This is a genomic window from Pseudomonas helleri, from assembly GCF_009600315.1.
In the GTDB taxonomy this organism is placed as follows: Bacteria; Pseudomonadota; Gammaproteobacteria; order Pseudomonadales; family Pseudomonadaceae; genus Aquipseudomonas; species Aquipseudomonas helleri_A.
Genome location: NZ_WIWC01000032.1, coordinates 1 through 55,807 on the forward strand (window position 1 = coordinate 1; position 55,807 = coordinate 55,807).

At 57.3% G+C, this 55,807-nt stretch carries 44 protein-coding genes and 1 pseudogene; 35 read left to right on the forward strand and 10 right to left on the reverse strand.

Features of this window, described 5'->3' with window-relative positions; translation table 11 throughout:
* Positions 1-270: 270 nt before the first annotated feature.
* The 6 genes from recC to GHN86_RS17055 all read left to right on the forward strand — a co-directional run bounded on the left by recC (position 271) and on the right by GHN86_RS17055 (position 12,015).
* On the forward strand, positions 271-3,720 hold the full coding sequence (gene recC, locus GHN86_RS17030; RefSeq protein ID WP_153386985.1) for an exodeoxyribonuclease V subunit gamma: 3,450 nt from the start codon (positions 271-273) through the stop codon (positions 3,718-3,720).
* Entirely contained in the window at positions 3,720-7,409 is a 3,690-nt protein-coding gene (recB, locus tag GHN86_RS17035; RefSeq protein ID WP_153380134.1) for an exodeoxyribonuclease V subunit beta, read from the forward strand. Before recC ends, recB begins: the two co-directional genes overlap by 1 nt.
* Positions 7,406-9,487 (forward strand): exodeoxyribonuclease V subunit alpha, encoded by a 2,082-nt coding sequence (gene recD, locus GHN86_RS17040; RefSeq protein ID WP_153380136.1) that lies wholly within the window; start codon positions 7,406-7,408, stop codon positions 9,485-9,487. Before recB ends, recD begins: the two co-directional genes overlap by 4 nt.
* Positions 9,488-9,663: 176 nt before the next feature.
* Positions 9,664-10,239, forward strand: coding sequence for a YfiR family protein (locus tag GHN86_RS17045; protein ID WP_153380138.1), 576 nt, complete (start codon positions 9,664-9,666; stop codon positions 10,237-10,239).
* The gene (locus tag GHN86_RS17050) at positions 10,236-11,519 is read left to right on the forward strand and encodes a diguanylate cyclase domain-containing protein (RefSeq protein WP_153380140.1); all 1,284 of its coding nucleotides are present in this window, start codon (positions 10,236-10,238) and stop codon (positions 11,517-11,519) included. The genes GHN86_RS17045 and GHN86_RS17050 overlap by 4 nt, the downstream gene beginning before the upstream one ends.
* Entirely contained in the window at positions 11,512-12,015 is a 504-nt protein-coding gene (locus GHN86_RS17055; protein ID WP_153380142.1) for an OmpA family protein, read from the forward strand. Before GHN86_RS17050 ends, GHN86_RS17055 begins: the two co-directional genes overlap by 8 nt.
* Positions 12,016-12,071: 56 nt before the next feature.
* Here the strand turns inward: GHN86_RS17055 and GHN86_RS17060 are convergent, their stop codons facing one another.
* The 4 genes from GHN86_RS17060 to GHN86_RS17075 all read right to left on the reverse strand — a co-directional run bounded on the left by GHN86_RS17060 (position 12,072) and on the right by GHN86_RS17075 (position 15,131).
* Positions 12,072-12,491 (reverse strand): hypothetical protein, encoded by a 420-nt coding sequence (locus tag GHN86_RS17060; RefSeq protein ID WP_153380144.1) that lies wholly within the window; start codon positions 12,489-12,491, stop codon positions 12,072-12,074.
* Between the two features lie 42 nt (positions 12,492-12,533).
* Entirely contained in the window at positions 12,534-12,965 is a 432-nt protein-coding gene (locus GHN86_RS17065) for a hypothetical protein (protein ID WP_323369416.1), read from the reverse strand.
* On the reverse strand, positions 12,946-14,076 hold the full coding sequence (locus GHN86_RS17070) for a polymorphic toxin type 44 domain-containing protein (RefSeq protein WP_153380146.1): 1,131 nt from the start codon (positions 14,074-14,076) through the stop codon (positions 12,946-12,948). Before GHN86_RS17070 ends, GHN86_RS17065 begins: the two co-directional genes overlap by 20 nt.
* A gap of 95 nt (positions 14,077-14,171) precedes the next feature.
* On the reverse strand, positions 14,172-15,131 hold the full coding sequence (locus GHN86_RS17075) for a LysR family transcriptional regulator (protein ID WP_153380148.1): 960 nt from the start codon (positions 15,129-15,131) through the stop codon (positions 14,172-14,174).
* 114 nt (positions 15,132-15,245) lie between these two features.
* Here GHN86_RS17075 and GHN86_RS17080 point away from each other — a divergent pair, with 114 nt between their 5' ends.
* Both GHN86_RS17080 and mmsB read left to right on the forward strand, forming a co-directional pair.
* Entirely contained in the window at positions 15,246-16,760 is a 1,515-nt protein-coding gene (locus tag GHN86_RS17080; protein ID WP_153380150.1) for a CoA-acylating methylmalonate-semialdehyde dehydrogenase, read from the forward strand.
* Between the two features lie 10 nt (positions 16,761-16,770).
* Entirely contained in the window at positions 16,771-17,658 is an 888-nt protein-coding gene (mmsB, locus tag GHN86_RS17085; RefSeq protein ID WP_153380152.1) for a 3-hydroxyisobutyrate dehydrogenase, read from the forward strand.
* A gap of 167 nt (positions 17,659-17,825) precedes the next feature.
* Here mmsB and GHN86_RS17090 read toward each other — a convergent pair whose 3' ends face one another.
* Positions 17,826-19,226, reverse strand: coding sequence for an amino acid permease (locus GHN86_RS17090; RefSeq protein WP_153380154.1), 1,401 nt, complete (start codon positions 19,224-19,226; stop codon positions 17,826-17,828).
* Between the two features lie 390 nt (positions 19,227-19,616).
* Here GHN86_RS17090 and GHN86_RS17095 point away from each other — a divergent pair, with 390 nt between their 5' ends.
* From GHN86_RS17095 to GHN86_RS17130, 8 genes are all read left to right on the forward strand, one after another.
* Positions 19,617-20,207 (forward strand): NAD(P)H-dependent oxidoreductase, encoded by a 591-nt coding sequence (locus GHN86_RS17095; protein ID WP_153380156.1) that lies wholly within the window; start codon positions 19,617-19,619, stop codon positions 20,205-20,207.
* A 67-nt stretch (positions 20,208-20,274) separates the two neighbouring features.
* The gene (locus GHN86_RS17100) at positions 20,275-21,186 is read left to right on the forward strand and encodes a LysR family transcriptional regulator (protein WP_323369417.1); all 912 of its coding nucleotides are present in this window, start codon (positions 20,275-20,277) and stop codon (positions 21,184-21,186) included.
* Between the two features lie 338 nt (positions 21,187-21,524).
* Positions 21,525-21,788: a DUF3077 domain-containing protein gene (locus GHN86_RS17105; RefSeq protein WP_153380158.1), complete on the forward strand. Its 264-nt coding sequence runs from the start codon at positions 21,525-21,527 to the stop codon at positions 21,786-21,788.
* Positions 21,789-21,889: 101 nt separating this feature from the next.
* Positions 21,890-23,557, forward strand: coding sequence for a gamma-glutamyltransferase (gene ggt / locus GHN86_RS17110; protein ID WP_153380160.1), 1,668 nt, complete (start codon positions 21,890-21,892; stop codon positions 23,555-23,557).
* A gap of 233 nt (positions 23,558-23,790) precedes the next feature.
* Entirely contained in the window at positions 23,791-25,236 is a 1,446-nt protein-coding gene (locus GHN86_RS17115) for a SulP family inorganic anion transporter (protein ID WP_153380162.1), read from the forward strand.
* A gap of 173 nt (positions 25,237-25,409) precedes the next feature.
* Positions 25,410-26,759 (forward strand): gluconate:H+ symporter, encoded by a 1,350-nt coding sequence (locus tag GHN86_RS17120; protein WP_153380164.1) that lies wholly within the window; start codon positions 25,410-25,412, stop codon positions 26,757-26,759.
* The gene (locus GHN86_RS17125) at positions 26,760-27,620 is read left to right on the forward strand and encodes a MurR/RpiR family transcriptional regulator (RefSeq protein WP_153380166.1); all 861 of its coding nucleotides are present in this window, start codon (positions 26,760-26,762) and stop codon (positions 27,618-27,620) included.
* A 1-nt stretch (position 27,621) separates the two neighbouring features.
* Complete coding sequence (locus GHN86_RS17130; protein WP_153380168.1) at positions 27,622-29,052, forward strand: N-acyl-D-amino-acid deacylase family protein; 1,431 nt, start codon at positions 27,622-27,624, stop codon at positions 29,050-29,052.
* Positions 29,053-29,180: 128 nt separating this feature from the next.
* Here the strand turns inward: GHN86_RS17130 and GHN86_RS24090 are convergent, their stop codons facing one another.
* Both GHN86_RS24090 and GHN86_RS24095 read right to left on the reverse strand, forming a co-directional pair.
* On the reverse strand, positions 29,181-30,044 hold the full coding sequence (locus tag GHN86_RS24090) for a methyl-accepting chemotaxis protein (RefSeq protein ID WP_405591520.1): 864 nt from the start codon (positions 30,042-30,044) through the stop codon (positions 29,181-29,183).
* Positions 30,045-30,083: 39 nt separating this feature from the next.
* A pseudogene (locus tag GHN86_RS24095) lies at positions 30,084-31,103 on the reverse strand (methyl-accepting chemotaxis protein); the annotation flags it as partial.
* A 306-nt stretch (positions 31,104-31,409) separates the two neighbouring features.
* On the opposite strand from GHN86_RS24095, the gene GHN86_RS17140 reads away from it, so the two are divergent.
* On the forward strand, positions 31,410-32,132 hold the full coding sequence (locus GHN86_RS17140) for a histidine phosphatase family protein (RefSeq protein ID WP_323369418.1): 723 nt from the start codon (positions 31,410-31,412) through the stop codon (positions 32,130-32,132).
* On the opposite strand, the gene GHN86_RS17145 is transcribed toward GHN86_RS17140, so the two are convergent.
* On the reverse strand, positions 32,129-32,635 hold the full coding sequence (locus GHN86_RS17145; RefSeq protein ID WP_153380172.1) for a hypothetical protein: 507 nt from the start codon (positions 32,633-32,635) through the stop codon (positions 32,129-32,131). The genes GHN86_RS17140 and GHN86_RS17145 overlap by 4 nt on opposite strands.
* Before the next feature lie 78 nt (positions 32,636-32,713).
* Positions 32,714-34,180 carry an ArnT family glycosyltransferase gene (locus GHN86_RS17150; protein ID WP_153386987.1) on the reverse strand — a complete coding sequence of 489 codons (1,467 nt, stop codon included), beginning with the start codon at positions 34,178-34,180 and terminating at the stop codon, positions 32,714-32,716.
* 231 nt (positions 34,181-34,411) lie between these two features.
* Between GHN86_RS17150 and GHN86_RS23730 the strand changes: the two genes are divergently transcribed.
* From GHN86_RS23730 to GHN86_RS17170, 4 genes are all read left to right on the forward strand, one after another.
* Entirely contained in the window at positions 34,412-35,770 is a 1,359-nt protein-coding gene (locus tag GHN86_RS23730) for a DUF2515 family protein (protein ID WP_228389626.1), read from the forward strand.
* A complete protein-coding gene (locus GHN86_RS17160) occupies positions 35,767-36,402 on the forward strand; it encodes a hypothetical protein (RefSeq protein ID WP_153380176.1) in 636 nt (211 codons plus the stop codon). Before GHN86_RS23730 ends, GHN86_RS17160 begins: the two co-directional genes overlap by 4 nt.
* 133 nt (positions 36,403-36,535) lie before the next feature.
* Complete coding sequence (locus GHN86_RS17165; protein WP_153380178.1) at positions 36,536-37,039, forward strand: Hcp family type VI secretion system effector; 504 nt, start codon at positions 36,536-36,538, stop codon at positions 37,037-37,039.
* A complete protein-coding gene (locus tag GHN86_RS17170; RefSeq protein WP_153380180.1) occupies positions 37,039-37,518 on the forward strand; it encodes a hypothetical protein in 480 nt (159 codons plus the stop codon). Before GHN86_RS17165 ends, GHN86_RS17170 begins: the two co-directional genes overlap by 1 nt.
* Positions 37,519-37,561: 43 nt before the next feature.
* Here GHN86_RS17170 and GHN86_RS17175 read toward each other — a convergent pair whose 3' ends face one another.
* The gene (locus GHN86_RS17175; protein ID WP_153380182.1) at positions 37,562-38,857 is read right to left on the reverse strand and encodes a carbohydrate porin; all 1,296 of its coding nucleotides are present in this window, start codon (positions 38,855-38,857) and stop codon (positions 37,562-37,564) included.
* A 199-nt stretch (positions 38,858-39,056) separates the two neighbouring features.
* Between GHN86_RS17175 and GHN86_RS17180 the strand changes: the two genes are divergently transcribed.
* From GHN86_RS17180 to GHN86_RS17245, 14 genes are all read left to right on the forward strand, one after another.
* Positions 39,057-40,070: an ATP-grasp domain-containing protein gene (locus tag GHN86_RS17180; RefSeq protein WP_153380184.1), complete on the forward strand. Its 1,014-nt coding sequence runs from the start codon at positions 39,057-39,059 to the stop codon at positions 40,068-40,070.
* A gap of 40 nt (positions 40,071-40,110) precedes the next feature.
* Entirely contained in the window at positions 40,111-41,253 is a 1,143-nt protein-coding gene (locus GHN86_RS17185; RefSeq protein ID WP_153380186.1) for a trypsin-like peptidase domain-containing protein, read from the forward strand.
* 77 nt (positions 41,254-41,330) lie between these two features.
* The gene (locus tag GHN86_RS17190) at positions 41,331-42,467 is read left to right on the forward strand and encodes a phosphoribosyltransferase domain-containing protein (protein ID WP_153380188.1); all 1,137 of its coding nucleotides are present in this window, start codon (positions 41,331-41,333) and stop codon (positions 42,465-42,467) included.
* Positions 42,457-43,215 carry a trehalose phosphatase gene (locus tag GHN86_RS17195; RefSeq protein WP_153380189.1) on the forward strand — a complete coding sequence of 253 codons (759 nt, stop codon included), beginning with the start codon at positions 42,457-42,459 and terminating at the stop codon, positions 43,213-43,215. The genes GHN86_RS17190 and GHN86_RS17195 overlap by 11 nt, the downstream gene beginning before the upstream one ends.
* Entirely contained in the window at positions 43,208-44,302 is a 1,095-nt protein-coding gene (locus GHN86_RS17200) for a cysteine protease StiP family protein (RefSeq protein WP_153386989.1), read from the forward strand. Before GHN86_RS17195 ends, GHN86_RS17200 begins: the two co-directional genes overlap by 8 nt.
* Positions 44,302-45,258 (forward strand): HpcH/HpaI aldolase/citrate lyase family protein, encoded by a 957-nt coding sequence (locus GHN86_RS17205; RefSeq protein WP_153386991.1) that lies wholly within the window; start codon positions 44,302-44,304, stop codon positions 45,256-45,258. The genes GHN86_RS17200 and GHN86_RS17205 overlap by 1 nt, the downstream gene beginning before the upstream one ends.
* Positions 45,255-45,929, forward strand: a complete 675-nt coding sequence (locus GHN86_RS17210) for an HAD family hydrolase (protein WP_323369419.1) — start codon at positions 45,255-45,257, stop codon at positions 45,927-45,929. Before GHN86_RS17205 ends, GHN86_RS17210 begins: the two co-directional genes overlap by 4 nt.
* A 74-nt stretch (positions 45,930-46,003) precedes the next feature.
* Positions 46,004-46,594 (forward strand): TerD family protein, encoded by a 591-nt coding sequence (locus GHN86_RS17215; RefSeq protein ID WP_153386993.1) that lies wholly within the window; start codon positions 46,004-46,006, stop codon positions 46,592-46,594.
* On the forward strand, positions 46,591-47,799 hold the full coding sequence (locus GHN86_RS17220) for a TerD family protein (RefSeq protein WP_153380197.1): 1,209 nt from the start codon (positions 46,591-46,593) through the stop codon (positions 47,797-47,799). Before GHN86_RS17215 ends, GHN86_RS17220 begins: the two co-directional genes overlap by 4 nt.
* A 66-nt stretch (positions 47,800-47,865) precedes the next feature.
* The gene (locus GHN86_RS17225; RefSeq protein ID WP_153380199.1) at positions 47,866-48,315 is read left to right on the forward strand and encodes a tellurite resistance TerB family protein; all 450 of its coding nucleotides are present in this window, start codon (positions 47,866-47,868) and stop codon (positions 48,313-48,315) included.
* A 7-nt stretch (positions 48,316-48,322) separates the two neighbouring features.
* Positions 48,323-49,363, forward strand: a complete 1,041-nt coding sequence (locus GHN86_RS17230) for a TerC/Alx family metal homeostasis membrane protein (RefSeq protein ID WP_153386995.1) — start codon at positions 48,323-48,325, stop codon at positions 49,361-49,363.
* A 33-nt stretch (positions 49,364-49,396) separates the two neighbouring features.
* Positions 49,397-49,972: a TerD family protein gene (locus tag GHN86_RS17235; protein WP_153380203.1), complete on the forward strand. Its 576-nt coding sequence runs from the start codon at positions 49,397-49,399 to the stop codon at positions 49,970-49,972.
* A gap of 39 nt (positions 49,973-50,011) precedes the next feature.
* Positions 50,012-50,590 carry a TerD family protein gene (locus tag GHN86_RS17240; protein WP_153380205.1) on the forward strand — a complete coding sequence of 193 codons (579 nt, stop codon included), beginning with the start codon at positions 50,012-50,014 and terminating at the stop codon, positions 50,588-50,590.
* Between the two features lie 198 nt (positions 50,591-50,788).
* A complete protein-coding gene (locus tag GHN86_RS17245) occupies positions 50,789-55,504 on the forward strand; it encodes an AAA domain-containing protein (RefSeq protein ID WP_153380207.1) in 4,716 nt (1,571 codons plus the stop codon).
* Positions 55,505-55,807 lie beyond the last annotated feature (303 nt).

A 55,807-nucleotide genomic window follows, 5' to 3' on the forward strand; every position in this document is an offset into this window, starting at 1 on the left:
TCGCCGATGGTAGTGTGGGGTTTCCCCATGTGAGAGTAGGTCATCGTCAAGATTAAATTCCAAACCCCCTGTCTGCTCACGCAGACAGGGGGTTTGTTTTTGTGGGCAAAAAAACCGCAGCGAGCCACAAGCCTCAAACGACAGGTTTGAATACTCTCGGTATGCCCCAAGCTGTTCGCTTGCAGCTGTTCGCTTGCAGCTTGCAGCAACTGCCCCCCGTGCAATGTTAAGGTTCGTCTTTGGATATTGCCTTCCCCTAAGGATGCCTTCATGCCGGTCGCTACTTCTCTGAATCCAGGTTTTATGGTCGTTCACGGTAATCGCCTTGATGAACTGCGAGGCTTGGTCGTGAGCTGGATGCGGCGCTATCCCTTGGCGCCTTTGGAGAACGAAATTGCACTGGTACAGAGCAATGGCATCGCTCAATGGCTGAAGCTAGCTCTGGCCGAAGATGCTCAGGATGACGACTTGGGTGGCTGCGGGATTGCTGCCGCTGTTGATGTGCAACTGCCCGGCAGTTTCATGTGGCAGCTCTATCGAATCGTATTAGGCACAGAGCAAATCCCCGCCAAATCCTTGCTGGATAAAGCCCCGCTAACGTGGCGTTTGATGCGTTTGTTGCCTGCTCTTATTGATCAGCCGCACTTCGAACCCTTGCAGCGGTTTCTGACCCACGACACTGATCTGCGCAAACGCTATCAATTGTCAGAGCGCCTCGCCGACCTCTTCGACCAATACCAGGTTTATCGCGCCGATTGGCTTGAAGACTGGGCGGCAGGCCGTCACCAGCTACGCAATGCACGAGGCGAAACCCCAGTCTTAAGTTCTGCCAATTGCTGGCAAGCTGAACTGTGGCGTGAGCTTCTGCTCGATGTAGGTGAAGAAGGCATGTCGCAGAGTCGTGCCGGCGTGCATCAGCGCTTTATGGACAGGATCAATACCCTCGAGCAAGCTCCGCCCGGCTTGCCGGCCCGAGTCATCGTCTTTGGCATTTCTTCGTTGCCTGCCCAGGCACTCGAAGCGTTGGCAGGGCTGGCCCGCTTCAGTCAGGTACTGCTGTGTGTTCACAACCCTTGCCGTCATCATTGGTCTGACATCGTGGCGGACAAAGATCTGCTGCGTCATCAGTACAAACGCCAAGCCCGCAAAGCTGGAATGCCTACCGCGCTGGATATCGACATCCTGCATCAACATGCTCACCCCTTACTGGCTGCGTGGGGCAAGCAGGGGCGTGACTACATTAACTTGTTGGACAGTTATGACGATCCGAACAGCTATCGAGCCGCCTTTCGCGATGGACGGATTGACCTGTTCAGCGAAGTAGAGCCCCTCAACGTATTGAATCAATTACAAGACGATATTCTTGAGCTGCGTCCTCTCAATGAAACACGTGAGCTATGGCCTGCTGTTGATTTAGACACCGATCGTTCAATCCGTTTTCATATTGCCCATAGCGCGCAACGTGAGGTCGAGATCCTTCACGACCAATTACTGGCCCGTTTCAGCGAAGATCCTGGCTTACAGCCACGGGATGTGATCGTAATGGTGCCGGACGTCGACAGTTACGCACCCCATATTCGGGCAGTATTTGGCCAGATCGAACGCGACGATCGCCGTTTCATTCCCTACACCCTGGCAGACCAAGGCCAGCGGGGCCGTGATCCACTGCTGATCGCCATCGAGCACTTGCTTAAATTGCCTGACAGCCGCTTCCCGGTTAGCGAGATTCTCGATCTTCTGGACGTTCCCTCGTTACGAGCGCGCTTTAACGTCCAAGAGCGCGACCTTCCAACCTTGCATCGCTGGATCGAAGGTGCAGGGATTCGCTGGGGATTGAATGCGCAACAGCGCGCCGGCCTCGGCTTACCGGCACAACTGGAGCAGAACAGTTGGCGATTCGGTTTGCGCCGCATGCTGCTGGGCTATGCCGTGGGCAGTGGCGAAGCCTGTGATGGCATTGAGCCTTACGATGAAATTGGTGGCCTGGATGCTGTATTGATTGGCCCGCTTGTGGCACTGCTCGATGCGCTGGAAATTGCCCATCAGGAACTCTCGCAACCAGCCTTGCCACAGCAATGGGGCGAACGCCTGCAAGCGCTGGTCCAACTCTTCTTCCTGGCGGAAACCGAGCACGACGACTATCTGCTGGCTCAGCTGGAAGAGCTGCGGGAAAACTGGCTTGAAACCTGTGAGCTGGTTGGCCTGCAAGATGAGTTACCGCTCACCGTCGTACGTGAGGCTTGGTTGGCTGGCCTCGACCAAGGCAAGTTGTCCCAACGATTCCTGGCCGGTGCGGTCAACTTCTGCACCCTGATGCCGATGCGCGCCATCCCGTTCAAACTGGTGTGCTTGCTGGGGATGAATGACGGCGACTATCCGCGTGCACAGCCGCCGCTGGATTTCGACTTGATGGGCAGCGACTATCGCCCCGGCGATCGTTCGCGCCGTGAAGATGACCGTTATTTGTTGCTTGAAGCGCTGCTTTCAGCCCGTGATCAGCTGTACATCAGTTGGGTAGGGCGCAGTATCCGCGACAATAGCGAGCGTCCCGCCTGCGTTCTGATCGGACAACTGCGTGATCATATCGCCAGTGGCTGGAAGCAGCAGGACGGCAGTGATCTGCTTGAGGCCATGACTCAAGAGCATCCGTTGCAACCGTTCAGCACCCGCTACTTTCATGAAGGCAATCCCAACCTCTTCAGCTACGCCCGTGAGTGGCAGCAATTGCACGAGTTTCAAGACGCGCCGGTTCAGCCCGGGTCACTCATCGCACACGAACAAGAAGAACCCTTGAACCTGACTCAGTTGCAGGATTTCTTGCGCAACCCGGTGCGCCACTTCTTCAGTCAGCGTTTGAAAGTGTTCTTTGAAGCCGCAGAAGCGCCTCTTGCAGATGAAGAGCCTTTCGTCCTCGATGCGTTACAGCGTTACACCTTGAGCGACAGCTTGCTCGACGCCGCCTTGGCCCAGCCCGATCAACTGGAGCAAGCCTTGCATAACCGCGCCCTGCGGCTGCAAGGCAGCGGCCTGTTACCGATGGCCGGGTTTGGCGAGTGCTTGCAGCAAGAGTTGATAGAACCTTTGCCCGACGTATTGCAGCGCTATCAACAGTTGCTGACGCTTTGGCCTACGCCACTGAACAGCGCCTTGCCTGTCAGCCTCGAAGAACATGGGCTGAGACTGGAAGGGTGGCTGGGTAATCTGCATCAGCGAAGTGATAACGGCCTCCTCTCCATTACCACTATCCCTAACAGCATTGGCGCGATTAAAACCCGTAAATGGCACCGATTGACCCGGCCGTGGGTGAACCATCTGGTTGCCTGCGCCAGTGGCTTGCCCATGTCCACCGCGTTGGTCGCCAGCGATGACACCTTGTTGCTTGAGCCTATGGCGCCTCACCACGCCCGTGACATTCTCGGCAATCTGTTGCTGGCCTGGAAGGCCGGGATGAGTCGCCCGCTGCCGGTTGCGGTGAAAACAGCCTTCGCCTGGCTGGCCCACAGCGATCCGGCCAAAGCTGAAGCCGCGGCACAGAAAGCGTACGAAGGTGATGGTCAGACCAGTAATGGCGAACGCCGCGAAAGTGCTGCGCTCGCCCGTCAGTTCCCGGACTACGCGGCGCTGATTGCCGCCAATGAATTTGAAGACTGGTGCGACGCCCTATATCGCCCCTTGTTTGACGCCCCTTGGCGTTCACTGAACAGCGAGGTGGCCCGCTAATGAGTGCGCAAACAGAACCCCTGGCGCTAGCCTTTCCCTTGCACGGCAGCCAACTGATCGAAGCCAGCGCCGGCACCGGCAAGACCTTCACCATCTCGGCGCTCTATCTGCGTTTGATACTGGGACACGGATCGCAGGACGCCGGGTTTGGCCGCGAATTGTTACCGCCACAAATTCTCGTGGTGACCTTCACCGATGCCGCCACCAAAGAATTGCGCGACCGTATCCGCACCCGTCTTGCCGAAGCAGCACGGTTTTTCCGAGACGAGATCCAGGCGCCAGACGCTTTGGTTGCGCAACTGCGAGATCAGTTTTCGTCCGAACAATGGCCAGGATGCGCAGGTCGGCTCGACATTGCCGCGCAATGGATGGATGAAGCCGCTGTTTCGACTATCCACAGTTGGTGTCAGCGGATGTTGCGTGAGCATGCGTTCGACAGCGGTAGCCTGTTCACTCAAACGTTGGAAACCGACCACAGCGACTTGCTGGGCGAAGTGGTGCGTGATTACTGGCGCCTGTTTTGCTATCCCATGCACGGTGACGCGCTGAACTGGGTGCGTGCGCATTTGAGTGGCCCCGACGCCTTATTGCCGCGTATACGCGCGCTGTTTGGTAGTTCGCGGACGGGGGTAGATCCCGAACAAAGCCCCGCGCAGATTATCGATGCCAGCCTGCAAGAGCGCCGTCAGGTACTCACCCAGCTTAAAACCCCGTGGCTGCAATGGGCGCAGGACCTGCGCGATATTTGCCTGCAAGGCGTAGCCAGTAAAAGTGTCGACGGGCGCAAGATGCAAGCGCGTTACTTTGAACCCTGGTTTGACAAGCTCAGCACGTGGGCTGCGGACGACACGCTGGAACAACTGGACCTGAGCACTGGATTCACTCGTCTGACACCTGATGGCATGGCCGAAGCCTGGAAAGGGCAGCCGCCGCAGCATCCGGGTCTGGACGCCATGCCCGGCCTGAAAGCCGCTTTGGACGCCTTGCCCAGCCCGGATGCTGCTGTGCTGGAACATGCCGCGCGCTGGGTGAGCACGCGTTTTGAGGCAGAAAAGCGCCGCCGTGCCGAAATGGGCTTTGACGACATGCTGCTCAGACTGGATGCCGCCTTGCAGGCGGATGGCGGCGAGCGTCTGGCGACCTTGATTCGCGAGCAGTTCCCGGTGGCCTTGATTGATGAATTCCAGGACACCGATCCGGTGCAGTACCGCATTTTCGAAACCATTTACCGTATCGAGGACAACAGCCCTGAGACGGGTTTGTTTCTGATCGGCGATCCGAAGCAGGCCATCTATGCCTTCCGCGGTGCCGACATTTACACCTACCTGCGCGCCCGTCACGCCACTCAAGACCGGCTGCATACACTGGACACCAACTTCCGCTCCAGCCACGCAATGGTGGATGCGGTAAACCACGTGTTTGCGCGGGCTGAACAGCGCGACACGGGACGCGGCGCGTTTTTATTCCGCGACGGTGCTGAAAACCCTGTGCCTTTTGTCTCGGTTAAATCCCAGGGCCGAAAAGAAGTCCTGCAACTGGATGGGCAGCCGGTGACCGCCATGAACCTTTGGCAATTGCCCTCGGAACAGCCCGTTTCCGGCGCGGTGTATCGCCAGCAATTGGCGGCCGTGTGTGCCACTCAGATTGTCGAGTTGCTCAATGGCGGCCAGCAAGGTCGATGTGGGTTTGTCCAGGAAGGGCATTCGCTGCGCGGTGTATTGCCGGCTGATATCGCGATTCTGGTACGTGACGGTAAAGAAGCGCAGGCTGTGCGGCGTGAATTGTCGACCCGTGGCGTGCGCAGTGTTTACCTGTCAGATAAGGATTCAGTCTACGCCGCGCAGGAAGCACAGGATGTGCTGGCATGGCTTAAAGCCTGTGCCGAACCGGATGTCGAACGCCCACTGCGCGCCGCACTGGCCTGTATCACGTTGGACCTGCCATTAATCGAGCTTGAGCGTCTGAATCAGGATGAACTGGCGTGGGAACGCCGGGTAATGCAGTTTCGCGGTTACCGCGAAATCTGGCGTAAACAAGGCGTGTTGGCCATGTTGCGACGCCTGCTGCATGACTTTGAATTGCCTCGCACATTGATTGCCCGAGTGGACGGTGAGCGTGTGTTAACCAACGTGTTGCACCTGTCCGAGTTGTTGCAGCAGGCAGCTGCCGAGCTGGACGGTGAGCAAGCGCTGATCCGCCATCTGGCCGAGCATCTGGCTTTGTCGGGTCAGGCCGCAGAAGACCAGATCCTGCGCCTTGAAAGCGATGAACAACTGGTCAAAGTGGTCACGATTCACAAGTCAAAAGGTCTGGAATACCCGTTGGTGTTTTTGCCGTTTATTTGCTCGACCAAGCCAGTAGATGGCAGCCGTTTGCCGTTGCATTATCACGACGCGGCGGGTAACGCGCAGGTGAGTTTGAAAGCCACACCCGAACTGATCGCGCAGGCCGATGACGAGCGTCTGGCCGAAGACCTGCGCTTGCTCTATGTGGCTCTGACCCGTGCCCAGCATGCTTGCTGGCTGGGCGTTGCCGACCTTAAGCGCGGCAACAACAATCGCTCGACTTTGCACCTGTCTGCATTGGGTTATTTGCTCGGAGGTGGTGCAGTGCTCGCCGAATCCGTATCCCTTGCGCGATGGCTGGCGGACGCACAGCAAGATTGCCCGGCCATTGATTACCAGCCTGTGCCATTGCCCAGCCCCGCGTACTTTGTTCCGCCGATCAACCAGGCCACATTACTCAAACCGTTGATCCCGGCTCGTCGCGCTGCCGAAAACTGGTGGATAGCGTCTTACAGTGCGTTGCGTATTGGTGACAGCCTCAGCCCTGCCGAGGCACCGGAAAGCGCGTTGGCGCAAAAGCTCTCGGATGATGAGCGACTCGATCCTGATGCGCCGCGTGATGTGTTACTCACCGGCGGCGACATTCACCGTTTCCCTCGTGGGCCCAATCCCGGCACCTTCTTGCACGGTCTGCTGGAATGGGCCGGCGGCGAAGGTTTCAAGGCTGACGCTACAGCCGTCAACGATGCCGTCGCACGACGTTGCAATCGACGTGGCTGGCAAGGCTGGATTGAAACCTTGAGCGACTGGTTGCTGCATCTGCAACACGAACCCCTGCGCCTGAACAATGGTCAGCCAGCGGTAGTACTGAGCGGTTTGAATCAATACCAGATCGAAATGGAGTTCTGGTTTGCCAGCCACAAGGTCGACGTGCTGCAACTCGATAAGCTCGTGCGTCAACATACTCACGGCGGTGCGCCACGTGCGGCGGCTGAACCGAGCCTGCTCAATGGCATGTTCAAAGGCTTTATCGACCTTACGTTCGAGCATGCCGGGCGCTATTACGTCGCGGATTACAAATCCAATTGGCTGGGTATCGACGATGCGGCCTACACCGAACAGGCGATGACCACATCCATTCTGGATAATCGCTACGACCTGCAATACGTCTTGTACCTGTTGGCCCTGCACCGCCAACTCAAGGCGCGGCTGATTGACTACGACTACGACCAGCACATGGGTGGCGCATTGTATTTATTCCTGCGCGGCACTCGCTCCCAAGGGCAGGGCGTGTTCTTTACGAGGCCGCCTCGATATTTGATTGAAAGCCTGGACCTGATGTTCCAGGGCAAACCTCAGCCTCAACTGGCTGAACCGGCATGGGAACAGGGAGAGTTGTTATGAGTCGTTCGTTTGCCGAACTGTTACCTACGCCGTTGACGGCTGAAAGCCTTGCCCGGTTACAACCGTTGACGTGCGCCGAGGATCTGTTGCTGCTGCTGGAGCGCTGGGTAGAACGCGGGTGGCTGCGTGCGCTGGATAAAGCGTTTGTCGCTTTCCTGCATGAGCGCGACCCAGAAGGCGATCCGTTGGTGCTGCTGGCGGCGGCGCTGACCAGCCACCAGTTGGGTCACGGGCATGTCTGTCTGGATCTGTTCGACACCCTGAAAGAGCCCGACTTTGCACTGTCGCTTCCTCCTGAAGGCGATGTGCAGACCGGCGCCATGTTGCTGCCTTCGCAATTACTCGAAGCGCTGGACGGTGACGCGTGGTGTGCCGCCTTGCAGGCCAGCGCGTTGGTTGAGCACGCCGGACACTCTGCGCACGCGAGCAGTCGGCCTCTGGTGCTGAGCGACCGCCGTCTGTATTTGCGTCGCTATTGGGCGTACGAGCGGCGAATCGACAGCGCTTTGCGCCAACGTCTGTCAGCCCCGCAGGTCACGCCTGAGGATTTGCCGGCTCGCCTCAACAGTTTGTTCGCCAGCCCGGTACAGCCTGCACCGATTGACTGGCAAAAACTGGCCTGCGCGTTAGCGACCCGAGGAGCCTTCAGCATCGTCACGGGCGGCCCCGGCACCGGCAAAACCACCACTGTAGTGCGCCTGCTGGCACTGCTGCAGGCTCCAGCGGTCGAGGCAGGTGCGCCGTTGCGAATTCGTTTGGCTGCACCGACCGGCAAAGCGGCCGCACGCTTGACCGAGTCCATCAGCCTGCAAGTCAAATCGCTGGAAGTGGCTGACAGCGTTCGCCAAAAAATTCCCAGTGATGTCACCACGGTTCACCGCCTGCTGGGCAGCCGACCGGGCACACGGCATTTCCGCCATCACGCAGGCAACCGGCTGCCGCTGGATGTATTGGTGGTTGATGAAGCCTCCATGATCGACCTGGAGATGATGGCCAATTTGCTCGATGCATTACCCGACCATGCGCGGCTAGTGCTGTTGGGGGACAAGGACCAGTTGGCCTCGGTTGAGGCCGGTGCGGTGCTGGGCGATTTGTGTCGCGATGCCGAGGCAGGCTGGTACACCCCGCAGACTCGTGCCTGGCTGGAACAGGTCAGTGGTGAAAACCTTGCGGCCAGCGATTTGCAACAAGACCTCGACGGTACTCATCCGCTCGCCCAGCAAGTGGTCATGTTGCGTCACTCGCGTCGCTTCGGAGAGGGCAGCGGGATTGGCCAGCTTTCTCGTCTGGTGAATCGACAAGAGTCCCATGAGGCGCGGGCGTTGCTGGTCGCGGGGCATCACGAGGATCTATTCACCCTGCCGCTCAAGGGTGAGCAGGACCGGGGGTTCGAGCGTCTGGCGCTGGAAGGGCGCGGTGCGCAGGCCAAAGGTTATCGGCATTACCTTGAGGTGTTGCGTGAGCGGCGTCCCTCGGCCGATGCGGGCCTTGAAGACCCTTGCTGGGCAGTATGGGCAGGGCACGTGCTGGAGGCGTTTGAGGCGTTCCAGGTACTGTGTGCCGTGCGTAAAGGCCCGTGGGGTGTTGAAGGTTTGAACGAGCGCATCACGCGCACGTTGTTTGCTCGCAAGTTGATAGACGGTGATCAGCAGTGGTACGAAGGGCGCCCCGTGCTAATGACCCGCAATGATTACGGCCTTGGGTTAATGAATGGTGACATCGGCATCGCGCTCAAACTCCCGGAGCGTGATGGAGATAAGCAGCGCCATGTGCTGCGGGTTGCCTTTGCCCGCAACGATGGGCAGGGCGGTATTCGTTTTGTGCTGCCGAGTCGACTCAATGATGTCGAAACGGTGTACGCCATGACGGTGCACAAATCTCAGGGTTCGGAGTTTTCGCACACCGCGCTGGTGCTGCCGGAAGCCCTCAACCCGGTGTTGACCAAAGAGCTCATCTATACCGGCATCACCCGGGCCAAACATTGGTTCAGCCTGATAGAACCGCGCGCGGGCGTGTTTGAGGACGCCGTAGCACGCAAGGTCAAACGCTTGAGCGGGCTGATGTTGGCTCTGGGTTAGCCACGCCCGGCTCATTGGCAATGGGCGCGCAGGGAAGCGGCGCTCTGCAAAAGGGGGGATACACGGTTCGCATAGCTACTTTTGGATGGCCGGTTATGTGAAGCCGGTCACAGTAAATGCGAATCCTGTGATACATTCCCGGCATTATTCCTACAACGTTTACCGAGATTTCCTGCATGGATGTGGCTGTTTTCTCGATACGGCAGGGGTTGAGAAGCGGCCTGCTGCGCTTGTCTCTTTACCTGCTATTGCTGAGCACCCCCAGCTTGGCTCAATCCGAAGTCCCTCTGGATCAGGTTGATCAACGGGCCAAAAATGTCACCCAAGTGGTGCTTGGCATTCTCAGCTATGCGCGCTGGCCCATTGAACCGGCGTCTTTGCAGCTGTGTGTGGTCGGCCCGACCGAGTACGCCGATGACCTGCTAAAAGGCGCGACACAGGCCAGTGGCAGAGCGTTGCAGGTGCGCCGTGTACTGGTCACTGACCCTTTACTTATCCAGCGTTGCAACGCGCTCTATTTAGGCAAACTCAGCCCTGAAGACCGTCGCGATTTGTTCGAGCAACTGTCGGGCCAAGCGGTCCTGAGCATTAGCGAACAGGCGGATCCATGCAGTGTCGGCAGCTTGTTTTGCCTGCGGGTGGGCCAAGAGCATGTGTCGTTTGAGGTCAACCTCGACTCTGTCGCCCGCAGCGGCGTGCGTATCCATCCTCGTGTGTTGCAATTGTCACGTCGTCGGGGTGATCAGGTATGAGCCCGGAAAAAAGGCTTCCTGTACACCGGCGATTGCGTTCGGTACTGCGCCGCGGCCATCTGAGCGTGGCATTGGTCGCCGTCGTATTGGCCAGCACGTCGATGACACTGTTGGGCACGCTGGCACTCAAGGTGTACGCCGACAACAACGTGCATTTGCTGGCGCGTGCCATCAATTACACCGTCGAAGCGGCAGTGGTGTTCGATGACAAGGCCGCCGCGTCAGAAGCATTGGCCTTGATTGCCTCCTCAGCTGCTGTCGCCGACGCTCAAGTGATTAAGGCCAATGGTCAGTTACTGGCGCAGTGGCAGCGCCCGGAAAACGGGTTGTTGTCCAAGACAGAGATGTGGCTGGCAGATCACTTGTTGAATCAGCCGGTAACGGTGCCGATTGAGCGTCAGGGTCAGAAGATCGGTGAGGTGAGAATCCGTGCCCACGGTGCCACCCTGTTGAGGTTTTTGATCAGTGGACTGTTCGGTGTGTTGCTGTGTACGGCGCTCAGTGTTTGGAGTGCCTTGCACCTTTCACGGCGCATGCATGGCGGTATAACCGGCCCCTTACAACAACTGGCTGAAGTGGCGCACGCGGTACGCATCGAGCGCGCATTCGATCAGCGCGTACCTGTGGCGCAGATTGCCGAGCTGAACAGCCTGGGCAATGACTTTAACGCGTTGCTCGATGAGCTGGAGTCGTGGCAAAGCCATCTGCAACATCAAAACCAGGCGCTGGTGCACCAGGCCAATCATGACTCGCTGACCGAGTTGCCCAACCGTGCCTACTTTGAAACCCAGTTGGCGCGCACCCTGCGTTCGCTGAACACCTCCCATGAAAAAGCCGCTGTGCTGTTTCTCGACAGCGACCGTTTTAAAGACATCAATGACACCTATGGCCATGCGGCGGGTGATGTGGTGCTGGTGACGGTGGCGGCCCGCATCCGCGCCTTGCTGCGTGAAAACGATGTGGTAGCGCGATTGGGGGGCGACGAATTTGCGATCTTACTGACGCCGCTACACAGGATTGAAGACGCCCAGCGTATTGCTGACAAGATCATCGCCAGCATGCGTGAGCCTATTTCGCTGCCGGGGCAATGCAGCGTTGTGACCTCGTTCAGTATCGGCATTGCGGTTTACCCGGAGCATGGCACTCATCCGGATTCATTGCTGTGTGCAGCAGACTCGGCGATGTACCACGCCAAACGCCTCGCCCGTGGCGGGCAACACGTTGCGAAGCTGGAGTGCTCCGTAACCCCTAATACTTCAGGAGCTGTTCCCCATGCGTGAGTTGATTCAGCGCTATGTGCAGTTAGTTAGCGTTGCCCTGTTGCTGGCCGCGTTGTCGTTGGCCGGTTGCCAGACCACAGCGCCCAAAGGCCTGACTGCGGCGCAGGTCGCGGTGTTGAAACAGCAGGGCTTTGAGTTGACTGACGAAGGCTGGGCCTTTGATTTGTCGGGCAAGGTGCTGTTCGGCAGCGACCTTGAGGTGCTCAATGCTAAAAGTCGATCCATCGTGGAGCGCATCGGCACGGCCTTGGTCGAGGCAGACATCCCGCGGGTGCGGGTAGAAGGCCATACCGATGCCTCGGGTCAGGACGCCTACAACCAAAAGCTGTCTTTGCGCCGCGCCAACAGTGTGGCCAAAGTACTGATCAACGCAGGGATGCGCTCGGAAAATATTCAAACGCTGGGACTGGGCAGCAGTATGCCCGTGGCAACCAACATGACCCGCGCCGGGCGGACCGAAAACCGGCGGGTGTCGATTGTGGTGATTACGGATTAGGTTCGCGTTCTGTTGATGACGAGTACGAGGCCAACCGCACACTGAAGTACGGTTGCTTAGGCCTCGAAAGGATTACTTTCGCCCTTGCACTGCTTTAAACGAGCAATAACGTCGGGGGCTGTTTTGACGGTGTCGATTCTGCCGACTTCATCAAGATAGATTTCTATGGTCTTCCCCCATTTAGGTGAGATGTCGATGCACCTCTGGAAACCTTGATCAGTCCACCAATCAAACATCATAAAAAAATCTTTGTTTGGGAATAGGTGGCCATGCTCAACAGCTGAACCGCCGTTGCTGATATCACCTCTGTAGATTCTGTGCTGAGTATTCCAAACGTATCGGAACACCTGCGTGCTATTCGGGGAAAAATTAACGGCTACGACCGGGGATGCCGCATACCAAAAAGCCAAAGGAAGGACGACGAGGGCTAGAACTAGCCAACGGTCGGAGCGGATCTTGGGTTTATTGGCAGTCATGGGTTTTTACCCCTTTACCCCGAGATTAGGGCGGTAATGCATTCAACGAAGCCGAAAAGGGTCAAGCTCTCCCTGACATTGCTTTAAACGAGCAATAACGTAAGGGGCTGTTTTAGCGGTGTCGATTCTGCCGACTTCATCAACATAGATGTATATTTTCCTCCCCCATTTCGGGGTTATGTCGATGCACATCTGCAAGCCCCTTTTTTTCCACCAGTCGAACCTCATGAAGAAATCCTTATCAGGAAAAATATGGCCCCATTCAATGGCTGAACCGCCGCCTTTGGGCATTTCGCCCTTGTAGATTCGATCTTGGGTGTTCCAGATATATAGATAATCTTCCTCTCCTTCATGTGAAAATTTAACCACTACGACAGGAGTAGCCAAGTACGAAAATAATATGGGAAGGATTAGCAGGGCGATAAGTGCCAAGCGGTCATACTTGATTCTAGTTTTACTTGCATTCGTGTTCACGGATGCCAGTCCCCCATGCTTTAGGTGGTAATGCTAATACTTCGGTCATGAGCATTTTCGCTGTAATTCCCCCAGTCGGGTGTTGACTGAATAGCCTCATCCCAATGTTGATTGAATTACGGTCGGGGGTATCATCCCAAGCTCGCAGCCCCTCAATATCAGCGGAGCGGTTTGGGCCGGGTAGCTTCCATTGATCTTCAGGTTCGTTGAATACTTCCTTAACCTTGCGTATGGAATCCGAAACGATCTGCTCAGCCCCGGCGCCATCCAATAGGACGCCTTCAGATAGACCTCCGGCCACACCGACATACCCATAATGAATGTTCGACCAAATATCGTAGAAATAGTCGTGTTGTCCTTGTTTGTGCCAAATCCCGCCAATGGTCGTACGGATAATCAGCTTGTGATCCCACGGACGGCCCTGGCCCACTCGTTCAGTCCACATGGCCATAGCCGCCGCAGTCTTCGCTGCCCCGATCCCTTGAGGGTTGGTCATACCGATTTTGGCGTACCAAGGTAATTGCATCTGTTTGCGTGTCTCTTCTACAACGTCGTAGCTGAGCAGCTCTTTCATTTCCAACACTGAGGAGTGAAATATGTTGCGATTCATCTCGCCTGCGATGTACTCGGCCAGCTCTTCCATTTGATCAGGGTGGTTGCATGGGGTGGGGTCCGCTTTCGCTCTGCCGGGATAGCCAGCGGTCTTATCCGTTGCCTTTGAACCCACCGAATTGGAAGGATTCGCCGGTGGTTGGTCAGCGGAGTTTGCTGTTGGGTTGGACACTCGGGCTGCCGGCGGTCTTGCTCGTGTTTGCAAAGGCGCTATCAGCCGGTTACGGCCCTCGGGGCAGCCGCAATGGACTGTGGCACCGTCCAGCACGGTAGGCACTCCCATCCATTTCATGGCCGGAAGGCTTTCAACAATCACGCCCTCTTTGCCGCACTCCGGGCAGGGGGTGGTTTTATCCCCAAGGCGCAAGACGCCTCGCCCACTTTGTGTCGCATTGGGCAGGCTGCTGATGCATACCGCGCCAGTGGTCGTGACATCACCGTGCAGTCCTTGTCCTAACCCGTTAACACTTCCTCGTGCACTGTTTGGCCCTGTTGCCATTGCGTGTTCCTGCCGGTCCATTTGAATACGACAGGACGCTACTCAGGCAGGGTTAGTTTGTATGTAAGGGAATTCTTAAAAATTTAAAAAAGTGGTCAAAGTCGGCTTGAGTCGGTGAACAGCATCTCGCCACTTTCTCCCATCAACAGGCGTTGGTTCTGTTCAGTGACTTCGCGGATGTAATCCCACAACAGGGTGATGCGCTTGAGCTTGCGCAGGTCCTCGCGGCAGTACATCCAGAACTGCCGGGTGAGGTTGATTTCATCCGGCAACACGGGCAGCAACCGCGGGTCCTGGGCCGCCAGAAAGCACGGCAGTATCGCCAGCGAACGCCCTTGCTGCGCGGCCACGAATTGCGCAATCACGCTGGTGCTGCGCAAGGTGGCGCTGGCGCCGGGCACCACATTGGCCAGGTACAGCAGCTCTGAACTGAACGCCAGATCGTCGACGTAGCTGATAAACGGGTGTTCCTGCAAGTCAGCGGCCCGGCGGATGGGCGGGTGTTGGTCCAGATAGTCCTGGGTGGCGAACAGTTGCAAGCGGTAGTCGCACAGTTTGCAGCACACATACGGCCCATGCTCCGGGCGCTCCAGCGCAATGACAATATCGGCTTCACGTTTGGACAGGCTGATGAAGTGCGGCAGCGGCAGGATGTCCACCGAAATCGCCGGGTAGGTGTCGACAAAGTGGCTTAGCTGCGGGGTGATGAAAAAGCTGCCAAAGCCTTCGGTGCAACCCATGCGGACATGCCCGGACAACGCCACCCCTGACCCCGACACTTGCTCACAGGCCATGTGCAGCGTGCTTTCTATCGACTCGGCATAACCCAGTAAACGCTGGCCTTCAGGGGTCAGGGTGAAGCCATTGGTGCGCGACTTCTCAAAGAGCAAAGTCCCCAGCGCACTCTCCAGCGAGCTGATCCGCCGCGACACGGTGGTGTAGTCGACCGCCAGGCGTTTGGCGGCGCTGCTGGCTTTGCGGGTACGGGCCACTTCCAGAAAAAACTTCAGGTCGTCCCAGTTCAAAGCGCTTAACGAGGTGATGTTTTTTTGCATGTTTGACCGGCTTATATGTGCGTTCTTATTAGAAGAACGCACACCTATACTCCAAAAACTGTCCTGCGACCAATCCGGGCACCCGTACTCATAAAAATAATGTCGGAGACCTCCATGAGCGTTCCTAACACCCCGTATCAAAACGCCCGCTTGCTGATTGATGGCGAATGGATCGAGTCGCAGACCACCGAGTGGCACGACATCGTTAACCCGGCCACTCAGCAGGTATTGGCCAAAGTCCCTTTCGCCACGGCCTCTGAAGTCAACGCGGCAATTGCAGCGGCCCAGCGCGCCTTTCAGACCTGGAAGCTGACACCCATTGGCGCGCGCATGCGCATCATGCTCAAGCTGCAAGCGCTGATCCGTGAACACTCCACGCGTATTGCCACTGTCCTCAGTGCTGAGCAGGGCAAAACCATTGCCGACGCCGAGGGTGATATTTTCCGCGGCCTGGAAGTGGTTGAACACGCGTGCTCCATCGGTACGTTGCAGATGGGTGAGTTCGCCGAAAACGTTGCAGGTGGGGTGGACACTTACACCCTGCGTCAGCCCATTGGCGTCTGTGCAGGCATCACGCCGTTTAACTTCCCGGCCATGATTCCGCTGTGGATGTTTCCGATGGCGATCGCGTGCGGAAACACCTTTGTCCTCAAACCGTCCGAACAAGATCCGCTGTCGACCCTGATGCTGGTGGAGCTGGCGCTGGAAGCCGGTGTGCCGCCGGGTGTGCTTAACGTGGTGCATGGCGGCAAGGACGTGGTGGACGCCCTGTGCACACACGCTGACATCAAGGCCGTGTCCTTTGTCGGCTCGACCGCCGTGGGCACCCATGTGTATGACCTGGCGGGCCGTCATGGCAAGCGCGTGCAATCCATGATGGGGGCCAAAAACCACGCCGTGGTGCTGCCCGATGCCAACCGTCAACAGACCCTCAATGCGCTGGTCGGTGCGGGGTTTGGCGCAGCCGGTCAACGCTGCATGGCCACTTCAGTGGTGGTGCTGGTGGGCGCGGCTAAACAATGGCTGCCCGATCTCAAAGCGCTGGCGCAAAAGCTCAAGGTCAATGCCGGCAGCGAAGCGGGCACTGACGTCGGGCCGGTCATTTCCAAGCGCGCAAAAGAGCGCGTATTGGGGTTGATTGAAAGCGGGATCAAAGAAGGCGCAGTGCTTGAGCTGGACGGTCGCGGCATCAACGTGCCGGGATTTGAGCAGGGCAACTTTATCGGCCCGACGCTGTTCTCGGGCGTAACCAAGGACATGCAGATTTACACGCAGGAAATCTTTGGCCCGGTGCTGGCGGTGATGGAAGTGGACACCCTTGATCAGGCCATCGCGCTGGTCAACGCTAACCCGTTCGGCAACGGCACGGGCCTGTTCACTCAAAGCGGCGCGGCTGCGCGCAAGTTCCAGACTGAAATCGACGTGGGTCAGGTTGGTATCAACATCCCGATTCCAGTGCCGGTACCGTTTTTCAGCTTCACCGGCTCACGCGGGTCGAAACTCGGCGATCTTGGCCCGTACGGCAAACAAGTCGTGCAGTTCTATACCCAAACCAAAACCGTCACCAGCCGCTGGTTTGACGATGACAGCGTGAATGATGGCGTCAACACCACCATCAACCTTCGCTGAGGGCACGATCATGAATATCGCATTTATTGGTTTGGGCAATATGGGCGCACCGATGGCGCGCAACCTGCTCAATGCTGGACATTCGTTGAACCTGTTCGATCTCAACAAAGACATTCTGGCGGAGCTGGCCGCGCTGGGCGGGCACATCAGTCACTCGCCCCGCGAGGCGGCCCAAGGCACTGAATTGGTCATCACCATGTTGCCGGCTGCCGCGCATGTGCGCAGTGTGTGGCTGGGTGAGGACGGTGTGCTGGCCGGTATCGGTGAAGGCGTGCCAGCCGTGGATTGCAGCACCATCGACCCGCAAACGGCCCGTGATGTGGCGGCTGCTGCCGCCCGGCAAGGGGTGCAGATGGCCGACGCGCCGGTCTCGGGCGGTACGGGTGGGGCACAAGCGGGCACTCTGACGTTTATGGTCGGTGCCTCCCAAGCGCTGTTCGACACCCTGCACCCCGTACTCGCGCAGATGGGCCGCAACATCGTCCATTGCGGGGATGTGGGCACGGGCCAAGTGGCTAAAATCTGCAACAACTTGCTGCTTGGTATTTCGATGGTCGGCGTCAGCGAGGCCATGGCGTTGGGTGCGGCGTTGGGGATCGACAGCGAAGTGCTGGCCGGGGTGATCAACAGTTCGACCGGGCGTTGCTGGAGTTCCGAGGTTTACAACCCTTGGCCCGGCATTGTCGAAACGGCACCGGCGTCACGGGGTTACACCGGCGGTTTTGGTGCCGAACTGATGCTCAAGGATTTGGGGCTTGCTACCGAAGCGGCTCGTCTGGCCCATCAACCTGTGGTGATGGGGGCTGTGGCTCAGCAGTTGTATCAAGCCATGAGTTTGCGCGGGGAGGGCGGTAAAGACTTCTCAGCCATCATCAATAGCTATCGCAAACCCGAATAGGGTTTTTTCCGGGAGTCCGCGTCGGGCGGGTTTCCCGGTTTTTTGCGTTGGCTGTCTTTTTCCCTCACCCCAACCCTCTCCCGGAGGGAGAAGGAGCTAATCTGCTTTTGACTTTAGTCCCCTCTCCCCCCGGGAGAGGGCTAGGGTGAGGGGCTTTGGATGTAAAGTCAGCGCCGAGACAGCGGCTTACCCGTACTCAAACGCACCTGATAAAAACCATAAATGATCAGCAGCCATACCGGGATGGCGTACACCGAGGCACGAACGTCGGGGATCATCCAGATAACCGCAATAATCACCGCCATAAACGCCAGGCACAGGAGGTTGCTGAACGGCGACCAGAATGCCTTGAACGCAGGCGTCTCACCTTTCTCGGTCATGGCCTTGCGGAACTTGAGGTGGGTGAGGCTGATCAATGCCCAGTTGATCATCAGCGAGGCAACCACCAGCGCAAACAGCAGTTCCAGCGCTTTATGCGGCGCCACGTAGTTGACCACCACACACAGCAATGTCACCAGCGCCGACAGACCCAGTGCGCGCAACGGCACGCCGTTTTTGGTCAGTTTCATCAGCGCTTTGGGCGCATCACCTTGTTCGGCCAGACCGAACAGCATGCGGCTGTTGCAGTACACGCCGCTGTTATAGACCGACAGGGCGGCGGTCAACACCACGAAGTTGAGGATTTGCGCGGCGGTATCGCTACCGATCAAGGCAAAAATCTGCACAAAGGGGCTGCTGCCATAGGCATCGCCACCCGCACCCAATGTGACCAGCAACTGATCCCACGGGTACAGGGCCAACAGCACGGTCAGGGCGCCCACGTAGAAAATCAGGATGCGGTACACCACCTGGTTGATGGCCTTGGGAATAACCTTTTTCGGTTCGCTGGCCTCGGCCGCTGTGATGCCCACCAACTCCAGGCCGCCAAACGAAAACATGATGAAGGCCATGGCCATCAACAGCCCGGTGCCGCCATTGGGGAAGAATCCGCCGTGGCTCCACAGGTTGCTGATTGACGCTTGCGGGCCGCCCGTGCCGCTGAACAGCAGGTAGCAGCCCAGCACGATCATGCCGACAATCGCCACGACCTTGATAATGGCAAACCAAAACTCCATCTCACCGAAGACTTTCACGTTCAGGGTGTTGATCAGGTTGACCAGCACGAAGAACACCACGGCACTGACCCAGGTGGGCACTTCGGGCCACCAGAACTGGATGTATTTACCGACCGCTGTCAGCTCGGCCATGCCCACCAGCACGTAAAGCACCCAGTAGTTCCAGCCCGATAGAAATCCCGCATAACCGCCCCAATATTTGTGGGCAAAGTGGCTGAACGAACCCGCGACAGGCTCCTCGACGATCATCTCGCCCAACTGGCGCATGATCAGAAAGGCGATAAAACCGGCAATGGCGTAGCCCAGAATCATCGACGGCCCGGCCGATTTGAGCACGCCCGCCGAGCCCAGAAACAAGCCGGTACCGATAGCGCCGCCCAAGGCAATCAGCTGAATATGGCGATTTTTTAAACCGCGTTTGAGTGTGACCGGGGGGGAATTAGTGTCAACCATCAGGTGCCCTGCACGTTGTTGTTATCGGTAGTGGATCAAATCACCCACGGCGTCTGGGCCCGGGTGGCGGGAAGCCCCGGATATTACTCCGGGTAAAAATGCAGGCATACAGGCGAAAACGACTCTGAGAAATGTCCTACGCATTCAAAGCAGAGTCACCGCACCCGTGCGTAGGTGATAAAGCGGGTGTTTGTTATCGGCATGGCACGACTGGGTGTGCGCCCTTTGGCAACAATCAAATATTGATTTGTGACTACAACGCAAAAGCTATTTGTCCCGACGCGGGTTTTTCTGTGGTGCAAGGCTCTATATCCTGCCCCTCATGATTTAAACCTTTAACGCCCCAAGTCGCTCAACAGCGCTGAGGGTTAACTCCTGACGAGGCTGACGATGAAAAAGATTCTGTTACTGAACGGTGCTAAAAAATTTGCCCACTCCGATGGTCGCTACAACCTGACGATGCATGACACGGCGTTGGCGTTTTTTGATCGCCATGGCTTTGAAGTCAAAGTTACCCACATCGACGAAGGCTATGACGTCGCCGAAGAAGTCGAAAAATACCTGTGGGCGGACGTGGTGATCTACCAAATGCCAGGCTGGTGGATGGGCGCGCCCTGGATCGTCAAAAAATACATCGACGAAGTGTTCACTCAAGGGCACGGCAAGCTCTATGCCAGCGACGGGCGCACCCGTTCCGACGCTTCGCAGCGCTACGGCAGCGGCGGTCTGATTCAGGGTAAAAAATACATGCTGTCACTGACCTGGAACGCACCGCAGCAAGCGTTTGACGACCCTGCGGACTTCTTTGAAGGCAAAGGCGTGGACGCGGTGTACTTCCCGTTCCACAAAGCCAACGAGTTCCTGGGCATGACCGGTTTGCCGACCTTCCTGTGCGTTGACGTGATGAAACGTCCACAGCCAGAGGTTGACGCGGCTCGCTATGAACAGCATCTGAGCGAAGTGTTCGGGCTCAACGCGTAACCGCAATCGCAGCCTCGCTGCGCTCCTCAGCGACTACTATCATGGCGGTTACCAATGAGGGGTGCATGTGAAAGCCAGATCCGATGAGCTGCAAATCTTTGTTTCGGTGATTGAGTGCGGGTCTATTTCCGCCGCTGCCGAACAAGCCGGGCAAACGCCTTCAGCCGTCAGCCGCACGCTGTCACGGCTGGAGGCCAAGCTCGACACCACGCTGATCAATCGCACCACGCGGCGCATGGACCTGACCGAAGAAGGCAAGTTCTTCTTCGAGCGGGCCAAGCTGATCCTGGCGCAGATGGATGAGCTGGAAGAGCGCCTGATCTCGCACCAGCGCACGCCTTCCGGGCGTTTGCGCATCAATGCTGCGGCGCCTTTTGTGCTGCACGCCATCGTGCCGTACATCCCCGAATTCCGTGCGCTGTACCCCGAGATTCAGCTGGAGCTCAACAGCAATGATCTGATCATCGACTTGCTGGAGCAAAGCACAGACATTGCCATTCGCATCGGTCCTTTGGCCGACTCGACATTGCATGCTCGCTCGTTGGGGTGCAGCCCGCTGAACATTCTTGCCAGCCCCGACTACATCGCCCGTCACGGCATGCCCACCAGCGTGGCTGAACTGGCCGACCACACCCTGATCGGCTTTACCCAGAACGATGGTCTCAACCAATGGCCCCTGCGTTATGCACAGGGTGATCGCTGGGCGATTCAACCCGCCATCAGTGCGTCCAGCGGTGAGACGGTTCGTCATTTGGCGCTGCAAGGGCAGGGCATTGCCTGCCTTTCGCACTTTATGACCCATGAAGACATCAGTGCCGGACGATTGCAGGTGGTATTGGCTGAGTTCAACAGCGGCTACCGTCAACCCATCCATGCGGTGTACTACCGCAACTCACAGTTGGCGCTGCGCATTCAGTGCTTTTTGGATTTTATCCAGACCAAACTGGCCAGTTACGCGGAATGTGACGGCCGAGGATAAGCCTCGTGCCTACACATATGGCAACGTCTGATCCGACGCTTCCCTTTCTATTGAACGACGTTTCCTAGAGAATCCTGACCGTCTTGCGGCGTAGCAATTGGGCGAATAGTCTCGGCGAGTCACTGGCATCAGTGACCGGTTTTGACAGACCGACCCAAAAGCACTTTCAGCGCTGTAGACCTTTCTTGATGTTATGGCAGCTGCGTGTGGGGCACTTTCGAGTGCGCCGAGTTTTTGGGTGTTTTTTTCCTCGGTCTGTCAACCCGCACGCAGTTGCCACCCTCACCGATTGACAGCGGTACGTGGCAGCTATTTCAGACTTGCTTTGGAATACACCCATGAAAAAAATCGTCCCCGACCCACCTCTGCATACCCGCGCCCACAAAGGCACCGTGTTATTCAGCACCAACCCCGGCATTTCCCTACAAACCGCCCTCACACACGCCTCTTTATTGCTCAAGGGCGCAGAGCTGACGGCCGATGACATCCGCTCTCACCTCAACGGATACGACGCCGAACAGTTATGGAGCGTCATTCATGGCGTCGAGATGGCGCGCAGTCTGGTTGAGTCGCTTCTGGTGGAGCCCCGCTTGGCTGAGTGAATCCGGCGCGCCCTTCTGCTTTCGTATTTGTTGTTTGAAAACGTGTCTGAAATGAGACAAGGTTTGGACACGTTTAAAAAAACAATAAAAGGAAGTATTGAATGCGCATTGTATGGTTCAAAACATTGGCTCTGACGGCGGCGATTGCAGCCAGTTCATCCGTTTTTGCGGTCACCCTGGAAGGCGGCGCGGTGGCGGCCCCCAATCAATATGGCGCGGATGTCGCTGCGCAGATCCTCAAAAAAGGCGGCAATGCCGTTGACGCCGCGGTCGCTACTGCTTTCGCCTTGGCCGTGACCTACCCCGAAGCCGGCAACATTGGTGGCGGGGGCTTCATGACCCTGTTTATCGACGGCAAACCTTACTTTCTCGACTATCGCGAAACAGCGCCCAAGGCGGCCAGTCGTGACATGTACCTGGACGACAAAGGCGAGATTGTCGAAAACATGAGCCTGGTGGGCGCGCGCGCGGCGGGGGTGCCGGGTACGGTGATGGGCATGTGGGAGGCGCATCAGCGCTTTGGCAAATTGCCCTGGAGTGAGCTGCTGACCCCGGCGGTGGGGTATGCGAAAAACGGCTTCACGGTGGCCGACAAGCAATACCAGTACCGCGAAGATGCGTTAAAGCTGTTTAACGGCACGACCAATTTCGCTGACTACTTTGGCAGCATGAAAAACGGTCAGACTTTCAAGCAACCTGAATTAGCCGAGACGCTGGAGCGCATCGCCGATCAGGGCGCCAAAGAGTTCTACCACGGCAAAACCGCCGACCTGCTGGTCGCGCAAATGCAGCAGGACAAAGGCCTGATTACCAAGGAAGACCTCAACGAGTACAAGGCCCAATGGCGTGAACCGATGCGGGTCGACTGGCGCGGCAACACGCTGTACACCGCGCCGCTGCCCAGCTCGGGCGGGATCGCGCTGGCGCAACTGATCGGCATCAAGGAAGCCCGCGCTGCCGATTTCAAAGGCGTAGAACTGAACTCCGCGCCGTATATCCACTTGCTCGCCGAAATCGAGAAACGCGTGTTTGCCGACCGTGCCGATTACCTCGGCGATCCGGGTTTCGGCAAGATGCCGGTGGCCGCTTTGATTGACCCCGTGTACATCGCCAAGCGGGCGGGTGAAATAAATCCGAAGGCGATCTCGCCGACCGCCAACGTCAAACCCGGACTTGAGCCACATCAGACCACGCACTTCTCAATCGTCGACAAAGACGGCAACGCGGTCAGCAACACCTACACGCTGAACTTTGATTACGGCAGCGGGGTGGTGGTTAAAGGCGCGGGTTTCTTGCTCAACGACGAAATGGACGACTTCAGCTCCAAACCGGGCGTGGCCAATGGGTTTGGAGTGGTGGGGGGCAGCGCCAATGCCATTGAACCGGGCAAGCGCATGCTGTCATCGATGAGCCCAAGCCTGGTCACGCGCGACGGCAAGGTCACGTTGGTGCTGGGCACGCCGGGTGGTTCGCGGATCTTCACCTCGATCTTTCAAGTGTTGAACAACGTCTACGACTACGACCTGCCGCTGCAAAAAGCCGTGGCTGCGCAGCGTGTGCACCATCAGTTGCTGCCTAAAGACACGATCTACTACGACGCGTATGCGCCGATCACTGGCAAGGTGGCTGATGAGCTGAAAGCCATGGGTTACACGGTGGAAGATCAGGGCTGGAACATGGGCGACATTCAAGCCATCCGGGTCAACGGCAGCCAGCTTGAAACCGCTTCCGACCCCCGTGGTCGCGGGGTGGGTAAGGTGGTGAAGTAAATCCACACACACACACGACCCGTAGCAGCTGCCGAAGGCGGCGTCCGATTGCGAAGCGATCGTAAATTCTGCAATCACGGTGTACTTGTTACACCGCAGTGGCTGAATTTACGACTGCTGCGCCGCCGGACGCAGCCTTCGGCAGCTGCTACGGGTTGATATATCCCTGCATGGATTTGTTACCATCCGTTTCTTGATACTTCCCTCCGTTTGTCCTGTCTTTTAGGTACTCCATGAAATTCAAACGTCTGCGCGCTGATGTACTGGCCGGGCTCACGACGTCGTTCGCCCTGCTGCCCGAGTGCATCGCTTTCGCGCTGGTGGCGCATCTCAATCCGCTCATGGGGCTGTACGGTGCGTTCATCATCTGCACCCTCACCGCACTGTTCGGCGGTCGGCCCGGCATGGTCTCGGGTGCTGCCGGGTCAATGGCGGTGGTCATTGTCGCGTTGGTGGTGCAACACGGCGTGCAATACCTGTTGGCCACCGTGCTGCTGAGCGGTTTGATCATGCTGGCGTTCGGCTTGCTTAAACTCGGCAAGCTGGTACGCATGGTGCCGCACTCAGTGATGCTCGGCTTCGTTAACGGGCTGGCGATTGTCATTGCGTTGGCCCAACTCGATCACTTCAAGGACGGTGACACCTGGCTCAGCGGCATGCCGTTGTACCTGATGATCAGCCTGGTGGCGCTGACCATGGCCATCGTCTATCTGCTGCCGCGCCTGACTCGCGCTGCGCCACCTGCCTTGATCGCGATTCTGGGCGTGGGGCTGGCGGTTTATCTGCTGGGGCTACCGACCCGTACATTGGGCGACATGGCCCATATTGCTGGTGGCTTGCCGACGTTTAGCCTGCCGCAGGTGCCGTGGAACCTGGAGACGCTGAGCCTCATCGCGCCCTATGCGCTGGTGATGGCCATGGTCGGCTTGCTGGAAACCCTGTTGACCCTCAATCTCACCGACGAAATCACTGAGAGCCAAGGCTTCCCCGACCGCGAGTGCGTGGCGCTGGGCGCGGCGAACATGGTGTCGGGTGTGTTTGGCGGCATGGGTGGCTGCGCGATGATCGGGCAAACCGTGGTCAACCTCAGCTCGGGGGGGCGCGGCCGACTGTCGGGCATTACGGCGGGGGTCATGATTCTGTTGTTTGTGCTGTTTCTGTCTCCGTTTATTGAGCGCATCCCGCTGGCGGCATTGGTCGGGGTGATGTTCGTGGTGTCACAGCAGACCTTCGCCTGGGCCTCCCTGCGGGTGCTGAACAAAGTCCCGTTGAATGATGTGCTGGTCATCATCGCGGTGACGGTGATCACCGTATTCACCGATCTGGCGGTGGCGGTGATGTGCGGGGTGGTGATTGCGGCGCTTAATTTTGCCTGGCAACACGCGCGTCAACTGTATGCCGACACCGACGTGCAGGCGGATGGCAGCAAGTTGTATCGGGTTCACGGCACGTTGTTTTTTGCGTCAACGACGGCCTTTCTCAAGCAGTTTGATCCGGCCAATGACCCGGCTGACGTCACCCTCGATTGCAGCCATTTGAGTTTCGCCGACTACTCGGCCATTGCCGCGCTCGACACTTTACGTGAGCGCTATAACAAGGCCGGTAAACACCTGCGGGTGGTGCATTTGTCGGCGCGCAGTAAAAAGCTGCTCAAGCGGGCGCGCATCGCGCATGAGTAAGTGCTGGGGATGAAAATACACCGGCGTGATTTTCATTTTGGGCGCTTGCGCATGCCTGAATGCGACAGCACATGCCGGTAAGCGAAAATTAGTTTCAGAAAGATTGATAATTAACCTCGGCAATGCTTTTTAAGTTTCACAAGAACTCAAAAAACATTGCCGGGGACTCACGCATGACGCCATCTTCGGGCTACGGGCTGCTGCTCTACGCCGCCATCGCCATCATTGCGCTGATCGTTTTGATTGCGCGCTACAAGATCAACCCTTTCATTGTTATTACCCTGATTTCAGTCGGGCTGGGCCTTATGGCGGGCATGCCGGCGGGCAGTGTAATTGGTGCTTACGAAGGCGGCGTGGGCAAAACCCTGGGGCATATAGCACTGGTGGTTGCGCTGGGCACGATGCTGGGCAAGATGATGGCCGAGTCGGGCGGTGCCGAGCAGGTGGCGCGCACGTTGATTGATCGCTTCGGGGAGCGAAATGCGCACTGGGCCATGGTCTGCATCGCCTTTCTGGTGGGCTTGCCGCTGTTCTTTGAAGTCGGTTTTGTGCTTTTGGTGCCCATCGCCTTTACCGTCGCCCGCCGGGTGGGGGTGTCGGTGCTGATGGTGGGTTTGCCGATGGTGGCCGGGTTATCCGTGGTGCACGCGCTGGTGCCGCCGCACCCGGCAGCAATGCTGGCGGTTCAGGCGTATCAAGCGTCGGTGGGGCAAACCTTGATGTATGCGATTTTGATCGGCATACCCACAGCGATTATTGCGGGCCCGGTCTTTGCCAAATTTATCGTGCCGCGTATCCACTTGCCCGCGCATAACCCGATGGAACAGCAGTTCATCAACCGTGAGCCGCGTACTCGTTTGCCGAGTTGCAGCCTGACGCTGGCCACCATTTTGTTGCCGGTGGTGCTGATGCTCATTGGCGGTTGGGCCAATCTGATCTCCACGCCGGGCAGTGGCTTTAATCAGTTTTTGCAGTTTATCGGCAACTCGGTCATGGCCTTGCTGATCGCCACGGTGGTCAGTTTTTGGACGCTGGGGTTGGCGCAAGGGTTTAGCCGCGAGTCAATCCTCAAGTTCACCAATGAATGCCTCGCGCCCACAGCCAGTATCACCTTGCTGGTGGGGGCGGGCGGCGGCTTGAATCGCATTTTGATCGACTCAGGTGTCACCACTGAAATTGTCGGGCTGGCGCAGGATTTTCAGCTGTCGCCACTGTTCATGGGCTGGGTATTTGCGGCGCTGATGCGGATTGCCACGGGCTCGGCGACCGTTGCCATGACCACGGCCTCGGGCATTGTCGCGCCGGTGGCCATTGGCATGGGGTATCCCCATCCGGAACTCCTGGTGCTGGCGACGGGGGCTGGCTCGGTGATTTTTTCCCACGTGAACGACGGCGGCTTCTGGCTGGTGAAGGAATACTTCAATATGACGGTCGCTCAAACCTTCAAGACCTGGACGGTGCTGGAAACCTTGATTTCAGTGGTAGCGTTCGGTCTAACCCTCGTGCTCTCGGAGTTGATCTAAATGGACATCCTGTATCAAATTCGAGTGCGTCAGGACACCTTCAGCGCGGCTGAGGCGCGAATTGCTCAGCTGATACTGAGCGATATCGGCTTTGCCGCCAGTGCCAGCCTGGACGAGCTGGCCGTACGTGCAGACGTCAGCAGCGCCACTTTGTCGCGCTTTGCCCGCAGCGTCGGGTGCCGCGATTTGCGTGACTTGCGCTTGCAGTTGGCGCAGGCCAGCGGGGTGGGCAAGCGCTTTTTCGACACGGGCAATCAGCCGGAGCAGTCGGCGTTTTTTCGCCAAATCGTCAGTGACATTGAATCGACACTGCATGAGCATTTGGATGGCTTTAACGGTGGGCATTTCGCGGATGCGGTCAAACTCCTCGGCGAGGCCAGCATGATTCACGCGTTCGGCATGGGCGGCTGTTCCAGTGTGTGCTGCGACGAGTTGCAAGTGCGTTTGGTGCGTTTGGGCTATGCCATCGCGGCGTGTCGGGACGGGGTGATGATGCGGGTGACGGCGGCCACGCTCGGGCCGCAACACGCGCTGATTGTCTGTTCACTGACCGGCCTGACCCCCGAGTTGATCAAGGCGGTGCAACTGGCCCGTAACTATGGCGCCAAAGTTATCGCCATTACGCGACCCGGTACGCCGCTGGCGGAGTTGGCCGACGTGGTGTTGGCGTTGCAAGGCGTGGAGACCAGCTTTATCTACAAACCCACGGCGGCCCGTTACGGCATGTTGCTGGCCATTGATGTGCTGGCCACTGAGCTGGCGCTGTCGATGCCGCATGCCAGCCAGGAACGTTTGCGCCGGATCAAACTGGCGTTGGATGACTATCGAGGCGGCGACGACGGTTTGCCGTTGGGGGATTGAGATGAACTACGACACATTGATCCGCAATGCTCATGTGATTGATGGCAGTAATGCCCCCGGCTATGGCGCTGATGTGGCGCTGCGCGGTGGGCGTATCGAGTGCATTGGCGACTTGAGCGGCAGCCGGGCCGCGCACGAAATCGATGCGGCGGGGCGGGTGCTGGCGCCGGGGTTTATCGATGTACACACCCACGACGACACTGTGGTGATTCGTCAGCCGCAGATGTTGCCCAAGCTCAGTCAGGGGGTGACGACGGTGATTGTGGGTAACTGCGGCATTAGCGCGTCCCCTGTGACCTTGCGCAATGAACCGCCTGATCCGATGAACCTGCTGGGCAACAAGGCCGCGTTTTCGTACCCGCGTTTTGCCGACTACCGCACCGCGGTGCAAGCGGCCCGCCCGGCGCTCAATGTGGCCGCGTTGATTGGCCATACGGCGTTGCGCAGCAACCATATGGATGACTTGCAGCGCACCGCCACGGCCGCAGAAATTGAGGCCATGCGCTTGCAGTTGCGTGAAAGTCTGGAGGCGGGTGCGTTGGGGTTATCCACAGGGCTGGCGTACGCCAGTGCGTTTAACGCCGACACGGACGAGGTGCTGCAACTGGCCGCAGAATTAACCGCGTTCGGCGCGTTGTACACCACGCATTTACGCAGTGAGTTCGAGCCGGTGCTGGAGGCGATGGACGAAGCCTTCTTGATTGGTCGTACCGCACGCGTGCCGGTGATCATCTCTCACCTCAAATGCGCGGGGGCCGGGAATTGGGGGCGCAGTCCGCATCTGCTGGCGGCTTTGGAACAGGCGGCTAAGGCTCATCCGGTGGGGTGCGATTGCTATCCCTATGCCGCCAGCTCGTCGACGCTGGACCTCAAGCAAGTGACCGATGCCTTTCGCATCACCATCACCTGGTCAACGCCGCATCCGCAGATGGGCGGGCGGGATTTGCAGGACATCGCCGCGCAGTGGGGAGTGTCCTTGATGGCTGCCGCGCAGCGTCTGCAGCCTGCGGGTGCGGTGTACTACGGAATGGATGAAAGCGACGTGCGAAGCATTTTGGCGCATCCGTTATCGATGATTGGCTCGGACGGTTTGCCGGATGATCCGTTCCCGCATCCCCGCTTGTGGGGCGCATTTCCCCGAGTGCTGGGGCATTTCAGCCGGGACGTGGGGTTGTTCCCGCTGCACACGGCGGTGCACAAAATGACCGGACTGTCGGCGAGTCGTTTTGGTCTACAAGGGCGGGGCGAAATACGCGAAGGGCATTGGGCGGACTTGGTGTTGTTTGATGCTCAAACAGTGCGCGACGTGGCGGATTTCAACGCGCCGCAACAGGCGGCTGAAGGGATAGACGGCGTGTGGGTAAATGGTGTGTTGAGTTATCAACAGGGTGGCGCGACGGGGCAGCGTGCCGGGGTGTTTTTGCCGCGCTGAGCAAAAGCCCCTCACCCCAACCCTCTCCCGGAGGGAGAGGGGGCTGATGTGTGGTGGTGCGCAGATCGGCTTTTGCTTTTAGTCCCCTCTCCCTCTGGGAGAGGGCTAGGGTGAGGGTAGCCCTGCTTTTACACCTTGAAGTGGCTCACCATTTCTTGCAGTTGATTGCCCAGACGCGCCAGTTCAACACTGGACTTGGCCGTTTCATCACTGGCCGCTGCTGTTTGTTCCGACACGTCGCGCACATTGACGATGCTGCGGCTGATCTCTTCAGCCACCGCGCTTTGTTGCTCGGCCGCTGCGGCAATCTGCTGGTTCATCGACTGAATATTCGACACGGTGCGGGTAATGCCTTGCAGCGATGTGCCCGCCTGACGGGTCAACGTCACGCTGCTGTCAGTCAGCACGCGGCTGTTGTTCATGACCGACGCCACGTGCTGGGTGCCGCTTTGCAGGGCGGCTACCAGGGTTTGAATCTCTTCGGTGGACTTTTGCGTACGCTGAGCCAAACCGCGCACCTCATCGGCGACCACCGCAAAACCGCGTCCCGCTTCACCGGCACGGGCCGCTTCAATGGCCGCATTGAGTGCCAGCAGGTTGGTCTGTTCGGCCACCGCCTTGATCACGTCCATCACGCTGCCGATTTTGTCGCTTTCCTGTTGCAACACGGCCATCGCTTCGGTCGAGCGACCGACTTCCACCGCCAGTCGCTCAATCTGATCAATCGCCTGATTGACCACGTTGTCGCCTTCACGGGCTTCGGCGTCAGCACCGGCCGCCGCTTGCGACGCTTGTTCGGCGTTACGCGCGACTTCCTGCACGGTGGCCGTCATTTCATGCATGGCGGTGGCCACTTGATCGGTTTCGATCTTCTGGCTGTTGACCCCGGCGCTGGTCTGTTCAGTCACCGCCGACAGCTCTTCAGCCGCACTGGCGATTTGCGTCACGCCGTCGCGAATGCCGCCAATCAAATCGCGCAGGGTGGTGCCCATACGCGCAATTCCTTGTTGCAGTACGCCCAGTTCGTCACGGCGGGTTACACGCAGGTCATGGCTCAGGTCGCCGCTGGCAATCCGTTCAACCACGTCCAGGGTTTCACGCAACGGGCGGGTGATCTGGCGGGTGATGATCACGGCAGCCGCGATGCCGAACAGCAAGACCAACAAGGTTGTGATCAGTTGCAGACGGTTGGCCTGGGCGCTTTCGATGTCGCGACGTTCCAGCTGGATTTTGTACAGTTCATCGCTGCGACTGAGCACGGCGGTGCCGTAATCCGTCATGTCTTTGCGCACGGCAATAATGGCGTTGTCCGTGTCGGCGTACACCTGTAGCGCGGCTTGGTACTGATCCATGGTCTGGGTCAGTGTGCGCAGGGTGTCGGCGGCACTGACCGCGAACCAGGCGTTGAGTTTGCCGAGGCTGGCGACGGTAGTGCTCAGCTGTTCACGCGCGGCTTTTTCGGTGGCTGGATTAGGTGCCGCTATATAAGCGCGTACCTGATAACGCGAGAGCAGGAATTGTTCGCGCATCTCGGAAACCGCCTGATACATGGCGAAGCGTGATTCATCACCTTCCGGCACTTGCAGGGCGCGGGCCAGCAGGTTGGCGATCGCATCCTGTGCGACCAGCGCGTTACGGTCCATGACGGCCCGAGCAGTTGCCGAGTCAATATAGGCTTTGCGCATCACGACCAGCGCAGCCTCGTAACGGCTGATGATGTCTTGCTGCTCTTTGAGCAGCTTGAGGTTTTCCGGGCTCTTGAAGGTGCTGATCAGCTGCTTTTCAAGGTCCTGAAACGCATTGATGCTGTCTTGTACCTTCTGCGCGGCAACCTCGTCGCCGTCAGTGAGCATGTACTGCAGGCGCGTGACCCGCAGGTTGGTAAACGCGGTGTTTAAGCGCGTGATGTCGCTCATCCAGTTACTGCGGTCAATCAGTTTGTCCAGACTGAACCAGTTGCTGATGGCCATCAGGCAGGTGAGGCCCAGTACCAGGCCGAAGCCCAGGGCCAGTTTTAGATTAACGCTGATGTTGTTCAGCCAACGGTTCATAAAATTCTCCAGGAGCGTGCGCGCAGGGTCGAGATTCGCTGGAGGGTTTTATTGTATTTGCCCAGCAGAGTGCTTGTGTTGGCTTGTATCGGCGGCAGAACGTAGAGCTGAAACGATTTGTTTATAAACACGATGAAAGGCCCTCTGCGCGACCATGACCCTTTCGAGGTTGAGCTTTTTTTCACATCCGTTTCACTCCCCTCTGACCCACATTTTTTTAGGCTGCGGTTCAGCAAATAGACGCCATGAGTGTGTGAGGCTTCTCGCTGCCGGGGTCATCGTCGCGTCAAAGGTGGGGGGCAATTTGTGATACTCAGTTTTCATTTCGCCGGGTCGCTGCGCGCCAAGCTGCTGCGTGGTTTGATCCGCCATAGAAATACAGGGGTGGTGATCGCTGCCAGTGTGCTGACGCTCATGCTCACGTTGCACCTGTTGGCGCCTGTTGCGGTGCCCAATCTGGCGCAGCCATTTAATGCAGCCCGCGCGCTGGATGTGGCTCAGGAGTGGGCAAAAGGCAATGTGATCGCCCTGGTGCGCCATGCCGAGCGCTGCGACCGATCATCCATGCCGTGTCTGGGCCCGTTGGACGGCATTACCGTGCGAGCCACACGGACGGCACAGGTTGTGGGCGCAGACTTCAAACAGTTGGGACTCGCCAACGTCGATATTTACAGCAGCCAAATGACCCGCACCCGGCAGACCGCTGACGCTATGTTTAGCCGGCCTGTGGCGTCACAGGACTGGCTGTTTAAGTGTCGCCGCTCGATATTGCACGATGCGCTCAAGCACAAAGTACCGGGTCGCAATCTGGTACTGATCACCCACAGCGAATGCATGGACGCCATGGTGACGGACTTGCACGCCGCCACGAACACATCATTCGGCTACGCGACGGCATTGTTTATCAACGCTGATGGCGCCCAAGGCGGGCCGCAGATGTTGGGGTACATCGAGCCCGAGCATTGGTCCAAGGTGATACCGCTGGCAGGCACGCCGAGTCGATATGCCATTGAAGCTTCGCAGTTCTAAGCACGCTTGAGCAGGCGATCCCAATTGTTGTCTTCGGGCAGTGGTTGCTCAATGAGTTCACGCGCCACGGCACGTTCAATATCGCTGGCGTTGAGCGTTTGTTCGTCAAGCCAGGGCCATGTGGCATCCGCATCGCGAAAGTTGAGGTGGCTGTTGAGTTGCTGACACGCCGTTGCCAGCAAATGCATCAACACCCATAGGCTGGTGATATACGGCCGCTGCTCGACCGGGGCATGGTTAATCAACTGAGTCACTTCGGGCAAAGGCGGGTTTGGCAGCGTTCGGGTGTGCAGGCTCCATAACAGCTCGCCATTGTTCGAGGCATCTTTATTGGCCGACCCAGGGTCACTGCTGACGTCCAGCGTGAGCGTTACCCGTTGCTGCTCAAGTTGGTCAATCAGATAGTGGGCAAGATCAGACTGGCGTAAAAAGGCGGTCGCCGTATTGACGGCCAACTGAGCGTCATAGTCGCTCAACGTGCTGCTGGTGATCGTAATGGTCATGTCAGGCTCCTTGGCGGGAAAGTACCCAGCACAGGGAGCGTAGCCAATCGCCCGGGATCGGCCACGGCAACTGCTGTTCTATTGTCCGGGATCAAGTGTGGCCAGGCTGACAAAGTAATAGTGATGCCGCCCCACGCTAACCTTGTCCACGACGGTCAGGGGTAGGCCCGCTATGACTGGATCTTCGACCACGGCAATGTGGTCGGGCGATGCGGCCAGAAACGCCTGCAATTGAGCCGTTGAATCCAGCGTGTGCTGCAACTGCTGGCTATAAAACACCACGGCGCCCAAACGCTCGTCGGGTTTGAGCAAGGCAACCTGTTTGCCCTCGGCTTGCAAACGGATGACGTGGGCCGCCACGGGCTGGAACGATTCGGCCCGATCCGCACGGGGTGCCCATAGCGCCGCCCCCAGATACGTGGCTACCACACCCACCAGTACCGTCACGGCGAGAGGGCGATGATAGTCACTGAGAAATCTGGCGATGGCCGAGCGCTGGCTGTGAGCGCGCAGCCACGCCATTACCACGCCCGCGTATTCCGCCGCGATGACGGCAGCGGCCGGGGTCAGCGCCATCAAGTACACGATCCGCTTGCTGGACGCGATATTGAGCAGCACAAACTGCGCCACCAGCCACACGCAGAAAAACAGCATGTAAGGGTTGTTGCGCAGGTGTTTGCGGAAATGCCAAAGCCCCAGATAGGTCAATAGGTTCCACGGCAAGAAGGATTCGGGCAGTTTTCTCAGGTAGTAATAAAACGGCTCATAATGCCCCGCCTCGACAAACGACCCGCTGAAACGTCCCACACTATTGGTCCATAGCACCTCACCGACGGCGTGCAGCCCCCCGTGTTGATACAGCACGCACAACCAGATAAGCAGCGGGATCAGCCCCACTAGAGTAAACAGCGCAGGTCGCCACCAGTCGCGTAGCACCAGTCGCTTGTCGATCAGGCTTTGGCACAGCAGGTAGACGAAAATCACCACCCCCGGCAGCGCCAGCCCCAGCACCCCTTTGCTCAAGGTTGCGATAGCGATCCCCGCGGCAAACAGCAGCCAGCTACCAAGGCGCAGCCGGACGTGGCGGCTGGCCTGATAAAACGCCAACAACGCGAGCGTGACGCCCAGTGTGAGCAGCGCATCCTCACCGACCTGACGCGCGTTATCCCAAAAGCTGGCCATGGTTGCCAGCATCGCCGCGGCGGTCCAGGCCATCGCGACAGGGCGCCCCATTCGACGCAGCATGACGTACAGCAGCATCACACACGCCAACCCGACTAGCGCTGACGTCAGCCGCACGGCCCACAACTCGCCGCCGAACAGGTTAATGGCCGTTGCATCCAGCCACAGGCTCAACGGTGGTTTTTCGAGAAAGGGCTCATTGAGCAGCGATGGCGTGACCCAATCTCCGCTCACCTGCATCTGCATGGCAATCCCCGCCACCCGAGACTCGGTAGAGCCCTGCAAGTGGTGATTACCAAGGGCGAAAAACAACAACAAACCGGTAAGCAGCAATAACAGCAGAGTGGGACGAGTCAGGCGCATGGGTCTACCAAAGGGTGTCGGGGAATGTGCAGGGGCAAAAGTATAGAAGGGCAATCCTGTACAGAACGTGAAAGTGGCCAGCGGGTTTTTTCATGTTCGTGGAGGGCGTGGGAGGCGTTTTAACTGAGTGATTCAGGACATTTAAATGTAGGACTCATCCTGATTTTCCCGACGATGATCCAGAGGGGAGTGAGGCTGGTAGGGTCGCGACATTCCAGTCGGAGCCAGCCCATGACTCAGTGTTTTAAAGATCATCCCAGTGACAACGAAAAACTAAACGAAAACATCAAACCGCTGGATGAATGTAAGACTCACATGATGGAAGTCTTGGGCGTCGAGATGATGGTGACGCGTGTTCCGATCCTGACGTGTGATTGTCTGTGGCGTATTTACCAGCGCGAAGCCGAGGAGATTGTCGCCCCCGGGGGTGTTTTGATCGCAGACCCAAAAGAGCGAAACCGCGTAATAAATGCAGCTTATGCACGCTTGTGGCTCCATGACTCACGCTTTCAATGGGCTGGGCTGGCAGCGTTTGCATCCAAGCAGGTCGGGTGTGGGTTGTTGCATGCCACAGAGTCGATGGAAAAACTTGAGGTGGAGCTCAAGGCCGTTGCCAAGTTCATGAAGCTCACTCCTTATTTGAGTACTATTTATAGGCAAAACGAACTCATTGAATTGATCTATAACCTGACTGAACACACGGTTGAAAATTTTACTGAGTTTCGTATCGAACACTTGAATGAACTGACGGATGAAAAAATAGAATCCATCATTGTCAATTTAAACGCGTTGGGTGGACGATTTAAAACGCTTACCTTTGAAGAGGTTAAAGAGCAGGTTGTCAATAAGTTTAAAGAGCTCACTATTGATAGGGTCGATGCTATCGTCAGCGCATTTGAAGAGTTTCAGGCTGCCAACGCTGATAATCCCATTCCCGTGGATGTGCGCTTAGGGGCCATGAAACTGGGTGTGGTCCAGAGACAATTGAAATATGTGCACGACATGCTGGCCTTGGGGAATACCACGCTGTTTTTGGATATTTATCCGCTTCATCAGTTTTATAAGAAGCGTGGGTTTGCGGAGATGAAGAAATGTCTGGAGAAGCGGGCAAATATCTATGGGTATTCGAAATCACCTGTGTTTTGGCCAGTTGATCAGGATAAAGTGATATTTGGTTTTGCCCATGCACAGATCTTGGAAGCTTTCAGCGAGATCGAGAAGGGAAATATTGCAGAGAGCGTGAAATTATTTGCTTTTCATGAACAGCAAAATATATTGCAGCCCGCGATATATGAAAATTTGAGGTTGAAATTACTTCTTCGTGGTAATCAATTTTCTTATGCAACTAGCTTCCCTAGTGGTGCCGCACTAGCTATCGAACTCACTCTCACCAGTCAATGCCAGCCTATACAGGATGGGGGGACAATTGAATTTAGCGATGATGTGTTCTCTGATCTATCGGATATAGATCAGCGCATGGAGTTCGTGCTTCGAGCGGCTGCTAGCTTTAATGAGATGCTAAATAGCACACAACGTCACTTGCTGAAGCACTCGATCAAAGAAATTTCGGATTTTGGTGTTGCCAAATGAAGTTGCGAATTCAGGTTGGCAGCAGGCGCCAAAATTTTGTTTGTGTATCTATTGCAATAGTAGGATTGATTCTTATAAGTGGGTTCTTCCATTCGTTCGCCGCAGAGCCTGAAATTGCTCTTGTGTATGGGGAACCTTGGGAAGACATGCGTCAGCGCTCAAGTGCAAAAATCGCCCCGGCGATCCCTGATGAAATCTGGTTTCGTATGCCTAAATCAGATGCCCGTTTACGTTTTATTGATCCGCATTATGGATTCGTCACACCGCTGGCTCGGTTCTTCGCGATCACTTTTAACAAGGGGGAAGTACGCAATATCCGCATGTCTCCTCAAGTCGAACCCTTGCTGTTGGATGATGCATTAAAGGTCGTGCTGGACTTGCAAGATCAATGGCGTGCAAACGGTTGGGTGGCAATGAGACGGCTTAGTGCGCCTCCTTTCGCGGATACCCCCCAATGGCGTGCCCTTTTTCGAGACAAAAACAAGGTGGGTGTTACTTATTGGCAGGCGGGCGGTCGTTATCAAGTTTTGCTGGGTTTGAATCGATTTAAAGACACTAGAAACCCTGGCCAAGAGCGTTACATGATCATGCTGGATCTTGGTAAACCCTGGCTTCCTGAACATATCGAATAGTGCGGCGAAGACGGGCGTGAGTGGGCACCTACGATTGAAAATCAATTCACTCTTTATCTGGCTCGCTGTAGGAACTCGTTGAAATCAATAACTACCATCTCTTAATACATCACAACTATAAAGGAACCCCACCATGCCAACTCCCGCTTATTTAACCCTCGTTGGTAAATCCCAAGGCTTGATCAGTGCTGGCGCACTGGGCAAGGAGTCCGTCGGCACCGCCTGGCAAATGGGCCGCGAGGACCAGATCATGATTCAGGCGCTGACCCACGGCATCTCGGTCCCCGGCGGCGCTAAAGCCAGTCAGCGCATGCATAAGCCCTTGATCATTACCAAGGTGATCGATAAGTCATCGCCCTTGCTCAATATTGCGTTGTGCAATGCTGAAATACTGACCACTTGCCGTGTGGAGTGGTATCGGCCTGCGGGCAGTGCGGGGCGAGAGCATTTCTACACGATGGAGCTGGGCGACGCTGTGATTGTCGGTGTGGACATTGCTTTGCCTCACTGTCAGAGCATGGAGACCGCGCAATTCACGCAATTGGAAACGGTGCAGTTTGCCTATCAGACGATTACTTGGCGGCATGAAATCGCGGGGACGTCGGGGTATGACTTTTGGCAAAACGAGGGCCACTGATGAAACTGATCAGCGCTCGGTTCCCCTTACCCACTGAGTTGAAGCACGCTTACAGCGCAGAAGAAGCGGTAGGCGTAGTCAAACAACATTTGGACGGCAGGATCGTATTGGATGGGCTGGCGCATTTGCGCAGCTTTCTGGCGCTGAATTTCGACGATCAGGTGTTGAATAAAGTCAGGGATGGCGAATGGCTGCTGATCAAACCTGAAGCCTATTACTTCGACTACACACCGTTCAAAGAAGCGTTCAAGCAGCAGCGGGTCATGGAAATGATGGCGTCACCGCCCCCGCAGGTTAAAGAGGCGATGCAACACATGTTCCTCATGACCAGCGACGTTGAGGACGCGCTGCCCAGCCGACGCTATTACGCCACCATTAATGGGCAAAAAGGCCAGCGTCGGGTTGATGCGTTGGGCATCGCACAAATCCCGGAACCCGCAAAGGGCGCGCAGGTCAACCTGCACGTCCTTGAGAGTTAAGGTGCGCGTGATTAAAGGGTTACGGTATGAGCGAAATCGCCGGTTAGAACGTCGCTTTAATCTGTACACCCGCGACCAGCGCATTGCCCCGGCTTTTGCCGTAGAACGCGCCGGGTTCGATGATGTATTGCACGTCCGGGCGCACGAGTAGCCACGGGGTGACTTGCGCACCGTAGTTGAGTTCAAGTAACTGTTCGCCGCTGTCGAGGCTGGCGATCATGTCAGCTTGTTCGGGTGTAGAAGCTGCCGCTTCCTGCACATCCCGTGAACGTGAGTTGAACACCGCTCGGCCATAGGCGAAGGCGATGCTGTCGTGTGGACGGCTGGCAAAGGGTTTTTGTTTGACCAGACCCACCGCATACCAACGGCGCATGGCCGAGGTCGCTGCATTGCTGGTGGCCGCCTGACCGAAGGCGCGCAGTACGCTGTCCGGGTCTTGCTCATCCCGCCAAATCGCTTGGTCAACCAGCACGTAGGCGCCGGTGCGGTTGTTGGCCTTCTCTTTGCTGCCAATTTTGGTGGTGTTGGACGTGTCGTAGTACCAGCCCACTTTGTATTGGCCATTAAGGTAGGCGTTGTTATTAAAGATCGCTTCCAGAGGCATGATCGCGCCCGTGGTGCCTTTGGTGGTCATGGTGAACGCTTCGGAGGAACGGCTGTTGTACTCCGGGTTGACCTGAAACAACGCCGTTTGCAGGGTCAGTTCCGGGCTAACGGTGTAACGCAATTCGCCGCCCCAGTGCCCGGTCGGGTAGTTGGTCCAGCCGCTGCCGTTGGACATGGTCAACGGGTGTGCGCAAAAGCCAGCGTTCACAAAGCTGGTCAGCAAGGGCATGCCGCCGAAATCATTGCCCATCGGCAAGAAGCCGACCTTGGCATTCAGTGCGGGTGAAAACAGGGTGTTTTCGTAACTGAATTCCGACAATCGGGTGTACATGCCGCCGTAGTTTTCCTGCACCGGCAGGCGGTTACCGACCAAATCTTCGGACGCACTGTGGCCGCGGCGGTCGTTGATGGTGATTTGCACCCGGCCTGCGTTGGGGGTGTCGAGCAGTTTGCTGAGGTCGAACTGGGCTCCAATACGCACTTGCTGAGAGTAACGGGTGCCGTGTTTGATTCCGCCATGCAGGTTGGAAAACGTCTCGGAGTTGTAGTCGCCCGTCAGCTTGATGCCTTGATCGGCCAGCTTTTGGCGTTCGCCGCCCCAGTTGCCGGTCAGGGTTGAGCGGTGCATCAGGTCATCGGCGCTGTCGGCCTGAGCGTAACAAGGCGCCAGGGCCAGAAGGGACAAGCCGCTGCACACGCTGGAGGTCAGCAGGGCGCGGGAAGAGAAAAACATCGAAGGGTGCTCCTTTACGTAATAGGCCCGCTCTACGGAGGGCGCGACATGATGCCGCACATTATGAACTATTTAGTACAAAATTTTCATGTTTCGTTACATGAGCACCTGAGCACAATGTCTGAGAGCGTCTACCCGCGCCATCCGCTAGACTGCCGCGCTTAACGTGTGTCTTCACTATCTGTGGCAAGGGATGTTCATGATCTGGTTTCTTGAAGGGCAATCCAGCCAACGCGATGTGATTGCCGGTGCCCGTGCGGCACTGCCCGAGACGGTTCGGATCTTCGCTTCTCACCGACAAAATCGCCCTGAAATCACGGGTCTGGCAGACATCGGCTGGCGCGAGCCGCTGGATAATGACGCGCGCATTGCCTGGGTGATCGAGCAAGCGCGAGCGCAGCACATCAAGGTGGTGTTGGCAGGGCGTGTGGGGCAGGTGTATGAAGCCCACCGTGGCGAGTTCGAGGCGGCTGGCCTGCAACTGGTCACGGGTGCGCTGGATCTGGACACCTTTGAGCGGGTCGATGACAAATCGGTGTTTACCCGCGAAGCGCTGACCGCTGGGCTTGCGTGCATTCCGGCGATAACCGTGAGCACTCAAGCAGAGTTGCTGGATGCCTACGCCCTACTGTCCCGTGATGGTCAGGTGTGTGTGAAACCGACGCGCGGGATTTACGGGCAGGGCTTTTGGCGTCTGGCCGAGGATGTCGATCCGTTTCGCAGCTTTGCCAATGCCGATGCCCACGAAGTGAACACCACCGTATTTGCTCAGGCTTACGGTCAGTCGATCAATCCCAAGCCGTTATTGGTGATGCCTTATATGCCCGGCACTGAGTGTTCGGTGGACATGGTGTGTGAGGCGGGTGAGGCAGTGGCGTATGTAGGGCGACGCAAGCAAGGGCTGATGCAGTCATTCGAGCGCGACGGTGCGGCGGTGGAGCTGGCGATCAAGGCGGCGCGGCACTTCAAGTGCGATGGCATCGTCAACGTACAAACCCGCGATGACGCGGGCGGTCAGCCTCACTTGCTGGAGATCAATTTGCGCTATTCCGGCGGCATTGGTTATACCCGCGAAGCCGGCGTCAACCTGCCGGGTATTTTTGCCGCGCGTCGTCTGGGCTTGCCTGTACCGGCCAGCGTCTGGCGTGAAAATATCCAGGTCAAAGCCATCACCACCGTCGTTTCGGTTGGTGGAGAAGAACTGTTAAGGTGATCGGCTCTTGTTTGTCGCGGGCACAGGGGAGTCACAAGCGATGATATTGATGCCGGGCGCCAATGCGGCCCTTGAGTCTGTGCGCTGTGAGATGAGCCTGACGTGCTCGCGAGCGGGTGCTTTGGGTGAGTACGCCGGGCTTGCGCTGCTGGCGGTTGATGACAAGCGCCAACCCGTCGCACCCCCGGCATTAATGCACACCCCGCAACCCTGGGTGGTGTGGCATGACACGCTGGGTCTGGCCCGTTTCAGCCTTGCGCTGGAGCAACTGCCCGCACACTGCGAACGGGTGTTGCTGGTGCTCTATGTGTTCGGCGCCCTGGGGCCGTTGCGTGAACTCGGTGCTTTCCAGCTGAACGTCGGCGAACAGATCGAGCACGGGCTGGCACTGGATGAGTATGGTGATGGCGCTATGGTCATCGCCGAGGTGTACCGCCGCAACGATCAATGGAAAATCCGTGCACTGGCCGAAGCTTCAGCCTACGGGTTGAGCGCGTTTGCCCGACGCATGGGGCTGACTCTGGATGATCGACATCCGCAGCGAACAGGCTCTGAGGCGCCAGACGACAGCGCGGCGCGCCAAGGCTCCACGGGCACAGGCTTTGCCGTCAGCGCTCAGCATATTTTGACCTGCGCCCATGTCATTGAAGGCCTCGATCATTTATCGATTACGTCGTTTGATGGTCGATACAAAGCGGAACCGGTAGTGGTTGATCGTAAGAACGATCTCGCATTGTTGCGGGTCACTGGCGCGCCGCCCTTGAGTCCAGTGACGTTTCGCGAGGGCATAGGCTGTGAGTTGGGGGAAAGTGTCGTGACGCTGGGTTTTCCGCTGGCCGGACTGGCGGGCGGCGGCGTTCAAGTCTCCCAAGGCGTAGTCTCCGGCCTGTTTGGCCTGCGTGATGACGCCAGTCTGATGCAGTTCACCGCGCCTATTCAGCCCGGTTCCAGCGGCAGTCCGGTGTTTGATCCGCAAGGGCTGGTCAGCGGTCTGGTGACATCAAGCATGGCGGATGCGCAGAACATGAACTTTGCCGTCAAGTCGGCGCTGTTGCTGGCCTTTTTGGAGGCGGCCCGAGTGCCAGCCCAGCGTGGGCACAGCGAGCGCTCATTGAGCACGCCCGAATTGGTGCGAGCGGCGCAGGCCGGGTTGTGGCGGATTGACGCCAGCCATCTCCAGTAACCATTTTTTACTTGTCTAAAATCCCCGTCTCACTAATCGTCCCCCCATTTTTAAGTATGTTCAGGTAGTAAACATTGATGAGCAGCGGTAATTCCAAGACCCACACCAAGGCTTTGCATGCAAACCTTAAGCGCGGTCGTCTGGAGGTTGAGGTCAATGCATCGACTTTTGATCCACAGGCATTGTTCAGTTTTGCCGAGCGCCGAAACCCCAAGCGCGCCTTTTTATTCGTATCCCGCGTGCTGGGCCGTCATATACCGGCCCGCCCGTCGCTGATGGCCGAAAGCTTCAATGCGCTGGCCGCCAAGATCCCCGCAGACCTGCCCGGCCCGGTGCTGGTCATCGGCATGGCTGAAACTGCAGTAGGGCTTGGCGCCGGGGTGCACCGTGCGCTCAGCCAAACCCGTCAGGACAGTGTGTATTTGTGCAGCAGCCGCCACCCGACGGGCTCAGCGTTGTTCGCCCGGTTTGAAGAGGAGCACAGCCACGCCAGTTCGCATCTGTTGCACCTGCCACAAGAAGCGCTTACGCGCGAGATGATGCTCAACGCGCGTTCACTGGTGCTGGTGGATGACGAAGCCTCCACCGGCAATACCTTTATCAATCTGACCAAGGCCCTGGCCGAGGCCGGGCTGAACTCGATTGAACGCATCGTCACTGCCACCCTGACCGATTGGTCGCAGGATGCCGTGCGTCATGCGATGGGTGAGCACGTCACCAGTATTTCCTTGCTCGACGGTTGCTACACCTTCACCGAAGATCCGGCAGCTGAACTGCCGGAGATGCCCGAAGTCGGCAGCGTGGCCCAAGGCAACTGGCCACTGGACCCGAGCCGGGACTGGGGGCGTATGGGCGTGCGTGAACACGCTGATACGCTGGCGCCGGGCTTGCAGATTGAGCCGGGTGAGCGCGTGTTGGTGATCGGCACCAGTGAGTTTGTCTGGCTGCCGTTTCTGCTGGCCGAGCGTCTTGAACGTGCTGGTGCTGATGTGCATTTCAGTTCAACCAGTCGCTCGCCGATTGCGCTTGGGCATGCCATTGATCACGCCTTGTCGTTCTCTGACAACTACGGTCTGGGGATTCCCAACTTCCTTTACAACGTGGCCCCCGGCCAGTTTGACCGGGTGCTGATTTGCAGCGAAACCCCGGCGGCTGCGGTTGATCCGGCGTTGCTCAACGCCTTGAATGCGCAGGTAATCGTCGATGACCATTAATCGCCCGCTGGTGTTTGTCGATCTTGACGACACTTTGTTTCAGACCGCCCGGAAAATGGGCGATGAGCCGCGTTTTACGGCCACGCTGGATGTCGATGGTCAACCCAACGGCTTTATGAGCGCCACGCAAAAGAGCTTTGTCGAGTGGCTGCTGGCCACCGCGGATGTGGTTCCGGTAACGGCCCGCAGCGTTGAGGCTTATCAGCGCGTGCAGTTGCCGTTTGTCCATGGGGCCATTTGCGCTCACGGTGGCGTAATCCTCAATGCGCAGGGCCAGCTTGACGCGCCGTGGCATGCGCGGATGGCTGATGAGTTGGCCCTGGAGCAAACTCGCCTGCATCAATTAAGCGAGTTGACGTTGGCGATTGGCACCGAGCTGGGCTTTTCACTGCGCGGCTGGGTAGTTGAAGAGCAAGGGCTGGCCAATTACGTGGTGACCAAGCACAACCACGAAACCGATGAAGCTCTGCTGATCGTTCTGAATGAAGTCAAAGCGCGTGGCTTGCTCGACGGGCTGTATGTGCATGGCAACGGCAATAATCTGGCCTTCTTGCCCAATGCTTTGCAAAAGCAGGTGGCGGTGCGTGAGTGGATCCGCCGCGATCAAGCGATCAACGGTAAGCGCCCGATACTGGGCTTCGGCGATAGCGTGTCGGACCTTGGCTTTATGACTGAATGCGACTGGTGGGGCACGCCCAAGCGTGGGCAGTTGGCCAGCCACGTGATGTCGAGTATTACCGATGAGTAATGCTTTTGCAGGGCTGCACACGGTTGGCAGTGGCAGCTATGACGCCGATGACGTGCATTTTTTACTGCGCGCCATGGACATCGAAGTCACTGATGTGCAGGAAAAAGAGCGCCTGATCCAGACTCAGCAGCGTCATTATTCCGAGATGATCAGTCAGGAAGATGCGCCCTCCGACACCCATATGCGTCTGTATCAGTTAGCGCTGGCGCAGAACGGCGCACGGATGGCCGCAGATGTGCAGTCGCTCGCTCAAGCCTTGAACGAGCGCTACACCGGGGCATCGATTGCGCTGGTGTCGTTCGTGCGTGCCGGTTTGCCGCTGGGCGTGCTGCTGCGTCGGGCGCTAGTCGGGCTGGGGCGTGATGCGCGGCATTATGGGATCAGCATCATTCGCGACCGAGGCATCGATAACGTCGCACTTGAAGCGATCATCAAGACCCACGGCGCCGAAAACATCGTCTTCGTCGACGGCTGGACGGGTAAAGGCGCGATCAGCGGGCAGATTCGCGAGAGTTTGGCCGGTGACTCGCGTTTTCCGGTTGATCCCCGGCTGGTGGTGCTGGCCGATCCGTGCGGGCGTGCCTGGCTGGCAGCGTCGGCAGAGGACTGGCTGATTCCCTCCGGTATTCTCGGGGCTACGGTTTCCGGCCTGGTTTCGCGTTCAATCTGGCCACAAACGCTTGGCTTGCATGGTTGTGTGGTGTATGGCCACCTGTCTGAACATGACGTAACCCAGCCTTTTATTCACAGCATTGAAACCGAGCGGGCGCAGTTGGCACCGCTGGTATCGGCCCAGCCGTGGACGACCGAGCAGGCCGCAGCGTTGCAACACTCGGCAGTGGCAGCTGTCGAACGTATCTCGACGCGGTTTGGGGTGAGCAACCCCAATCGTGTCAAACCGGGTATTGCCGAAGCGACCCGCGCCGTCATGCGTCGGGTACCGGACCATGTACTGGTACGCAATCGAGACGACCAGGACGTGCAATTGCTGCTACACCTAACCCGGCAGGCGAAGATCGAGGTCGAAGAAGTCGGCGATGAACTGGGGCCGTACCGCGCTGTGACAGTAATCAGGAGTGTTCGCTGATGATCAAACATTCAGCCTATGCCTTGGGCGCCACGCTTTATATGCCGGCTACCCGTCCCGACATACTTGACGTGGTGATGGGCGAAAAGATTCAGGGTTTGCGTTCGCTGGTGGTCTGCCTTGAAGACGCCGTGGCCGAAACCGATGTGCAGCAAGCGCTCAATAACTTGAAAAACCTGTTATTGGGGATTGATGCGCGTGGAGGGCGACCGTCAGGCGGGCCGATGGTTTTCGTTCGTCCACGGGATGCGGCCATGGCGGCGGTGCTCAACGAATGGTCATTAATGCGACACGTCGATGGGTTTGTAGTGCCCAAGCTGCGGTTGAGCAATATCCACCAATGGCAACAGGCGGTAACACGCGACGAATTGATGTTGATGCCTACTCTGGAAACGGCCGAGGTCTATGACCCTAGCGCCATGGTTGAATTGCGGGGTGCCATGCTTGAGCTGTTGCCTGAGCGGATTATTGCCCTGCGTATAGGCGGCAATGACTTGATGGGCTGTTTGGGGTTGCGTCGTAATCCGGCGATGACGCTGTACAGCACACCCATGAGCTATGTCATACCGATGCTCTGCGGGATTATGGGCTCTGCGGGCTTTGCCCTGACAGCGCCGGTATTTGAGCAACTCAATACACCGCAACTGTTGGAGCATGAGCTGGCGCTGGATCTGGCTCACGGGCTGGTGGGCAAAACGGCGATTCATCCGTCACAAATCGCCATTATCCACAAGGCGCTGCAAGTCAGCCTTGAAGACCTCAACAGCGCCCGCCACATTGTGAGTGAGGCCGCGCCAGCGGTATTCAAATTCAACGACGCCATGTGCGAACCCGCGACCCATTACACCTGGGCGCAAAAAACGATTGAGCGAGCGCATTGGCAGGGGGTTCGTCCTGAATGCAGCTCAGCGGACATTTTTGGAGGCAGCCTGCGATTGGCTGAAGTAGTGGGGTGAACAACGTTTTGAAAGCATCGAGTAATGGCAAACAAGTTCTGGCCGCCTTCGATTTTGATGGCACTTTGACATATCATGACTCGTTCGTGCCCTTTTTGCGCTTTGCGTACGGCAACCGATTGTTCGCCATGCGTTTGCTTCGGATGATTCCTGCGACCCTGTCTTACTTGCTGGGTCAGATATCGCGTAATGATCTGAAAGAAAAGCTGATCACGGTTTACCTGACGGGGGCCAGAGAAGCGTGGGTCAAAGAGCGCGCCGAAGCATTTTGTGACGTTTCGTGGCAGCGCCTTATGCGCCCTTTGGGCTTAACATCTGTCGCCAACCAGCTGGAGCAGGGCGCTACGGTCACCATTTGCTCGGCCTCACCCGAGCTGGTGCTGGCCCCATTTGCCAAAAAACTGGGCATCGGCCTGATTGGCACCCGCCTGGCTTCGGTCGACGGTGTACTGACCGGAGAGATCGAGGGCACTAACTGTCGTTGTGAACAAAAAGTCATCCGTTTAGAGGCGCAATACGGGCCTTTGGACCAATACACATTGCGCGCCTGGGGTGACACCCGGGGCGATGAACAACTGCTCGGAGCCGCTCAAGAGCCACATTGGCGCGAATTTCACGCGCTGTGGCGTCGCAAGCGGCCACTTGACGTGTGTTTGCGTGAAGAACTGTAAGCAAGGCGTAAGCAAAACACGTCAATATTCAGCAACACCCTAAATGTGCATCAGTGCAGACAAGGAGACGCTTCATGGCCATTTCGCTGTCCAAGAACCAAACCATTTCCCTTGAGAAAGAAGCCGGCACCGGCCTCAAAAAAATCCGCATGGGCCTGGGCTGGGACCCGGTCAAGCCGAGCGGCTTCTTTGCCAAGTTGCTGAACAGTGACACTGCCATCGATCTGGACGCTTCCTGCATCTTGCTCGACAGCAGTAAACAACCGCTGGATCTTGTGTGGTTCCGCCAGCTCAAATCCAACGACGGCTCCATCGTACACTCCGGCGATAACCGCACGGGCGAAGGCGATGGCGACGACGAATCGATTCAGGTCAACCTTGAGCAATTGCCAGCCGGGGTTAAACACCTGGTGTTTACCGTCAACTCCTTCACCGGACAGAACTTCGAGTCGGTAGAAAACGCTTACTGCCGAATCGTCGATGAAGTGAGCGGTAAAGAACTCGCTCGTTTCAATTTGTCTGATAAAGGTCGCCATACCGGCGTGGTCATGGCTTACCTGAGCCGTACTTCGGCAGGTTGGGACTTGACCGCGGTGGGCACCGTTGCCAATGGCCGCACGGCACAGGACTTGAGCAGCGAAGCTGCTCAGGCGGTGCGTGCATGACCACTTTGACACCGGGCGCCAACACAGCCGTTGCTGGCGGCACGCTGAGCGTCACCATCAGCTATACGCCTGTGCCGGGCGCTGATCTGGATGTTTCGGCGTTTTTGCTCAATGAGTCGGGCAAAGTGCGTGGCGACAACGACATGTGTTTCTTCGGCCAGCAAAGCGTCAACAATGGTGCGGTCAAGTTGGCCGAGTCAGCACCAGGTCGCAGCGTGTTCAGCGTTAATCTGGATGCCCTCGATCCGGCCATCGATAAAGTCGCACTCACCGCGACCATTTACGAGAATAAAGCCAAGTTTGCCGCATTTCCGCAGCTGAACGTGTCGGTGTCGGGCGGCATTGAAGCGCCGATTCCGACAGAAGGCATGCAGGAAACCGCGTTGATTCTGGGCGAGTTTTATCGACGTCAGGGTGTGTGGAAGTTCCGCTGCGTAGCACAGGGTTTTGCTGGTGGTCTGGCCCCTTTGGCCCAGCACTTCGGGGTTGAAATCGCTGCGCCCGCACCCGCACCCGCACCCGCCGCGGCGCCAGCTCCAGTGCCTACGCCGCCACCGGCTGCACCTGCACCAGCGCCTGCACCGAAGATCAACCTGTCGAAAATCACCCTCGACAAACAACGCCCTTCGATCAGCCTCGACAAAAAAGATGGCGATTTTGGCGAGATCAAAATCAACCTTAACTGGAACCGTACCTCCCCAAGTGGCGGTGGTGGTTTCTTCGCGTCCTTGCGCGGCAAGTCGGGTGGTATCGACCTGGACGTAGGCTGCCTCTACGAAATGGAAAACGGCCGTAAAGGTGCGGTTCAGGCCCTGGGTAATGCCTTTGGCGACTTCCGTGACGAGCCGTTTATCCAGTTGATGGGCGATGACCGCACCGGCGCTGTCAGCGACGGCGAGTGGTTGCGCATCAATGGTAAAGAGTGGCGCAAGATGCGTCGCGTGCTGGTGTACGCTTTCATCTACGAAGGCGCTCCAAACTGGCAGGCCACTGACGGTGTGATCACCCTGTACATCCCGGGTGAGCCACCGATTGAAGTGCGCCTGAGCGAAGAGGGTGGCACCAAAGGCATGTGCGCCATCGCCTTGCTTGAAAACGTCGGCGGCAGCGTGAAGGTCAATCGCAAGGTCGAGTTCTTCAAGGGCCACTCTGACATGGACAAAGCGTACAACTGGGGCATGCGCTGGTCAGCTGGCTCCAAATGAGCGCTGTGCCATTGGCCGCCTGCTGAAGCAGGTGGCCTTCCCGCAATTTCTGACAAGGTGAATCCCATGCTCGAATGGCTGAAAACCAACGCAACAGCGGCCCGTGACAAATTGTCGACGGAAGTCAGCAAATTCAAGAACCGCGAGTTCATGGAAGCGGTGGTCAGCGGTTGTGCTCTGGTGGCAGCAGCTGACGGCTCTATCAGCAGCGAAGAAAAACAGAAAATGATCGGGTTTATTCAAAACTCGAATGAGTTGAAGGCCTTTGACGTCAAAGACGTGATCAAGTCCTTCAACGCAGTCTGTGAGAAGTTTGAGTTTGATCAGCAGATCGGTCGCGCAGAAGCTTTGAAATCGATCGGTCAGCTACGTAAAAAAGAAGATGCTGCACGTCTGCTGGTGCGTGTTTGCTGCGCAATCGGTAGTGCTGACGGCAACTTTGATGAAAGTGAGCGGGCTGCTTGCCGCACCATCTGTAATGAGCTGGGGCTGAACCCTGGCGATTTTGATCTCTGAGGACATCATGGAAAACACGGCAATTGGCTTCCCGCCAACGACCATCGCTGTATTTGTGGCTTTGGCGGTCATTGCTCTGGCAATCGACCTGTTCACCCACAAAAGCGATAAACCGGTCACGTTGGCCAATGCGGCCATCTGGTCGATCTTTTGGGTACTGATCTCCCTCGCGTTTGCGGGCTATCTGTATTTCGCACATGGCCCTACCGTGGCCAGCCTGTTCGTGACCGGTTACGCGCTGGAGAAAGTCCTCAGCGTCGATAACCTGTTCGTGTTCATGGCGATCTTTGCCTGGTTCAAGATCCCCGATGCGCTGCGTCACCGCGTGCTGTACTGGGGCATCATCGGCGCCATCGTCTTCCGTTTGATCTTCGTAGCGATCGGTACTGGCTTGCTGGCGTTTGGCCCTTGGGTCGAAGTGGTGTTTGCAGTGGTCGTGGCCTGGACCGCAGTGATGATGCTACGCAGCAAGGAAGAAGACGAAGAAGAGGACTATTCCCAGCACATTGCCTACCGTTTCGCGAAGAAACTGTTCCCTGTATGGCCAAAGCTGCATGGTCATAATTTCTTTGTTTCACGTTCAGAGCTTGAAAAAGAGATCACCAAGCCGCAGAACAAGGGAATGACCTTGGTAAGCAAGGGCGCACTGTTCGCCACACCGCTGTTTTTGTGTGTGGTGGTGGTCGAGGTTTCGGACATTCTGTTTGCGTTCGACTCCGTGCCAGCAGTAATTGCCGTAAGCCGTGAACCCTTGATCGTGTATTCGGCCATGATGTTTGCCATTCTGGGGCTGCGGACCATGTACTTTGTGCTTGAGGCCCTGAAGCGCTACCTGGTTCACCTGGAAAAAGCAGTCATCGCGCTGTTGTTCTTCATCGCTGGCAAGCTGGCCCTGAATGCAACCGATCACTTGTTTGGCCATGGTTATGAAATTGATCCAAATACCAGCCTGATAATCGTGCTGGTGGTATTGGCCATAGGTATCGTGGCCAGCGTCATCTTTCCCGGTAAAGATGAAGAACCTGCAAAAAACGACACGAACGCTTGATCGCAGATTACTAAGGACTTAGGAGAACTACACATGGCACTTTCCCTTTCCAAAGGCGGCAACCTGTCCCTGACCAAAGAAGCTCCAGGGATGACTAAAGTACTTGTGGGTCTGGGCTGGGATGCCCGTTCCACCGACGGTCAGGACTTCGACCTGGATGCGAGCGCTTTCCTGCTCAAAGCCGACGGTAAAGTCCGCGCAGACTCCGACTTCATTTTCTACAACCAGCTGAAAAGTACCGATGGTTCGGTTGAGCACACCGGCGACAACCGTACCGGTGAAGGCGACGGCGATGACGAGGCGATCAAAATCGACCTGTCCAAAGTGCCAGCTGATGTCGACAAAATCGCGATCACTGTGACCATTCACGAAGCTGACGCCCGTCGTCAGAACTTCGGCCAGGTGCGTAACGCGTTCATCCGTCTGGTCAATCAGGACAACAACAACGAAGTTGTTCGCTATGACCTTGCAGAAGACGCCAGCACTGAAACGGCGATGATTTTCGCCGAGCTGTACCGCAACGGCGCCGAGTGGAAATTCCGCGCTGTGGGCCAAGGCTTCAACGGTGGCCTCAAGCCATTGGCTGAAAGCTTCGGTCTGAAGTTTTAATCCGTACCCATTCATCTTTTTATATAAGGGTTCACGAACATGGCAGTAAGTCTGAGTAAAGGCGGCAACGTTTCCCTGACCAAGGAAGCACCGGGTCTGAGCGAAGTGATTGTGGGCCTCGGTTGGGACCCACGCGTCACTGATGGTCAGGAATTTGACCTGGACGCTTCGGTATTTATCGTGGGTGAGAACGGCAAAGTGCTGAACGACGGCAGCTTTGTGTTCTACAACAACAAGACCTCTCCGGACGGTCATGTTGTGCATCAGGGCGATAACCGTTCGGGCGCAGGCGAAGGCGACGACGAGCAGATCAACGTCAACCTGGCGGGCCTGTCGCAAGACGCTAAAAAACTGGCGTTTGCCGTGACTATTCACGATGCCGACGGCCGTAAACAAAGCTTCGGCCAAGTGTCGAACGCTTACATCCGCGTTCTGAACAAAGCGGACAACAAAGAGCTGGCACGCTTTGACCTGAGCGAAGACGCTTCGACCGAGACCGCGATGGTGTTCGGCGAGCTGTATCGCAACGGCGAAGAATGGAAGTTCAAGGCAATCGGCCAAGGCTTTGCGGGCGGTCTGGCACCGTTGGCATCGAACTTCGGCGTTAACCTGGGCTAACCCTCGGCGTTAATCAAAAGGCCCTTCCCGGTTTCGGGGAGGGCCTTTTTTTTGGGCGCGGCTTTGGCGTTTAAAAAGAGGTGTCTGAATCCCTTATAAACCTCTGTATCGTGTCGGGAATTGTAAGATTTTTCGCTTTTACTCGGCGCCCTTTAGACTTTCATCAGGCGCCCCTTTTTCGAAGTGGTTCAGTTCACCATGGATACAGTACGTGCCCGTCTCGCCGGTCTGATTGAATTTGTAAAACAGACTGCCCTCATGCAAAAGCGGCCCGCCTTAACGGTTGGTCAGCACAACGCATTCAATGCCACCGAAGAAAAACTGCGAGCCTTGCCCGGCGTCAGTCTGGACGTGCAAAGCGGTGAAGACGATGAAGTCTGGCTGCGCCTTGAACGCTTGCATGAGACCAAGCCGCCTGTGCCGCTTAGCCCATTGCTGGGGTTGTGGATGGACCTCACAAGCACGCCGCAAACCGAACCGGCTCTTAAGCTGCAGGTGGCTCGTGAATTGCTGTTGGGCTGTGGCGCGCTCAGCGATGCCGAGTTGGCCCGCCTGACACCCGACGCCTTGCAGTTGGACGAACAAACGCCTCTGGAAGAATGGGTCAACCTGGAAGACTGCCTGGACGCTGGCGAAATCAAGGCACAGTTCAAGTCCTACTGCCAGACGGCTTGGCGACGATGGTCGGTTGAAGAAAAACAGCGGCGTAAAAGCATTGAGCTGTATGCCGAGCTGTTTCTGTTGGTGCAACAGATGCAGGGCAACCTGGGGGATGCTCAACTGGAGCTGGTGTGGGGTTTGGGTGTTTCGACGTGGGAGCATCCCCAGATTGGCGTCATCCATTACCCCCTGATCAGTCAGTTGGTTGAGCTGGCCATTGATCCGGACAGCATGGCGATTGAAGTGCGCCCACGGGCGGCCGAACCGCGCCTGGAAGTGGACGCCTATGTGGCGGCTGACATTGCCGGTGTCGGGCCGTTGGCCACGCTAGCCAAGGACTTTTTCAAGCAAGAGCAGGCGGGCATCAGTCCGTTTAGCCCCTCAAGTTATGAACCGGTGATTCGCTCCGCCTCGACCTTGCTCGATGCCCATGGGCAGTTTTTGCCCGTGACGATTGCCGAGGGTGATCGCTCCGTCCCCAAAGCCGCAGAGCACCTGTGTGTCACCGACACCTGGTGCCTGTTTGCCCGTGCCCGTGACAGCAATATGTTCATCGAAGACCTGAGCCGATTCGAAGGCGAGATTGAGGGCCTTGAAACGCTACCGGCAGCCTTGCAGGCCATCCTGACGGAACCGTCCTCTGTGCTTGAGGACGTGGATCTGCCTCCGTTTCGTGGTTTGTCGTACGTCAGCGGCACGCAAAGCGCTGATGCCCCGACGGCAAAAGTCCAGGAGCTTTATTTCCCTAAACCGTACAACGACGAGCAGGTGCAGATCATCCAACTGCTGCAAGTGCACGATGGCGTCGTAGTGCAAGGCCCGCCCGGTACTGGTAAAACCCACACCATCGCTAACGTCATCAGTCACTACCTGGCCAACGGCAAGCGTGTGTTGGTGACGTCGATGAAAGACCCAGCCTTGGCCGTGTTGCAGGAAAAGCTTCCCGAAGCCATTCGGCCACTGGCGATCAGCTTGCTGAGCAGTGAAGCAGACGGCATGAAGCAGTTTGAGTTCGCCATACAAAAGATTTCGGCCGAAGTGCAGCGCATTGATCGGGCGCTATATAAGCGCGAAATCGGTCAAATTGATGACGAAATCAACACCTTGCATGGTCAGATGGCCAGTGTTGATCGCGAGATTAGCCATTGGGCCGAACGCAATCTGTCAGACCTTGAGATCGACGGCGAGCGCCTTAGCCCCACACATGCGGCGTTGCAGGTCGCTGCGGCACACGCAGAGGTCAGCGCATTTAGCGATCACATCGGGATCGGCGAGGCGCATCGCCCACGCTTCGATGTGCAGGACATCATCGCGCTGCGTGAAGCCCGCCTTGAGCTTAAGGATTCGCTGGCTTATCTGGGGCAAACATTACCGCAGCTGGCGGCCTTCCCGGACGCTCAGACGCTGATTCAGGTTCATCAGGATCTGGCTCAGGAAAGCCAGTTGCAGCTCAAGGAAAGCACCGGCGAGGTGCCTCGTCTGTTGGATAACAGCCCGCAGACGCTTGAGCAGGCACAGGCACTGGTTGAGCATCTGGAGCGTTTGCAGACACTGCGCACGCAATTCAGCACATCGGCGCCTGACTGGGCAGCAGCGATGCAGGCATGGCTGATGCGCGGTGGCAACGATGACGTGCGTACGTTGTTTGACGGCCTTAAGGTTGAGATCTCAGAGGCATTGGCGGGTCGTAAGGTATTTGTTGCCCGCCCGGTGAGTTTATCGTTCGAGTTGCACACGCAACCCGAGGTGTTAGCGGCCATCGACAACGTGGCGCAAGGGAAGCGCCCGTTCGGGTTGACCGGCCTGATCGGCAAGGGCACGCAAAAACAGCTGCTGGACGCCATCGTGGTACTGGGCAGCAAACCGCAAAACGAACAGGACTGGCAGCACGTACAAGCCTTTGTGCGTTGGCAGCAACATACCCGTACCTTGCTGCTGCGCTGGAATGCCCTTGCCGCCGAAATGCCGCTGCCTACGTTGGAGGCTGACCCGGAGCAACTGATGGCGGCGGCGCGGGCCATCGAGCAATTCGACGCCCTTGAGCTGACACAACAGAGCGAAACCCGTGCCTGCCTTGAGCTCAAACACCTGCTCCCGGAGTGGGCTGAGGTGAACCAGTGGCGCAGCAATGAGGCGGTACTGGGTCAGGCGCAAAGTATTCTGCGCCACTACTTGATGCGCCATCGCTTGGCGGCCACCTGGGTCATCAAAGAAACCTTCAACCAAGCTCTGGCCGGTTGTGGTGGCGAGATCAGTTCACGCCTGCAAGGGTTTTTGGACGTGACGCTGGGCCAGCCGCAAGTAGATACCGCAGAGCTTCAAGGTCACTGGTCCACGCTGATGGACGAATTGCGGCGGGTACTGGCACTGGCCGGTGCGCTCGACACCGTGCAACGGGTCACGGACAGTATTGCGCACAGTGGCGGTCTGATCTGGGCCGCTCGCTTGCGCGAAGAACCCACGACCAATCCGGTAGACGACTTGCTGCCCGATAACTGTCTGGACGTATGGCGCCTTTGCCGTCTGGCGCATTACCTCGATAGCATCGACGGACGCGAGGATCTCAAGCGGCTGTTTAGTCTGCGAAGCGAACTGGAGCTGAGCCTGTCGCGCCTCTATCAGGACGCGGTGGTTAAGCGGACGTGGCTGCGGCTGTCTGAAAACGCCACGCCGAGTGTCAGGGCGGCCCTTGAACTGTATCGCACGGCGATTCGAAAAATTGGCAAAGGCACCGGTGTCCGCGCCGGTCGCTATCGACAGGATGCGCGACTGGCCGCCGATGTGGCGATTTCAGCCATCCCGTGCTGGATCATGCCGCACTACCGCATTTGCGAAAGTTTGCCGGCACAGTACGGTGCGTTCGATCTGGTGATCATCGACGAAGCGTCGCAATCCGACCTAACGGCGCTACCGGCGTTGCTGCGGGCTAAAAAAGTGCTGGTGGTGGGCGATGACAAACAAGTCTCACCAGACGGCATCGGCATGGAAGAAGAGCGCGTGCAAAACATGATGACGCGTTTTCTGGGTAATCAGGTGGGGCTGTTCCGGCCTTTGATGTCACCCGAGCGCTCGCTATATGACCTGTTCAAAGTGGTCTTCGCTAAAAGTGGCACCATGCTGCGCGAGCATTTCCGCTGCGTGGCGCCGATCATTGAATACTCCAAGCGCGAGTTTTATAACCACGAGCTCAAGCCGCTGCGCCTGCCCAAAATGACAGAGCGACTAGACCCGCCGCTGGTTGACCTGCTGGTGATGGACGGGGAGAAAAAAGGCAAATTCAACCTCGGCGAGGCCCACGTGATCGTCGAGGAAATTCGCCGCTTGATCGCCATGCCGCAGATCGCAGGTCGCAGCATCGGCGTGGTTTCGTTATTGGGGGCGGAGCAAGCGCAAAAAGTCATGCAAATGCTGACCAAAGAACTGGGTGAAGAAGTCATCAGCCAGTTCCAGATCAGTTGCGGCGATGCCCGTACCTTTCAGGGCAAGGAACGCGACATCATGTTTCTGTCGATGGTGGCCTCGCCGGGTGATTGCTTTGCCAACAGTCGCGACTCGATTGCTCAGCGATTCAACGTAGCGGCGTCGCGGGCGCGGGACCGTATGTACCTGGTGCGCAGCGTCGAACTGACTGACCTCAGTGCGGTGGACAGCTTGCGCCGTGGCTTGATTGAGCACTTCGAGACGCCTTTTACTCAGGACGCGGAACAGGTCAGTGATTTGCGGGAACTGTGCGAGTCCGGGTTTGAGCACGAGATATACGACGAACTGACCCGTAGGGGTTATCGAGTGATTCCGCAGGTGGGTGTGGGCGCTTATCGCATCGACATGGTGGTAGAGGGCGATAACGATAGCCGTCTGGCGATCGAGTGCGACGGCGACCGTTTCCACGGACCTGACCGCTGGGACAGTGACATGCGTCGTCAGCGTATTCTTGAGCGTGCAGGCTGGCGTTTCTGGCGGTGTTTTGCTTCGGCATTTACCCTCGATCGCGCGCTGATCATGGGTGACCTGATGGCCACCTTGAAGGCGATGAATATCGAGCCGGCCAGTGGTGAGGGCGCAGCGCCGAGCATTCATGTGGAGCGCCGTAAGGTGTACGGTTTTCGTCGTGCTTGTGAATTGACTGACGATGGCTCGAAGCGGCCTTACGACAATCGCCCGGCCAAGGACCCCTTTTTGATTTGGGTTCCGGAACCATTGCCGTCCCTCACCGATAAAGATGAATACTCGGGCTTATCACTTCAGAGGTGTTAAGTCAGAGATATTTAATCGTTTGAAGTACGCTTAGCCGGAACCTTTTAAATGCGCAAATTATTGCGCACTTAAAAGGTTTATTTATGGGGTCGAGAGGCTGGAAGCTATATGGGCAATAGGCTACAGCTCGATGCGCAAGAAGTTGCGCAGCACTGCGCAACTTCTTGCGCATGTTTACCGGATGTAAGTCATTGTTTGATACAAATAATGAGGTCTATTTTTATGTAGGGCGGCGGCAAAAACTGAGTGCAACACCTGACCTTTCCGGTACGGTGCTGCCCTATGTCTTATTCCGAACTCAGC

What these genes read in the sequence shown, in the direction of transcription:
- recC (WP_153386985.1), top strand. Translation starts at nt 271, where the DNA reads ATGCCGGTCGCTACTTCTCTGAATCCAGGTTTTATGGTCGTTCACGGT.
- recB (WP_153380134.1), top strand. Translation starts at nt 3,720, where the DNA reads ATGAGTGCGCAAACAGAACCCCTGGCGCTAGCCTTTCCCTTGCACGGC.
- recD (WP_153380136.1), top strand. Translation starts at nt 7,406, where the DNA reads ATGAGTCGTTCGTTTGCCGAACTGTTACCTACGCCGTTGACGGCTGAA.
- GHN86_RS17045 (WP_153380138.1), top strand. Translation starts at nt 9,664, where the DNA reads ATGGATGTGGCTGTTTTCTCGATACGGCAGGGGTTGAGAAGCGGCCTG.
- GHN86_RS17050 (WP_153380140.1), top strand. Translation starts at nt 10,236, where the DNA reads ATGAGCCCGGAAAAAAGGCTTCCTGTACACCGGCGATTGCGTTCGGTA.
- GHN86_RS17055 (WP_153380142.1), top strand. Translation starts at nt 11,512, where the DNA reads ATGCGTGAGTTGATTCAGCGCTATGTGCAGTTAGTTAGCGTTGCCCTG.
- GHN86_RS17060 (WP_153380144.1), bottom strand. Translation starts at nt 12,491, where the DNA reads ATGACTGCCAATAAACCCAAGATCCGCTCCGACCGTTGGCTAGTTCTA.
- GHN86_RS17070 (WP_153380146.1), bottom strand. Translation starts at nt 14,076, where the DNA reads ATGGCAACAGGGCCAAACAGTGCACGAGGAAGTGTTAACGGGTTAGGA.
- GHN86_RS17075 (WP_153380148.1), bottom strand. Translation starts at nt 15,131, where the DNA reads ATGCAAAAAAACATCACCTCGTTAAGCGCTTTGAACTGGGACGACCTG.
- GHN86_RS17080 (WP_153380150.1), top strand. Translation starts at nt 15,246, where the DNA reads ATGAGCGTTCCTAACACCCCGTATCAAAACGCCCGCTTGCTGATTGAT.
- mmsB (WP_153380152.1), top strand. Translation starts at nt 16,771, where the DNA reads ATGAATATCGCATTTATTGGTTTGGGCAATATGGGCGCACCGATGGCG.
- GHN86_RS17090 (WP_153380154.1), bottom strand. Translation starts at nt 19,226, where the DNA reads ATGGTTGACACTAATTCCCCCCCGGTCACACTCAAACGCGGTTTAAAA.
- GHN86_RS17095 (WP_153380156.1), top strand. Translation starts at nt 19,617, where the DNA reads ATGAAAAAGATTCTGTTACTGAACGGTGCTAAAAAATTTGCCCACTCC.
- GHN86_RS17105 (WP_153380158.1), top strand. Translation starts at nt 21,525, where the DNA reads ATGAAAAAAATCGTCCCCGACCCACCTCTGCATACCCGCGCCCACAAA.
- ggt (WP_153380160.1), top strand. Translation starts at nt 21,890, where the DNA reads ATGCGCATTGTATGGTTCAAAACATTGGCTCTGACGGCGGCGATTGCA.
- GHN86_RS17115 (WP_153380162.1), top strand. Translation starts at nt 23,791, where the DNA reads ATGAAATTCAAACGTCTGCGCGCTGATGTACTGGCCGGGCTCACGACG.
- GHN86_RS17120 (WP_153380164.1), top strand. Translation starts at nt 25,410, where the DNA reads ATGACGCCATCTTCGGGCTACGGGCTGCTGCTCTACGCCGCCATCGCC.
- GHN86_RS17125 (WP_153380166.1), top strand. Translation starts at nt 26,760, where the DNA reads ATGGACATCCTGTATCAAATTCGAGTGCGTCAGGACACCTTCAGCGCG.
- GHN86_RS17130 (WP_153380168.1), top strand. Translation starts at nt 27,622, where the DNA reads ATGAACTACGACACATTGATCCGCAATGCTCATGTGATTGATGGCAGT.
- GHN86_RS24090 (WP_405591520.1), bottom strand. Translation starts at nt 30,044, where the DNA reads ATGGGCACCACCCTGCGCGATTTGATTGGCGGCATTCGCGACGGCGTG.
- GHN86_RS17145 (WP_153380172.1), bottom strand. Translation starts at nt 32,635, where the DNA reads ATGACCATTACGATCACCAGCAGCACGTTGAGCGACTATGACGCTCAG.
- GHN86_RS17150 (WP_153386987.1), bottom strand. Translation starts at nt 34,180, where the DNA reads ATGCGCCTGACTCGTCCCACTCTGCTGTTATTGCTGCTTACCGGTTTG.
- GHN86_RS23730 (WP_228389626.1), top strand. Translation starts at nt 34,412, where the DNA reads ATGACTCAGTGTTTTAAAGATCATCCCAGTGACAACGAAAAACTAAAC.
- GHN86_RS17160 (WP_153380176.1), top strand. Translation starts at nt 35,767, where the DNA reads ATGAAGTTGCGAATTCAGGTTGGCAGCAGGCGCCAAAATTTTGTTTGT.
- GHN86_RS17165 (WP_153380178.1), top strand. Translation starts at nt 36,536, where the DNA reads ATGCCAACTCCCGCTTATTTAACCCTCGTTGGTAAATCCCAAGGCTTG.
- GHN86_RS17170 (WP_153380180.1), top strand. Translation starts at nt 37,039, where the DNA reads ATGAAACTGATCAGCGCTCGGTTCCCCTTACCCACTGAGTTGAAGCAC.
- GHN86_RS17175 (WP_153380182.1), bottom strand. Translation starts at nt 38,857, where the DNA reads ATGTTTTTCTCTTCCCGCGCCCTGCTGACCTCCAGCGTGTGCAGCGGC.
- GHN86_RS17180 (WP_153380184.1), top strand. Translation starts at nt 39,057, where the DNA reads ATGATCTGGTTTCTTGAAGGGCAATCCAGCCAACGCGATGTGATTGCC.
- GHN86_RS17185 (WP_153380186.1), top strand. Translation starts at nt 40,111, where the DNA reads ATGATATTGATGCCGGGCGCCAATGCGGCCCTTGAGTCTGTGCGCTGT.
- GHN86_RS17190 (WP_153380188.1), top strand. Translation starts at nt 41,331, where the DNA reads ATGAGCAGCGGTAATTCCAAGACCCACACCAAGGCTTTGCATGCAAAC.
- GHN86_RS17195 (WP_153380189.1), top strand. Translation starts at nt 42,457, where the DNA reads ATGACCATTAATCGCCCGCTGGTGTTTGTCGATCTTGACGACACTTTG.
- GHN86_RS17200 (WP_153386989.1), top strand. Translation starts at nt 43,208, where the DNA reads ATGAGTAATGCTTTTGCAGGGCTGCACACGGTTGGCAGTGGCAGCTAT.
- GHN86_RS17205 (WP_153386991.1), top strand. Translation starts at nt 44,302, where the DNA reads ATGATCAAACATTCAGCCTATGCCTTGGGCGCCACGCTTTATATGCCG.
- GHN86_RS17215 (WP_153386993.1), top strand. Translation starts at nt 46,004, where the DNA reads ATGGCCATTTCGCTGTCCAAGAACCAAACCATTTCCCTTGAGAAAGAA.
- GHN86_RS17220 (WP_153380197.1), top strand. Translation starts at nt 46,591, where the DNA reads ATGACCACTTTGACACCGGGCGCCAACACAGCCGTTGCTGGCGGCACG.
- GHN86_RS17225 (WP_153380199.1), top strand. Translation starts at nt 47,866, where the DNA reads ATGCTCGAATGGCTGAAAACCAACGCAACAGCGGCCCGTGACAAATTG.
- GHN86_RS17230 (WP_153386995.1), top strand. Translation starts at nt 48,323, where the DNA reads ATGGAAAACACGGCAATTGGCTTCCCGCCAACGACCATCGCTGTATTT.
- GHN86_RS17235 (WP_153380203.1), top strand. Translation starts at nt 49,397, where the DNA reads ATGGCACTTTCCCTTTCCAAAGGCGGCAACCTGTCCCTGACCAAAGAA.
- GHN86_RS17240 (WP_153380205.1), top strand. Translation starts at nt 50,012, where the DNA reads ATGGCAGTAAGTCTGAGTAAAGGCGGCAACGTTTCCCTGACCAAGGAA.
- GHN86_RS17245 (WP_153380207.1), top strand. Translation starts at nt 50,789, where the DNA reads ATGGATACAGTACGTGCCCGTCTCGCCGGTCTGATTGAATTTGTAAAA.